The organism is Tepidibacillus sp. LV47 (assembly GCF_048381575.1).
In the GTDB taxonomy this organism is placed as follows: domain Bacteria; phylum Bacillota; class Bacilli; order Tepidibacillales; family Tepidibacillaceae; genus Tepidibacillus.
In genome coordinates, this window is sequence record NZ_JBLWIF010000004.1 from 115,344 (window position 1) to 173,014 (window position 57,671).

A 57,671-nucleotide genomic window follows, 5' to 3' on the forward strand; every position below is an offset into this window, starting at 1 on the left:
ATGATGGTTCAGGGCAAGTTCCCCAACGAATAGCCGAGATTCTTGGCATTCCCTTTATTGGTACAGCAGTAAAAATTGAAATAAACGATTCTGTTGTCATTGTTCATCGTGATGTTGAGGGAGACATAGAGATTGTAGAAACTAACCTACCTGTTTTAATTACAACCCAACAAGGTTTAAATGAGCCAAGATATCCGTCTTTACCAGGGATTATGAAGGCAAAGAAAAAACCACTTGATCGTCCAGATGTGGATATTACAGCAGAAGCAATTCGAGCCAAAACGGAAGTATTGGAAACTTATTTACCACCAAAGAAAAGTGGTGGAAAAATCTTAAAAGGTGAGATAAAGGATCAAACCAAAGAATTGGTTCAATTATTACGGAACGAAGCGAAAGTGATTTAAAGAAAGGGGTATAAGCGATGAGTCGAAAGGTATTGGTTTTCGCAGAAGAGAAGAACGGAAAACTGCGCAATGTTTCTTTTGAAGTATTAGCAGCAGCGAAAAAAGTAGCGGATGGTGGGGAAATTGCGAGTGTATTGTTAGGTTTAGATTCTAACGAATATGTTCAAGCATTAGCTGAACATGGTGCGGATAAAGTCTTTGTAGTTCAAGATCCTTCATTAACACAATATGTTACAGATGTATATAAAGAGGCATTTATTGAGGTGATAAAGCAGTTTACACCGGATGTGATCTTGATTGGCCATACTCCAATTGGTCGAGATATGGCTCCGAAAATCGCAGCCGCATTAAAGGTTGGTTTGATTACTGATAATATTGACTTAGAAGTCATAGATGACAAAATTGTATTTACACGACCCATCTATGCTGGAAAGGCATTCGTGAAAAAAATAACCCATGATCCCCTTGTCTTTGCGACGATCCGTCCAAATAATATTCCGATGGAAGAACCTGATTCATCGAAAACAGCAGAAAAAATCGTCCTCTCTTATACTCCTAGTCAAGATGCTTTACGGGTGAAAGTCCGAGATGTCATCCGTAAAGCGAGTAAAGGTGTGGATTTAAGTGAAGCGAAAATCGTCATCTCTGGTGGAAGAGGGGTTAAAAGTAAAGAAGGCTTTGAAAAACTGTATGAGGTGGCTGAACTCCTGGGAGCCGCAGTTGGTGCTTCTCGTGGTGCGTGTGATGCAGGGTATGCCGATTATTCATTACAGATTGGCCAAACAGGAAAAGTGGTAACCCCTGACTTGTATATTGCCTTAGGAATTTCTGGTGCAATCCAACATGTGGCTGGGATGTCCAATTCAAAGGTGATTGTTGCCGTGAATAAAGATCCAGAAGCGCCTATTTTTCAAATTGCAGATTATGGAATTGTCGGTGACCTGTTTGACGTGTTGCCATTCTTGGTAGATGAGCTCAAAGCACTTGTAAATTAATTTACTTAGAGTGTCATAATTTATCTCAGACTATACCATTAATTATCTGAATATACTGAAAATATAACGTAGACATTCGTATCAAAACAAAGAAAAGAGGAGGGTGAGAATGTGGCAACTAATTAATCTATTTGCTTTTATAGTTGTAACCATTTATGGGTTCTGGCTATTTTATCGAGTGCTGCATGCTCGTTATACCTATATTAAATTGGGAAAAGATCCTAGGTTGGAGAAGAATACCAAGGAGAGATGGAAATCAATTGTCACGTTTGTATTGGGCCAAAAGAAGTTGCTGAAGGATAAAAAGAGTGGAATCACGCACGTCTTTCTATTCTATGGTGCGATTTTCGTTCAGCTTGGAGCAATTGATTTAATCGGGAAAGGCTTTGCAAATGTTAACGGTTGGCATCTTCCAGTTCCTTTCTATCATTTCTTCACATTATCTCAAGAGTTATTAGTAGGATCTGTTTTCTTTGCCGTTCTTTTTATGGCTTATCGAAGATATGTGGAAAAATTACCGCGATTACAGCGTAGTTTTCGTGCAGGACTCGTTTATTGGTTCCTTGCTCCGTTAATGACATCCGTAATCGTTGCTGGTGGAGCGGAGATGGTGATACTGCATGAGGAACCAACCATTTACAAACCATTCTCATCTCTTATCTATTTCCTCATTCACAACATTTCAACTGATGCAGCATATGTTCTCTTTTATATTGCTTGGTGGGCACATCTGTTGCTTCTATTATCCTATCTTGTCTATCTTCCTCAATCAAAGCAAGCACATGAAATTTTTGCGATCGTAAATGTCTACTTTAAGAGATTACATTCTCCTGGAAAACTATCAACGATATCATTTGAAAATGAAGAACAAGAAGAATTTGGCGTAGGGAAAATTGAGGATTTTACACAAAAACAATTATTGGACCTTTACTCTTGTGTGGAGTGTGGACGCTGTACCAATATGTGTCCAGCATCAGCTTCAGGTAAAACCCTTTCTCCGATGCGATTGATCACGAAGCTCAGAGATCATTTAACGGAAAAAGGAGAGGTTATTGCTCCACATACGACACCTTGGGCACCAGGGAGAATTTTTAAAGATCCAGCATCGGTAGGACTTCCCGCTGTTCTTGTAAGGCGGGAGGCAGCGGCAACAACAGATGGGGCAACAGCACTAAAACTGCTTCATGAATTGCAATTGATCGGGGATGTTATCACAGAAGAAGAAATTTGGGCTTGTACCACCTGTCGGAACTGTGAGGACCAATGTCCTGTCACAAATGAACATGTAGATAAAATTGTAGACATGCGCCGTTATCTTGTTCTAACAAAAGGTAAGATGAGTCCAGAAGCAACACGTACTCTTAGTAATATCGAACGTCAGGGAAACCCATGGGGGATTAATCGCAAGGAACGTGCCAATTGGCGGCACGAACGGGAGGATATTACGGTTCCAACTGTAAAAGAGACGGAGGAATTCGAATATCTCTTCTTTGTCGGTTCAATGGGTTCGTTTGATAATCGCAGTAAAAAAATTGCCCAATCGTTGGCGAAAATCTTTCAAAAAGCAGGAATTACCTTTGCCATCCTAGGGAATGAGGAGAAAAGTTCGGGAGATTCTGCTAGAAGGTTAGGAAACGAGTTTCTCTTTCAACAACTTGCCACCGAAAATATCGCAAACTTCCAGAAATATAACGTCAAAAAGATTGTAACCATTGATCCTCACGCATATAACACCTTTAAAAATGAGTATCCTGAATTTGGATTAGAGGCAGAGGTGTATCATCATACAGAAATTCTCGCGAAATTGATACAGGAGGGAAGAATTAAACCGCAAAAAGAAGTGAAAGAGCGGATTACTTACCATGATTCTTGTTATCTTGGTCGTTATAACGAAATTTATGATGCACCACGTTTCATCTTAAAATCAATTCCTGGTGTGGAATTGGTAGAGATGGAACGCAGTAGGCAAGATGCCATGTGTTGTGGTGCAGGTGGAGGATTGATGTGGTTAGAGGAAAAAGAGGGATTAAGGATCAACGTACTTCGAACTGAACAGGCATTACAGTTGAAACCAACAACGATTGCAACAGCATGTCCCTACTGCTTAACGATGTTATCTGATGGCACCAAAGCCAAAAGTGTTGAAGAAGAGATAAAGACATTCGATGTGGTGGAGTTGTTAGAAAAGTCTTTAGTTTAAAGATTTGTACTTTGTAACGAGCTCCGTTCTTATACAAAGTACAAATCTGTAATCAATAAATAGAAGGTGAGGGGATTTTGTGAGGAAAACAGTGATTGTGAGTGCTGCACGGACACCATTTGGCAAGTTAGGTGGGGCATTAAAATCAATGTCAGCAACGGATCTAGGTGGAATCGCAATACGTGCAGCTTTAGATCGGGGAAAGATTCAAGAGAAGTGGGTGGATGAAGTGATTATGGGGATGGTTCTGCAAGGCGGGGCAGGGCAAATCCCCTCACGTCAAGCTGCTAGAAAAGCAGGGTTGGATTGGGATGTGCCTACAGAAACGATTAATAAGGTGTGTGCCTCAGGCTTAAGAAGTGTGACATTAGCCGATCAACTCATTCGCAGTGGGGATGTGGATACGGTCGTCGCTGGTGGAATGGAGAGCATGAGCCAAGCTCCATATGCGCTGAAAAATGCACGATTCGGAATGCGAATGGGTAACGACGAACTGATTGATCTCATGGTACATGATGGATTAACTTGCGCCTTTCATCAAGTACACATGGCGGTTCATGGAAGTAACGTGGCCAAGGAATATGGTATTTCCCGTGAAGCACAAGACGAATGGGCATACCGTAGCCATCAACGAGCAATTACAGCGATCGACAATGGTAAGTTAGCTGAAGAGATTGTTCCTGTCACGATCCAGGAAAAAAAGAGTTTGCTGATCATTGATGTGGATGAATCGCCAAGAAGAGATACTAGTTTAGAAAAACTAGCAAAATTACCTCCTGTATTCATCCAAGATGGGAGTGTCACAGCAGGAAATGCACCTGGGATTAATGACGGAGCAGCAGCTATGGTGCTTATATCAGAAGAAAAGGCGAAACAATATGGTTTGCAACCTCTCGCGACGATTCTCGGTCATGCGGAGGTAGCCGTCGATGCTCCTTATTTAGCGATCGCTCCTGGTCTTGCGATCAATAAATTGTTAAAAAAGACGGGATATACCATTGATCAAATCGATCTGATTGAGGTTAATGAAGCTTTTGCCTCTGTGGTTTTAACCAGTGCCAAAATTGCAAAATGGGACCCAGAAAAGGTAAACGTCAATGGGGGGGCCATAGCCCTTGGTCATCCAATTGGTGCGAGTGGCACGAGGATCATAATCACCCTGATCTATGAATTAAAACGACGAGGTGGCGGATTAGGAATTGCAGCCATCTGTAGTGGTGGTGGCCAAGGCGATGCGATTTTAGTTCGAGTATAGTTTAAAAAGGGGGAAAAGAAATGTCGATCCAAAAGATCATGGTCATTGGAGCAGGACAGATGGGAAGTGGGATTGCCCAAGTAGCTGCTCAAGCGGGTTTTCAGGTTATCATGCAAGACATTAAAGACGAACATCTTTCAATAGGGTTTAAGGGAATTGAAAAAAATCTTGCTCGCTATGTGGAAAAGGGTAGAATTTCGGAAGAGGAAAAGGAGCAGATTCTAGCTCGTATTCAACTGACAACAGAATTAACCTTAGCGAATGAAGCCAACTTCATTATTGAGGCCGTAACCGAAAACATGGAGATCAAAACCAAAATCTTTCAAGAGATTGATCGGATCGCAAAACCAGAAGTGATTCTAGCAAGCAATACTTCCTCATTACCGATTACAGAAATTGCGGCGGTGACAAGTCGCCCTGGTCAGGTGATTGGAATGCACTTCATGAATCCCGTTCCTGTGATGCCTCTCGTGGAAGTGATCCGTGGATTAGCCACAACCGATGAGGTTTATCAATCGGTAGAAAATTTAGCCAAAACATTGAAGAAAACACCTGTAGAAGTGAATGATTTTCCAGGGTTTATCTCGAATCGTGTGTTGTTGCCGATGATTAATGAAGCGATCTATGCCGTCTATGAAGGGGTGGCTACACCAGAAGCCGTGGATAAAGTCATGAAGCTTGGGATGAATCATCCAATGGGACCATTAGAATTAGCGGATTTTATCGGGCTTGATACTTGTTTGTCGATCATGGAGATTCTTCATGATGGACTAGGAGATTCAAAATATCGCCCATGCCCACTTTTAAGAAAGTATGTAAAAGCTGGATGGTTAGGAAGAAAAACAGGTCGTGGCTTTTATGTCTACAAATAGCATGAATTTTCAATTTACAAAAGAGCAAGAATCCATTCGCAAGATGGTTCGGGATTTTGCAAGGAACGAGATCGCTCCAATCGCAGCGAAAATTGATGAAAGCGATCAATTTCCTTTAGAGTTAATCAAGGAAATAGGGAGACTCGGTCGTCTTGGCATTGATTACTCAAATTTATGAAGGGACGAATCAAATTCAGCGGATCGTGGTTGCGAACCAATTACTTAAATAAACGTTTTGGGGGAGTGAGTAATATGAATTTTCGTTTAACAGAGGAGCAGGAAATGTTTCGAAAGATGGTGCGGGACTTTGCTGAGAATGAGGTGGCACCAACTGCAGCATTTCGGGATGAACAAGAACTTTTTGATCGAGGGATTTTTGAGAAGATGGCGGAATTAGGACTTACGGGGATTCCTTGGCCTGAAAAGTATGGTGGTGCTGAAGCAGATTTTCTAAGTTATGTGATTGCAGTAGAAGAACTTTCTCGGGTTGATGCCTCAGTAGGAGTGACTTTATCTGTTCACATATCATTAGCGAGCTGGCCAATCTATAAGTTTGGGAATGAAGAGCAAAAAATAAAATACTTAAAGCCTTTAGCCACTGGAGAAAAACTTGGTGCTTTTGCGATTACAGAAAACGGAGCAGGATCAGATGCCGCCAATATCAAAACCACAGCCGTTAAAGATGGGGATGATTATATCATCAATGGCTCGAAGATTTTTACCACAAATGGAATGGAGGCAGATACGTATATCGTTTTTGCTGTCACAGATAAGGAGAAAAAGCATAAAGGGATCAGTGCATTTATCTTGGAAAAAGGGATGGAAGGCTTTAGCTTTGGTAAAAAGGAAAAAAAGATGGGAATTCGTGCCTCGACTACAGTAGAATTGCATTTTGACAATGTACGGGTGCCAAAAGAAAATCTCTTAGGTGAAGAAGGGCAAGGGTTCAAAATTGCGATGATGACCTTAGATGGTGGAAGAAATGGAATTGCAGCACAGGCACTTGGCATTGCCCAAGGAGCCTTAGATGAAGCGCTCAACTATGCCAAAGAGCGTGTTCAATTTGACAAACCAATTGCTGCCCAACAAGGGATTCAATTTAAACTTGCGGATATGGCAACAAAGATAGAAGCCTCACGATTATTAACCTATCAAGCAGCATGGCTTGAAGACAATGGTTTACCATATGGCAAACAATCGGCAATGGCGAAGTTAATGGCTAGTGATACAGCGATGGAGGTTACCACCGAGGCGGTTCAAATCTTTGGTGGCTATGGCTACACACGGGATTATCCAGTCGAACGAATGATGAGGGATGCAAAAATTACGCAAATTTATGAGGGAACGAATGAGATTCAACGACTGGTGATTGCGAACTACTTATTGAAAGAATAAGACGAAAATGGAAAAAGGGGGTGTGTTCATGGAAACCGAATTTTACCGACCGATCCATAAAATTCGTTTTGTTACAGCCTCTAGTCTCTTTGATGGGCATGATGCCTCGATTAACATTTTTCGCCGATTATTACAGGCAGCAGGTACAGAGGTCATTCATCTTGGCCATAATCGTTCGGCAGAAGAAGTAGTCACTGCGGCAATCGATGAAGATGTTCAAGGAATTGCGATTAGCTCCTACCAAGGGGGGCATATGGAGTATTTTAAATATGTGTTTGATTTGCTTCAAGAAAAAGGCGCTGGACATATTCGGATTTTCGGCGGTGGCGGTGGAGTCATAGTACAAGAGGAGATTCAAGAGTTAGAACGTTATGGGATCGCTAAAATTTTTTCACCAGAGGATGGAAGACGACTTGGGTTAATAGGTATGGTGAACCATATGCTTAAAGAAACCGACTTTTCGACTACCCAGATTTCAGCGATTCAACTTGAGGATTTTCAGCAACAACGGCATCTAGCGATTGCAAGACTGATCACCCTCACTGAAAACAGCTATAATCAGGAAAATCAAAAAACCTACGAGTTGCGATGGAAAAAAGAGATAAAGAAACTAGCAAATCGGAAGGTGCCTGTAATTGGGATCACTGGGACAGGTGGTGCGGGAAAAAGTTCACTAACGGATGAAATTGTCCGCCGTTTTCTTCAGGATTTCCCTGACAAAACGATTGCCATCTTAGCTGTCGATCCAACGAAAAAGAAAACAGGAGGAGCACTTTTAGGAGATCGGATTCGCATGAATTCAGTATACCATCCTCAAGTATTTGTACGAAGTTTAGCAACAAGGGATTCACGAACAGAAATTAGCCTCGCTTTAAAGGATGCAATTGAAATTTTGAAAGCGGCTAATTTTGATCTCATCTTCATTGAAACTAGTGGAATTGGCCAGGGAGATAAGGAAATTACAACATTATCGGATCTTTCGGTTTACGTGATGACCAGTGAATATGGCGCTCCCTCACAATTAGAAAAAATCGACATGCTAGATTTTGCAGATTTGGTTGTCATCAATAAATTTGACCGAAAAGGATCAGAGGATGCACTTCGAGATGTGCGAAAACAATATCAGCGCAACCACCAACTATTTGATCGAGCATTAGAGGATTTACCTGTCTATGGTACAATTGCCAATCGTTATAATGACACGGGGATGAATCGTTTTTATCAAGCCCTCATCGAAAAAGTGATACAAGTGAACCATCTAGATTGGAAATTAGAGCCAAAAGTACATTTGCATGAAAGTAAAAATCAACAAATCATACCACCAGAACGAGAATCCTACCTTTATGAGATTGTAAATACTGTTCGTCAATATCAGCAATTCACTAACCAACAGGTTGAATTGGCTAGGCAGCTCTATCAATTAAAAGGCACAAAATCATTGCTAGAGAAGGGGAAAGAACAGTATCATGCATTAATCGCTTGGATCGATGAGGAAATAGAACGAATCTCTGAACAACTACACCAAGAAACGAAAACGTGGCTCGATGAGTGGCCAAATATAAAAGCGACCTACCAACAAGATCCAATCTTTCATACGACTTTATCAGGAACTAAAATTCCCCGAATTGCTCTTCCACCTTATCAAGATTGGGGAGAACTTGTGAAATGGAAGATGAAAGAAAACTTACCAGGATTTTTCCCTTTTACCGCAGGCGTTTTCCCTTTTAAACGCACAGAAGAGGAGCCGAAGCGCCAGTTTGCAGGGGAGGGATCACCAGAAAGAACCAATCGTCGTTTTCATTATTTAACAAAAGATGATTCCGCAAAACGATTAAGTACGGCCTTTGATAGTGTTACTCTTTATGGGGAGGATCCAGATCAACGGCCAGATATCTATGGAAAAATTGGTGAAAGTGGAGTAAGTATCGCTACCATAGAAGATATGAAAATACTTTATGATGGATTTGACCTTTGTGCTCCGAATACGAGTGTATCCATGACCATTAATGGTCCAGCTCCCATGCTTCTTGCTATGTTTTTGAATACGGCAATCGACCAACAGATTGAAAAGTTTAAAGAAGAACATGGGCGGGAACCTGATTCAGTGGAAAAAGAAGAGATTAAAGCAAAAACTTTACAAACAGTACGGGGAACTGTTCAAGCAGATATTTTGAAAGAGGATCAAGGACAGAATACTTGCATCTTTTCAACTGAGTTTGCATTGAAAATGATGGGCGATATTCAAGAGTATTTTATTGAAAATAAAGTGCGCAATTATTATTCGGTCAGTATCAGTGGATATCATATTGCTGAGGCAGGTGCGAATCCGATTACGCAATTAGCCTTTACTCTCGCCAATGCGTTTACTTATGTCGAGTACTATTTAAGCAGAGGGATGAAAATTGATGATTTTGCTCCTAATCTCTCTTTTTTCTTTAGTAATGGAATGGATGCAGAGTATTCCGTATTAGGGCGTGTGGCTCGGAGAATTTGGTCGGTGGTAATGAAGTACAAATATGGTGCGAATGAACGTTCACAAAAATTAAAATACCATATCCAAACCTCAGGACGTTCTCTTCATGCGATGGAGATAAATTTTAACGATATTCGCACGACATTACAGGCACTCATGGCACTCTATGATCATTGTAATTCTTTACACACTAATGCCTATGATGAAGCAATTACGATTCCAACAGAGAATTCCGTTCGTCGAGCGATGGCGATTCAATTGATAATCACTCGGGAATTGGGATTAGCCAAAAATGAGAATCCGCTTCAAGGTTCCTTTATTATTGAAGAATTGACCGATTTGGTTGAGGAAGCCGTTCTTCAGGAATTTGAACGGTTAAATGCTCGAGGGGGTGTATTAGGAGCAATGGAAAAGGCTTATCAACGAAGTAAAATTCAAGAGGAATCCATGAACTACGAAATGAAAAAGCACTCTGGCGAGCTACCGATTATCGGAATTAATACTTTCTTAAATCCCAATGGAGGAGGGGAAGTAACAAAGATTGAATTGTCGCGAGGAACAATTGAGGAAAAAGACGAACAGATTGCACGCTTACGACAGTTTCATCAGCAGCACCGACATGAGGTAGACGAAGCATTAAGCAGGTTGAAAGAGGTTGCTTTGCGTGGGGAAAATATTTTTTCGGAATTGATGAATACAGTAAAAGTAGCCTCTCTTGGCCAAATCACAAGAGCATTGTATGAAGTGGGTGGCCAATATCGCCGTAATATGTAATTGATAATGGTTTAAAGGAAAAGAAAAGATAAAAGGAATAGAAGAAATAGATGAAATAATGTAGGGAACTGGGATGAGGATATTCCTTGTTGTGGAAGAGGAACTTTCTAGTTCGAATTAACTGAATATTTTTAATATTTTAAATAATATTGTTGGTGAATGAATCGTCATTCAGGTTGGTTTTTAGTAATCAAAAGCGGACTTGGTGGTACACAACATTGAAATAGGTTTGTGGTGACCAAAAGCGACGACTTCGCGGAGTGCCTTTTTCACTTTACGTTTTATTCAGTGAAACGAAGAGCGGAGACGCGTTGGACACCACCAACTAAAGAAGGTGCAGAGTACATTAAATTTGAAATGGAGGTATGTCCATGAAAAGGAAAATTAAAAAAGCTGCAGTAATAGGAGCAGGGATGATGGGTTCAGGAATTGCTGCCCATTTAGCCAATGTGGGAATAACAGTTTATCTTTTGGATATCGTTCCAACGCAACTACTACCCGATGAGGAGAAAAAGGGTCTTACGCTTGATCATTTATCTGTAAGAAATCGTTTGGCAGCCAATGCAAAGCAAGCTCTTCTAAAAACGAAGCCCTCGCCACTTTACTCAGTCGACGATGCGGATTTAATCCAAGTTGGAAATATGGAAGATGATTTAAATCGTCTATCAGAGGTGGATTGGATCATCGAGGTTGTTGTTGAAAATTTAGCCGTAAAAAAGAAAGTACTAGAAACGATTGAGACTTATCGTAAGCCAGGAACTATTGTCAGTTCTAATACATCTGGGATATCGATTAACGAGATGGTGGCTGATCGATCAGACGAATTCAAAAAGCACTTCTTAGGTACTCATTTCTTCAATCCACCACGTTATATGAAACTATTAGAAGTGATACCAGCAGAAACAACCGATCCAGAGATAGTGAATTTTATGGTGGATTTTGGCGAGAACGTCCTTGGCAAAGGAATTGTGTTGGCAAAGGATACGCCTAATTTCATTGCCAACCGAATCGGGACGTATGGATTAATGGTTACTATTCATGAAATGGAAAAAATGGGTTTACGTGCAGATGCGGTGGATGTGATAACAGGCCCGTTAATGGGTCGGCCAAAAAGTGCTTCATTCCGAACGTTAGATTTGGTTGGGATTGATACCTTTGTCCATGTTGTCAATAACGTAAGAGACCACTTAAAGGATGAAGAAGAAAGGCGATTCTTTACAATTCCAACGTATATCCATGAGATGGTTAATAAGGGATGGATTGGCGATAAGAACAAACAAGGATTTTACAAAAAAGTAGAAACGGAAAAAGGGAAAGAAATTTATGTACTGGATACGAAGACAATGGAATATGTGCCAAAAGTAAAATTCAAATCGGCTTTGGTAGAAATGGCAAAACAGGCCAAAACTTTAAAGGATAAATTAAGGATACTTCTTTATGGCAAAGATGAAGCTTCACAATTTGCCTGGAACACCTTAAAACGAGTTTTACTTTATTCTGCTAACAAACTTGGTGAAATTGCAGATGATATCGTCAATATTGATCAAGCAATGAAATGGGGATTTAATTGGGAATTGGGTCCTTTTGAGATTTGGGATGCCATTGGTATTGAAAAATCAGTGAAACGAATGAAAGAAGAAGGGGAAGTAATTCCTTCGTTTGTTACAAAACTCTTAGAAAGTGGCAAATCTCATTTTTATGAAGAGGTAGAAACCAAACGCCTTTATTTTTCTACCAATGGAACCTTTAAGAACATTTCAGAGAATCCGAAGAAGATTTCTCTTGCTGATTTAAAAGAACAGAAGAAAGTGATTAAAGCTAACGCTGGGGCAAGTCTCATTGATCTTGGCGATGATGTAGCACTATTAGAATTTCACTCACCCAATAATGCCATCGCTATCGATATTATTACCATGATCAATCAAAGCGTGGAGGAAGTTTCACGCAATTATCGCGGCTTAGTCATTGGCAATGAAGCAAGGAATTTTAGTGTCGGTGCCAATCTGATGATGATTCTAATGGAAGCACAGGATGAGAATTGGGAGGAGCTTGATATAATGGTACGAATGTTTCAAGAGGCAAATATGAAATTAAAATATTTAGATAAACCTGTTGTTGTTGCTCCATTTGGTATGACATTAGGTGGAGGTACAGAAGTCGTATTTGCAGCTGACTATGTGCAAGCAGCTGCAGAAACCTATATGGGTCTTGTTGAGGTAGGAGTTGGCGTAATTCCTGCTGGGGGTGGAACAAAAGAATTATTACTTCGCAATTTAGAAGGAATCCCAGATGGAGTAAGTATGGATGTCCAACCCCTTGTCAATCGGGCATTTGAAACGATTGCGATGGCAAAGGTTTCAACGAGTGCAAAAGATGCAAAGACACTAGGATACTTGCGAAAACAGGATGGAATTTCTGTGAATCGAGATACCCAAATCTATGATGCGAAACAAGCGGTTTTAGCCTTAGACCAGCTTGGTTATCAACCGCCCAAACCAAAAAAGATTCGAGTGGTAGGAGAAACGGGATTTAATACCTTAAGGCTAGGAATCTACTCCTACAAGGCAAGCGGAATGATTAGTGAACATGACCAGAAGATTGCTGAAAAACTAGCCTATATCTTAGCAGGTGGGAATATACCAGCCAATAGTTATGTGACGGAGCAGTATTTATTGGATTTAGAACGGGAAGCATTTTTAAGTTTGGTTGGTGAGCCAAAAACACAAGCAAGAATGCAACATATGTTAACAACTGGAAAACCACTTCGAAACTAAAGGAGAGGATTAAAAATGAGAGAGGCTGTCATTGTTGCAGGGGTAAGAACTGCGGTGGGTAAAGCGCCAAGAGGTACATTAAAGGACACCCGTCCCGATGACTTAGGTGCATTTGTCATTGATGAATTAATACGTCGTACACCAGGCTTAAAGCTTGAAGAAATTGATGACGTGATCATAGGATGTGCGTTTCCAGAGGCAGAACAGGGAATGAATATAGCAAGAAACATCGTCCTACGTGCAGGACTTCCAAACACAGTGCCAGGAATGACGGTGAATCGTTATTGTTCTTCAGGACTGCAAACCATTGCCATTGCGGCAGAAAAAATCATGGTTGGTTTTGCTGATGTGGTCATTGCTGGTGGGGTTGAAAGTATGAGTATGATTCCAATGGGTGGAAATAGACCAGCTCCAAACCCTTGGTTAATGGAGCATATGCCAGAAGCTTATATGTCGATGGGATTAACAGCAGAACAAGTTGCGAAACGTTTTGGAGTAACTAGGGAAGAACAAGATGCGTTTGCGCTTGAAAGTCATCAGCGAGCAGCAAAAGCGATTAAGGAAGGAAAATTCAAAGAGGAAATCGTACCGATCAAAGTGACCAAAACCACCATAGATGAAAAAGGGAAGGTACGTAAGGAAGAAGTTATTTTTGACACGGATGAAGGGGTCCGTACGGATACTTCATTAGATGTCTTAGCAAAGTTAAAACCTGTTTTTATGGCAAATGGCACGGTGACAGCGGGGAACTCCTCGCAAACCAGTGATGGAGCAGCAGCTGTGATGGTAATGTCGAGGGAAAAGGCTGAGGAATTAGGATTAAAACCAATCGCTCGTTTTGTCAGTTATGCGGTTGCTGGTGTTGCCCCAGAAATTATGGGGATTGGACCTGTTAAAGCGATCCCAAAAGCACTGAAAAAAGCAGGTTTAACGCTTGAAGATATCGACCTCTTTGAATTAAACGAAGCCTTTGCTTCACAAGCCGTGTATGTCATTCGCGAATTAGAACTTGATCCAGAAAAAGTAAATGTGAATGGTGGAGCAATTGCACTCGGCCATCCATTAGGATGTACAGGAGCAAAATTAACAGTAACACTTCTGCATGAGTTAAAACGGAGAAATGGAAGATATGGTGTCGTTTCCATGTGTATTGGCGGTGGTATGGGAGCCGCAGGAGTTTTTGAAATTTTATAAGATAAAAATTTGATGGAGGGGATTCAGAATGGGAGAGAAAAAGCAAATCAAAGGCGGTAGTTTTTTAATCGATGATCTTCAACCAGAGGATATTTTTACACCAGAGGATTTTAATGATGAGCATATCATGATTGCAAAGACCACATGGGATTTTGTTGAGGGAGAAATTCTTCCACATGCAGAAGAAATCGAACACAAAGATTTTGATTTGGTTGTGAAGTTATTAAAAGAAGCAGGGGAATTAGGGTTGCTTGGAGCAGATGTACCTGAAGAATATGGTGGGTTTGGTTTAGATAAGATCAGCTCCTCTTTAATCACTGAAAATATTGCAAAAGCTGGTTCATTTGCCTTAAGTCATGGTGCGCATGTTGGAATTGGGACATTACCCATTGTCTTTTTTGGAAATGAAGAACAACGGAAAAAATATCTTCCCGCATTAGCAACCGGGGAAAAAATCGCCGCCTATGCTTTAACAGAACCAACGTCTGGTTCGGATGCATTAGGGGCAAAAACGACTGCAGTATTAAGTGAAGATGGCAAATATTATATCTTAAATGGAACGAAGCAGTTTATCACTAACGCAGGATTTGCCGATGTCTTTATCGTCTATGCCAAAGTAAATGGGGATAAGTTTTCTGCTTTTATCGTGGAAAGAGAGTTTGAAGGTGTATCGGTTGGTCCAGAGGAAAAGAAAATGGGAATTCGCGGTTCTTCTACTCGTCCATTAATCTTAGAAGATGCAAAGGTTCCTGTTGAAAATCTCTTAGGTGAAGTGGGGAAAGGACATGTGATTGCGTTTAATATTTTGAATATTGGACGATATAAATTAGGAATTGGTACTGTAGGTTCGTCAAAACGCGTGATTGATCTTGCCGTGAAATATGCGAAAGAACGGAAACAGTTCAAAATGCCGATCAGTTCCTTCCCGTTAATTCAAGAGAAGTTGGCAGATATGGCGATTCGTACGTATGTCAATGAGACCACCGTTTATCGGACTGGTGGATTGATTGAAGAGATGTTAACCTCCTTAAAAGGAGTAAAAGAGGACGAGGGTCGAAAAGTGGCCAATGGGATTGCTGAATATGCCATCGAATGTTCGATTAATAAGGTGTATGGTTCAGAAGCGCTTGATTTTGTTGTCGATGAAGGGGTTCAAATCCATGGTGGATATGGCTTTATTGAGGAATATGAGATTGAGCGATTATACCGCGATTCCAGAATCAATCGAATTTTTGAGGGAACGAATGAAATTAATCGTCTATTGATCCCCGGAACATTACTGAAAAAGGCACTAAAAGGGGAACTCCCACTTCTAGCAAAAGCACAAGGATTACAACAAGAACTGATGGGATTAATGCCTTCCATGCCTGATGACACCCCATTAAGTCAAGAGAAGGATCTGTTAGAGAAGACAAAGAAAATGGCATTAATGCTCGTAGGAATCGCTGTCCAAAAATACCAACAGAAGATTGAACAGGAACAAGAGATCCTGCGCAATGTGTCAGATATGATCATTGAAATCTATGGGTTAGAAAGTATCCTTTTACGCACATTAAAATCCATAAATAAGGTAGGTTTAGAGAAGTCAATACAAAAGATTGAAATAACTCAAGTCTACTTTCAAGAAACCTTTGAACGTCTAGCTCGAATAGCAAAAACTACGTTAGCTTCAATGGATGAAGGGGATGTGTTAAGGACACAATTGTCTATCTTAAAGAAACTCACTCGTTACACTCCGATCAATATCGTTCAATTAAAGCGCAATATTGCTGCACGAATTTTAGAAGCTGAGAAGTACGTAGTGTAGGAAAATATAAAAATAATTAAAAACAGAAAAAAAGCGACCCAGATAGTGGGTCGTTCTTTGTGTCTGATTAAGCTGTTACGCTTGTAGTCAAAGCGTTTAATTTTTTTGCTAAACGAGATTTTTTACGAGCAGCTTTGTTTTTATGAATTAAACCTTTTGTTACCGCTTTGTCTAATTTTTTGGTTGCATTCAAGAAAGCGGTTTTAGCGGCTTCAACATCATTATTTTGAATAGCGATTTCAAAATGTTTAATCGCAGTTTTCAAAGCTGATTTTTGAGCAGTATTTCTTTCATTGCGTTTGCGGGAAGTTTTTACACGTTTAATCGCGGATTTAATATTTGCCATACGATTCACCTCCTTAATGCAACCCGTAACTGCACATTCCAAATAGAACATCACATATTCTAACATGTGAAGTTTTAAAAAGCAAGGATTCTTGTGAAAACAAAGAATAAACTTTCCTTTTAGTAGAAAAATAGTATTAGCAATTTTTGGGGGGTATTTAGATGAAAAAAGAACATGAAGTGGATTTGAGTCGATATCAGGTACGGACAGATTTAGCTTTAGAAAGTCATCAGATGGCAGTAGAGCAATATGGCGGAGAAATTTCAGGGGTTTATATAGATGAAGAGGATATTGAGGGAATCCATATTTCAAGACTTTCTATTGAAAGTGAGGAAGGAGCAAAACTCTTGAACAAACCTCTTGGACATTATATCACATTTGAAGCAGATGCTCTAAAAAGACATGATTCATCTTTTCAGGAGAAAATGACACGGATTTTTGCCAAGGATTTCAAACATTATTTAGAAGAGATCAAAATTACAAAAGATGCGAAAGTTTTGGTGATTGGATTAGGGAATTGGAACGTCACTCCTGATGCATTAGGGCCAATGGTTGTAGAGAAAATCTTAGTGACTCGGCATCTTTTTGAACTGATGCCAAACGAAGTAAATGAAGGATTCCGTCCTGTAAGTGCATTAGCCCCTGGTGTTCTAGGGATTACTGGAATTGAAACGAGTGATATCGTAAAAGGGATTGTTGAACAGAGTAAACCTGATTTAGTCATTGCAATTGACGCTTTAGCCGCTCGTTCTTTAAATCGAGTCAATTCAACCATTCAAATCGCAGATACAGGAATTCAACCCGGTTCTGGAATTGGGAATAAACGAAAAGCGCTGGATCAAAAAACATTAGGAGTTCCTGTGATTGCGATTGGCATTCCAACGGTAGTAGACGCTGTATCCATTGTAAGTGACACCATGGATTATTTATTACAACATTTAGGAAAACAAATGGATATACGCAATCCATTTGGGAAAAAGCCTTCTGAAAACCCGAAAGTTCATCAACAGTTCTTAGGGATGGTAGGAACTTTAAATGAACAAGAAAAACGACAATTGATTTACGAAGTCCTTGCACCCCTAGGATATAATCTGATCGTAACTCCTAAGGAGGTGGATATCTTTATTGAAGATATGGCAGGAATTCTTGCAAATGGTTTAAATATGGCTTTGCATTCAGCTGTTAATGAAGGAAACGTAGCATCCTATACAAATTAAATATTATAAATTAAAAAAAGTTCTAAACCCTTTCTTCCTGTCATAAACATGTACAAAAAGTATGATGGAGAAAAGGGTGAAAATATGAGACAACCTTTCCTGCAAAAGTTCTTTCTATCCCTTTCTTTTGGTACGGCAGTTTTTTTTCTAATCGTGAGTGGATTTTTTTGGCATATCCCAAAACAAACTGATAAAACGAATGGGCTTTTTTCGGACAAGTTAAAAATACAGTTATCCACAAGCCAACTTTTACATTTATTTTCCATGGAGATTCCAATTTTCCAAATGGATGTACAAGCATTAGATAGAAGCAAGCAACGAGAAACAGAAAATCCTTTTTTTCATTTATTTTTTCTAACCTATACACCGAAGCATCCAAATGATTGGATCAAAGAAGAAATTCCAGCTTATTCTTTAATGGATTTTAATCAGTTAGTTGCAGCAAATATGACCGATGTTTTTGATCATCCGATTGAGTCAAAACCTCCAAAAGAATTCATTCAAGATGATAAGAAAACGGAAGCAATAGATATGTCGAAGAATAAAAACGTGGTTTTTATTTACCATACTCATAATCGAGAATCTTTTCTTCCAGAAACCAAAACCAATACTCATGCGGAAATCAATATTACTAAGGTAGGAATAAAATTAGGTGAAGAATTAAAAAAATTAGGGATTAATGCAGAAGTGTCAACAAACGATTATTATCCTGATTTAACAAAATATGCATTATCATACACGGAATCATTTAAAACAGTCAAAGAAGCCTTAAAACGAAATGGGGATTACCAATTTATTTTTGATATTCACCGTGATGGTTTCCCAACAGGTAAATCCTATGATGAAAAAGAGATGAAAAAATTATCTACGATTAGGATTAAAGGCGTCGATTATGCCACGATTACCTTTGTTATCGGAAAAGGCAATCAAAACTATCAGAAAAATAAAGAATTTGCAAAAAGGCTGCATGATACCATCAATGAGCTTTATCCAGGGTTGTCAAAAGGAATTACGGAAAAAACAAAAACTTCTGGTACTAATGGAGAATATAATCAATCCGTTTCACCTAATAGCGTCTTGATCGAGGTTGGGAGCAACTATAATACCCTTGAAGAAGAATATCGAACAGCAAGAGCGTTGGCAGAAGCAGTGGCAGAAATTTACTTCGAGGCCAAAAAGGTGAATGCAACAGCAGAATTAAAGGGAAATTAAAAGGGGTGAGACCATGGCACGATTTACTTTACGTTTTATCTTTGTCGTTCTTATTTTTCTTATTGGCACTTTTATCGGAATTATTGTCGCGGAAAAAGGAATCTATAAGATAATTGGCATACCGAAGCAAGGAATCCAAAGCTTTCAGGTTTCAAAAAGTGATAGCCAAGTAGAAGTTACCGTGCTGGGAAAAACCTATAAAAAGCCAATTCCAGGTAAGGATAAGGAAATTGTCAGTACAAAAGAGCAGAGTTTCAAATCAATACCACAAAAGAAGCTTGTTCAAAAAACAAATGAACAGGGTTCTAGTTATATCAGCGAAATTGGAAATGCCATTGGGTCCACTCTTCAGATCGGTGCAGAAAAAGGATTTCAAATCATTGCTAACCTCATAAAATAAACCAGAGCCTATCACAGGCTCTTTTTCTGTTCTAATCACAACCATGACTTTCCCATATTGCAACGAAACTTTATAATCTATATAATAAATAGAAGTGTATTTATGTATCTTTTTGGAAGGGTTTAAGAAGGGAATGGGATTTGGCATGAACGAACAAGAACGACAAAAAAGAATTCGTAATTTCTCTATCATCGCTCATATTGACCATGGAAAGTCAACCTTAGCCGACAGGATTCTCGAATATACAGGTGCATTAACTAAGCGAGAAATGGAAGATCAAGTATTAGACCAAATGGAATTGGAGCGGGAAAGAGGAATTACCATCAAACTACAAGCAGTACGGCTTAATTATAAAGCAAAAGATGGACAAGAATATATTCTGAATTTAATTGATACTCCTGGACATGTGGACTTTACTTATGAAGTTTCTCGTTCTTTGGCTGCTTGTGAAGGGGCGATTCTTGTTGTTGATGCAGCACAAGGGATTGAAGCCCAAACATTGGCCAATGTTTATCTTGCCCTTGAAAATGATCTTGAGCTTATCCCTGTGATTAACAAAATCGACTTACCTAGTGCAGAACCCGAGCGAGTGAAACAAGAAATTGAGGATATAATTGGACTTGATGCTTCAGAAGCTGTTTTAGCATCGGCAAAAGTAGGAATAGGGATTGAGGAAATCCTCGAACAAATTGTTAAGAAGGTCCCTTCACCTTCAGGGGATAGTAACGCCCCTTTACAAGCGTTAATATTTGATTCTCATTATGACCCGTATAAAGGGGTTATCACTTATATTCGTGTGGTTAATGGTACAATTAAGCCAGGAATGAAGATTAAAATGATGTCAACTGGTAGAATTTTTGAAGTAACAGAAGTAGGGGTTTTTAAGCCCAAAATGACCCCTGTTGATCAGTTGTCTGTAGGGGATGTTGGTTTTGTCGCAGCTTCGATAAAGAATGTGAAAGATACTCGGGTAGGGGATACCATAACTGATGCAAATCGTCCGGCAAAAGAACCTTTGCCAGGTTACCGAAAAGTGAATCCGATGGTGTTTTGTGGAATGTATCCAGTGGATAGTCAAGATTATGATGACTTAAGAGAAGCGTTAGAAAAATTGGAGCTAAACGATGCAGCGCTAAAATACGAACCTGAAACTTCGACAGCATTAGGTTTTGGTTTTCGTTGCGGGTTTTTAGGGCTTCTTCATATGGAGATCATTCAAGAACGAATCGAGCGAGAATTTGGGATTCATATTATAACGACTGCACCTAGTGTGGTTTATCATGTGACGAAAACAAATGGGGAAAAGTTGGTCATTGACAATCCATCGAATATGCCCGAACCAGGAAATATCGATTTCATCGAGGAACCCTATGTAAAAGCTTCAATCATGGTACCCAATGATTATGTTGGACCTGTGATGGAACTTTGTCAGTCAAAACGCGGTGAATTTGTCGATATGCAGTATCTTGATACGAATCGGGTTACCTTAACTTATAACATGCCGTTATCGGAAATTGTCTATGACTTTTTTGATCAATTAAAATCAAATACCAAAGGATATGCTTCCTTCGATTATGAGTTGATAGGATACAAACCTTCTCATTTGGTACGTGTTGATATCTTATTAAATGGTGAAAAAGTAGATGCATTATCCTTTATCGTTCATAAAGATAAAGCTTATCATAAAGGAAGACAAATCGTTGAAAAACTAAAAGAATTGATTCCAAGACAAATGTTCGAAGTCCCCATTCAAGCAGCAATAGGCAATAAAGTGATTGCAAGAGAAACGATTCGGGCATTAAGAAAAAATGTTCTGGCAAAATGTTACGGTGGCGATATTACCAGAAAGAGAAAACTTCTCGAGAAACAAAAAGAAGGGAAGAAACGGATGAAAGCCTTGGGAACGGTTGAAGTTCCCCAAGAAGCTTTTATGGCTGTATTAAAGATGGACCAATAACAATGAAACAGTCAAAACCTGCACCTAGGTGTAGGTTTTTTACCGCATAGGAGTGTTTAACTTCATACAAGTTAAACTTGAACTAACGGCATAAAAAACTTCCGCTAAAGAGGACTCGACTACTTCTTCGAAAGACTTCGATGGAAGTTTTTTTTATTCTACAGGTGGTGAAAATAAATGGCACATGCAGTATATATCCATATTCCTTTTTGTACCAACAAATGTCACTATTGTGACTTTAATTCTTATGTTGTAAAAGGGCAACCCATAATGGATTATTTAAAGGCTCTGGATCTAGAAATGAAGAAAACGTTAGAAATCGATCCACCAGAGAAGATTCAAACCATTTTTGTTGGTGGAGGAACGCCAACCGTCCTTTCTTCAAAAGAAATGGAGTATTTTCTAAAAACGATAAGAAATCATTTTGAGGATTGGGATCAAAATATCGAGTTTACGATGGAAGCGAATCCAGGAACAGTCGAGATTGAAAAACTTCAGATCATGAAGGAGTATGGAGTAAATCGATTAAGCATAGGGGTCCAAGCATTTCAAGATGATCTACTATCCTATATCGGCCGAATTCATAATGTTAGAGATGTATATCAAAGTATCGATAACGCACATAAAGTTGGTTTGACGAATATGAATATCGATCTAATGATTGGCCTCCCTCATCAAACTATTGAGATGGTAAAAGAGAGTTTAGACAAAGCGTTTGCATTAGACTTGCCCCATTTTTCCGTTTATAGTTTAAAAGTAGAAGAGAACACCTTATTCCATACATTATTTCAAAGAAATCAACTACCTTTACCAACTGAAGATGAAGAACTAAACATGTACTTAACAACGATTGAAAAAATGCAAAAACATGGATACCGACATTACGAGATTAGTAATTTTGCAAAAAAGGGGGTTGAAAGTAAGCATAATATTACCTATTGGAAAAATGAAGATTATTATGGGTTTGGTGCAGGTGCACATGGATATTTGGAAGGAAAAAGATATATGAATCTGAAAGGAATCATACCTTATATTGAAAAATTACAAAAAGAAAATCAGCTCCCTCGTTTAGAAGAATTTGAAGTTTCACTAGAAGAGAAAAAGGAAGATATGCTTATGCTTGGATTAAGGATGTTAGAGGGGGTGAAATTTGCTGATTATGAGCGAATCTTTGGGGAAACAATGGAATCAAAGTTTGGTCCCGTGATCACAAAACTCATATCTAAAGGATTATTAATAAAAGATGAAAAGAGAATACGTTTAACCAAAAAAGGTCTTATTTATGGCAATGAGGTATTTGCTGAATTTCTCTCCTGAACCATTGACAAGACAAGCTTAATTTTGGTATTTTAGTAATTAGATTTTTAGCACTCGTTAGTTTTGAGTGCTAATAATATTGACGGAGGTGGATGGTGTGCTAACGGATAGACAGAAACTGATATTATGCGCGGTAGTGGACAGCTATATTGCATCTGCAGAACCCGTTGGATCGAGAGCAATTTCAAAACGGCATGATATTGGCTATTCTCCGGCCACCATCCGTAATGAAATGGCTGACCTCGAAGAAATGGGTTATTTGGAACAACCTCATGCTTCTGCAGGTCGAATTCCTTCGAATAAGGGTTATCGTTATTATGTGGATCATTTAATCAATCCAAAAGATATCGAACTTTCAAAAGAGATTTTAAATAATATTAGCCATATTTTTACAAAACAATTTAACGAATTTGAGCAGGTTCTCGAGCAAACCGCGATTATTCTATCGCAAATTACCAATTACACGAGTATTATCCTTGGTCCAGAAATTTATCATACTAAGTTAAAACATATACAGGTTGTTCCTTTATCTGATCAAAGATTGGTCGTCATTTTGGTTACAAATACAGGTAAGCTCCAAAGTAAAACAATAACCATTCCCGATGAAGTTTCAATCCACTCCATTGAGAGAATGGTGAATTTCTTGAACCATAAATTAAATGGTGTATTGTTATATCAGTTAAAATCGAAGATCTTTAGCGAACTAGAGAAGGAGTTCCAGAAAAACATTCAAGAATACGAACAAATGATGAATTTAATTGATCAGTTAATACTGAAAAATCTCGAAAATGGATCCGACCACAAAATCTATGTCAGCGGAATGACAAATATATTAAATCAACCTGAATTTAGCGATATTAACACAATTAAAGATCTATTAAATATGTTTGAAAAAACAGAAGAAGTCCGCGAATTGATGCGATCGGATCATAAAGGAATTGAAGTGAAAATTGGCACAGAAAACACGGTAGAAGCAGCAGCAAATAGCAGTATTATCACTGCAACGTATGAAGTTGATGGAGTGATCGTAGGAAAAATCGGGATTTTTGGGCCGACGAGAATGGATTATAGCCGAGTGATTCGTATTCTTGAATTTTTAGCGCAAGATTTTTCGAAATTCATTTCAAAGTTGTATAAATAAAAAGGAAATACCTCAAAATGAATAAAGATGAAAGAAGATGGGGAAACTTTCCCCATTTTCAATTGAAAGGATGTTTATGTTTATAATGCACAATCAAAATCAAACCGGCCATGACTATAATGACCATTTCACTGCATTACATTCCAATATGAACGCAATCAGAGCTGTAGCGTCTGCAGTTGAAGGGACATTAGGGTCAAAGGGTTTGGATACGATGCTTGTTGATGAAAATGGTCAAGTGATCGTTACCAATGATGGGGTAACGATTTTAGAAAAGATGGAAGCAAACCATCCTGCTGCCAAGATGCTGATAAAAGTGGCAAAATCCCAACAAAATGAAATCGGTGATGGGACAACAACGGCTACGATTCTAGCAAGTGAATTATTAACCGATGCTGTTAACCAAGTGAATCGTGGAGTTCCAATTCCAAAATTAATTGCAGGGATTAAACAAGGGATCAACATAGCGATTCAAAAACTTCGTTCAAATGTAAGAATGATTGAAGATCTAAAAGCTCCTTCCCTTTTTCAAATCGCTTATATCGCTGGGAGAGAACATGAAGACATTGCGAAGTTGATCGTAGATGCTGCTTTGTTAATTAAAAAGGAAAAACTAAGTGATCCAGAATACAAATTTGCCGATTCAATAGTCGCTTATGAAGGGAAACAAAATCAGTTGATTTCTGGCTTAATTCTTAATAAAAAAAGAATGAATAGCCAAATGCCAAAAAAAATATCGAAGGCGAACATTCTCGTGATTGAAGATGCTTTTGAACCTGAGAATGTCGAAGAAGAAGCATTAGGTACAGAAATTGGTTTTCAAAAATATTTAGAATATAAAGCTGAATTTCAAAAAAATTTATTAAAAATCACGTCCTTAGGAGTCAATGTGATTGCTGTCGATCGAGGTGTTGATCCAATTGCCGAAGAATTCTGCATCGATCATGGAATTATGGTTTTACAGAGATTGTCACGGCAAGATTTGAAACGCCTCGTTGAACATACAGGTGCAAAAACGATTAAACGCACAGGTCTAAATAAGGATACGGAGGAACTGAAAGCATATCTAGGCTATGCTGATGAAGTGATTGAAGATCAAATGTTAGAAAAAATAAGAATCATCGGTGGCAAAGGGAAACCAATGGCTACGATTCTTGTTGGTGCATCTACAGATGAAATTGTCGAAGAAAGAGAGCGAATTGCAAAAGATGCAGCCTCATCTGTACAAGCAGCTATCCGAGGTGGGTATGTTCCAGGCGGAGGCGCCATTGAATTTTTTATTGCAAAAGAAATTGAAAAGTTAAAGGATCAAGTCCATGGTATGGAGGGATTTGGCTTACAAGTTGTTGCGAGTGCCTTACGAAAACCAATGTCTCAGATTATTTTAAACGCAGGGTTTAATCCACTTGAAAAGCTAGAAGAAGTAAAGGTTGCTCAAAATACACAACAAAAAGACTCCCTTGGAATCGATGCAGATACTGGTGAAGTGATCGATATGGAACAAAGAGGAGTACTTGATCCTGCCCTAGTCAAAATTCATGCACTGCAGGCTGCTTTTGAAATCACTGAGGCAATTCTTCGTATTAAAACGATCATAAAGATGAAGTCTGATGACCAAGATTAGGAGGTGACCTAATGACAGAACAAATGAAGGGTAAGTCCACTATTACATCAGAAGAAATGGAAAAAGAAGAAACGATGAATCAAACATCAGCAGATTCTAAAGAAGAAGAAGAAGAAAACCAAGAAGAAAAAATGCAAGAAGATCAAGTACAAGAAGAAAAAAACGAACAAACGAAGGATGAAATATCTGTATTAAAGCAAACGATTGAAGAATTGCAAAATAAACTTTTACGTGTACATGCTGATTTTGATAATTTTCGTAAAAGAATGAGACTTGAAAAAGAAGAAACGGCAAAATATGCTTCTGCCCGTTTAGTCGAGGCATTATTGCCTGCCTATGATAACCTTCAAAGGGCGATCAATTCAAGTAAAGAAACCAAAAACTTTGATTCTCTCGTTCAAGGTGTAGAAATGGTTTATCGTCAGATGGAACAGATCCTTAATCAAGAAGGGCTTCAACCAATTGAATCTGTTGGTCAACCATTCAATCCAGAACTTCATCAAGCGGTAATGCAAGTTCAAACCGATGAATATGAATCGGGAATTGTGGTTGAAGAACTACAAAAAGGTTATAAATTTAAGGATAAAGTTCTTCGTCCTTCAATGGTTAAAGTAAATGCTTAATAAGGTTATTTTAAAGATAAAACAAAAGATGGAGGTAATCGATCATGGGTAAAGTAATAGGAATTGACTTAGGAACAACAAACTCTTGTGTCGCTGTATTAGAAGGTGGAGAACCAGTTGTCATACCAAACGCAGAAGGTAGTCGTACCACTCCATCCGTTGTTGCTTTTACCAAGGATGGACAACGTTTAGTTGGTGAAGTGGCAAAACGTCAAGCAATTACGAATCCAAATACAGTCATCTCGATTAAACGCCATATGGGTACAAATTATAAAGTGAATATCGATGGAAAAGAGTATACTCCACAAGAAATTTCTGCAATGATTCTGCAAAAATTAAAAGCAGATGCTGAGGCTTATCTGGGTGAAAAAGTGACTCAGGCTGTTATTACGGTACCCGCTTATTTCAATGACAGCCAACGTCAAGCAACAAAAGACGCAGGACGAATTGCAGGACTTGAAGTATTAAGAATTATCAACGAACCAACTGCTGCTTCTTTAGCTTATGGTTTAGATAAAGAAGAGGATCAAATCATCCTTGTTTATGACCTTGGTGGTGGAACCTTTGACGTTTCTATCCTCGAGTTAGGAGATGGAATCTTCGAAGTAAAAGCTACTAGCGGGGATAACCGACTTGGTGGAGATGATTTTGACCAAGCCATTATTGATTACTTAGTTGATATTTTTAAGAAAGAAAACGGAATTGACTTAAGCCAAGATAAAATGGCTTTACAGCGTTTGAAAGATGCTGCCGAAAAAGCGAAAAAAGAACTTTCCAGTGTTTTAACAACCACAATCTCCTTACCATTTATCACTGCGGATGCAACAGGTCCAAAACACTTAGAAGTCAACTTAACCCGTGCCAAATTTGAAGAGTTAACTGCCCATTTAGTAGAAAGAACAATGGGACCAACTCGCCAAGCATTACAAGATGCTGGACTGACACCAAATGATATTGATAAAGTCATTCTCGTCGGGGGATCTACACGGATTCCTGCTGTTCAAGAAGCGATTAAGAAGTTCATTGGAAAAGAACCATATAAAGGGGTAAACCCCGACGAGGTCGTTGCAATCGGTGCTGCAATTCAAGCGGGAGTTCTTACTGGTGATGTTAAGGATGTCGTTTTGCTTGACGTTACACCATTATCTTTAGGTATAGAAACTCTTGGTGGAGTATTTACCAAATTAATCCCAAGAAATACAACGATTCCTACAAGTAAATCACAAATTTTCTCTACTGCTGCTGATAACCAGACATCTGTAGAAATTCATGTTCTTCAAGGAGAACGGGAATTGGCCGCTTATAATAAAACATTAGGCCGTTTCCAATTGCACGATATTCCACCAGCACCACGTGGAGTTCCGCAAATTGAAGTCACATTCGATATCGATGCCAACGGTATCGTCAATGTATCGGCAAAAGATCTAGGTACAGGTAAGAGCCAAAAAATTACGATTACTTCTTCTAGTGGCTTAAGCGAAGAAGAGATCCAAAGAATGGTTAAAGAGGCTGAAGCTCATGCCGAAGAAGACCGTAAGCGCAAAGAAGAAGTAGAACTACGTAATCAAGCCGATTCTATGATTTATCAAACGGAGAAAACTTTAAAAGATTTAGAGGGAAAAGTAGATCAAGCTGAAATCGACAAGGCAAAAGAAGCGAAAGAAGCGTTGAAAAAAGCCCTAGAAGGAAATAACATCGAAGAAATTAAGGAAAAAAATGCAAAACTTGCAGAGATTGTACAACAACTGTCGGTAAAACTCTATCAACAAGCTCAAGAGGCACAAAACGCTCAGGGAACAACCGATAATACAACCAAAAACAAAGAAAATGTTGTCGATGTTGATTACGAAGAAGTAAAAGATGACAAGAAAGAATAATCAAGCATATTGTATATAAAAAGGAAAAAGTCAAAGTCGTATTCTTGACTTTGACTTTTCGCTTGTTTACCTTCATATTAAAAAGAACGGTGGTGATTCAATGAGTAAACGGGACTATTACGAAGTCTTAGGAGTCAGTAGAAATGCCACTGAAGAGGAGATAAAAAAGGCTTACCGTAAATTGGCTCGCAAATATCATCCTGATGTCAATAAAGAACCTGATGCTGAAGAAAAATTTAAAGAAGTAAAAGAAGCTTATGAAGTTTTAAGCGATCCAACCAAAAGGGCTCGCTATGATCAATTTGGCCATGAAGATCCTTCCGCAGGTTTTGGTGGCGGTGGAGGATTTGGCGGCGGTGGTTTTGGTGCCGATTTTGGCGATTTTAGCGATATTTTTGATATGTTTTTTGGTGGTGGAAGAAGAAATCGTAACCCTAATGCACCAAGAAAAGGTGCAGATCTTCAATATACAATGACATTGGAGTTTAAAGAAGCTGTTTTTGGGAAAGAAACGGATATCACCATTCCAAGAGAGGAAGAATGTGATACTTGCCATGGAACAGGAGCAAAACCAGGAACTAAGGTGGAAACCTGTTCTGTATGTAAAGGGACAGGTCAACAAGAAGTGGTTCAGAATACCCCATTTGGTCGCATTGTGAATCGACGAATTTGTACTGCATGTCAAGGAAAAGGAAAAATTATTCCACATAAATGTACCGATTGTCGCGGAACGGGTCGAGTGAAAAAGAACAAAAAGATTCACATCAAAATTCCTGCGGGTGTGGATGATGGTTCCCAATTAAGAGTAAGTGGAGAAGGCGAACCTGGAATTAATGGAGGACCTCCTGGCGATTTGTTCATTGTTTTACATGTGAAACCTCATGATTTTTTTGAGAGAGATGGAGATAATATCTACTGTGAGGTTCCATTAACATTTACTCAGGCTGCATTAGGGGATGAGATTGAGGTTCCTACCCTTGATGGTCGAGTAAAATTAAAAATTCCGCCAGGGACACAAACAGGAACCAGTTTTCGTTTAAAAGGTAAGGGAGTACCCCATTTACGTTTTGGGGGAAGAGGAGATCAACATGTAAAAGTCGTTGTTGTAACACCAACGAAATTAACAGAACGACAAAAAGAGCTGCTTAGAGAATTAGGGAAATTAAGCGGTGAGGAGACCCACCAGCAAACGAGGTCGTTTTTTGATCGTATGAAAAAAGCCTTTATGGGGGAATAAAACCCCCTTTCTTCTTTTTATTTAAAGGAATCTTTAGGAGGAATGAATGGTTTATGAGATGGTCTGAGGTCACAATCCATACAACCCAAGAGGCAATTGAAGCCGTTGCAAATATTCTTCATGAAGCAGGTGCTGGTGGAGTTATCATTGAAGACCAAGAAGTACTTCATCGAGATTGGGAGTCGCCATATGGAGAGGTGTATGAACTTTCTCCCGAAGATTTCCCAGAGGAAGGGGTCTATGTCAAAGCTTATTTTCCAATGAATAGTTATCTCATGGAAACGGTAGAACAAATTAAATCAGCCATCAAAAATTTATCCATGTATGATATTGATATAGGAAAAGGAGAAGTCTCGATCACGGAAGTAGAAGAAGAAGATTGGGCTTCTGGATGGAAAAAGTACTATAAACCGATACAGGTTACAGAAAAAATCATCATTACGCCAACATGGGAAGAAATAGAAACAAAATCCGATCAACTTTTAATAGAATTAGACCCTGGAATGGCTTTTGGAACAGGAACCCATCCTACAACCATAATGTGTATTCAAGCATTAGAAAAAGTAATCAAAGGAGAAGAAAAAGTAATTGATGTTGGTTGTGGATCAGGGGTTTTGAGTATTGTAGCTGCGAAATTAGGGGCGAAACAAGTATTAGCTCTTGATTTAGATGAGATTGCCGTAACAAGCACACAAATAAACACAAAGCTAAATCACGTCGATCAAATTGTTGTGGTAAAACAAAATGACTTACTGGATGGTATTGATGAGCAAGTCGATATTGTTGTCGCCAATATTTTAGCAGAAGTAATCGTGCGTTTCGTCAATGATGTAGCAAGGGTACTCAAACCAAATGGAATATTTATTTCCTCGGGTATTATCCAATCCAAAAGTGATATGGTAAAAGAAGCGATTGAACAGGAAGGTTTAGTTATTGAGGAAAAACTTAATATAGAAGAATGGGTAGCTTTTATTGCAAAAAAAGTATAAGATAGTAGGGATAAAAATGCAAAGATATTTTGTTCCTAAAGATCAATTTTCAGAAAAACAAGTATGGATTACTGGGGATGATGTGAAACATATTACAAAGGTTTTGCGATTACAATTAGGGGATACCATCATTTGTTCTAACGGTGAAGGCTTGGATGTACTCGCAAAAATCGTTGAAATTATGCGAAATCAGGTGGTTTGTGATATCATAGAAGTCATTCAAGATAACCGTGAATCCCCTTTTCATATTATTTTGGCACAAGGTTTGCCAAAGTCTGATAAGATGGATTTCATTATCCAAAAGGGAACAGAGATTGGTGTCACATCATTTCTTCCATTTACATCCGAAAGAACCATTGTTCATTTGGATGCAAATAAAGAACAAAAGCGCCTAGAACGCTGGCGTAAAATTGCGAAGGAAGCAGCTGAACAAGCCCATCGAAGTATCATTCCTCAAATCCACCGGGTCTTATCTTGGCATGAGTTACTCAAGCAAATGGAACATGAATTTACCTTTATTGCCTATGAAAAAGAAAATACGATGACATTGTATCAAGCTTTAGCAAAGAATTTAGAACAAAAGAGAATTATGTTGGTAATCGGCCCTGAAGGAGGGTTTTCTGAAAAAGAAATTGAAGAAGCAAAAAAAAGGGGAGCGACTTCGATTTCATTAGGAAAACGAATTTTGCGTGCGGAAACAGCTGGACTAGTGGGGGTTGCAAATCTACTCTATCATCTAGAAGGAAAGCGAGGATAAGCATTGCCTACCATTGCATTTCATACCCTAGGATGTAAAGTGAATCAATATGAAACCGAAGCAATCTACCAGTTGTTCAAAAAACATGGCTATGAACGAGTCGATTTTGAGGATAAAGCAGATGTATATGTGATTAATACTTGTACGGTAACGAATACAGGAGATAAAAAAAGTAGACAGGTGATCCGAAGGGCAATTCGAAAAAACCCAGATGCAGTTGTTGTTGTAACGGGTTGTTATGCCCAGATTGCCCCTGGTGAAGTTCTCGATATTCCTGGCGTCGATATTGTTGTTGGTAACCAAGGACGGGACAAGATTGTTGAATATGTTGAAGAATATCGACGCAAAAGAGAGCCGATCAATGCTGTTTTTAATATCATGAAGGCAAAAGAATTTGAGGAATTAGACGTTCCTTCATTCTCTGATCGGACAAGAGCTTCATTGAAAATTCAAGAAGGTTGTAATAACTTCTGTACATTTTGTATTATTCCTTGGGCAAGAGGACTTTTGCGCAGTCGTAAACCTGAAAATGTTTTAAAACAAGCAAGACAATTGGTCGCTGCTGGTTATAAGGAGATTGTACTAACGGGAATTCATACAGGAGGATATGGTGAGGATTTAGAAAATTACAGTTTGGCCAAATTACTTTCCGAACTCGATCAAGTGGAAGGTTTAAAACGAATCCGAATCAGTTCCATCGAAGCAAGCCAAATTACAAATGAAGTCTTAGAAGTTCTTAAAAATTCTAAAAATATTGTTCGTCATCTCCACATTCCTTTACAAGCAGGGGATGATGAGGTATTAAAACGAATGAAACGCAAATATACAACGGAAGAATATCGAAGTAAGATTATTGAGATTCGAAAGGTTCTACCAGATTTGGCGATCACAACAGATGTTATTGTAGGATTCCCTGGTGAAACAGAAGAACAATTCTTAAATGGTTATCGTTTTATGGAAGAGATAGAATTTGCGGAAATGCATGTCTTCCCTTATTCCAAACGCTCTGGAACCCCAGCAGCCAAAATGCCAAATCAAGTTCCGGAAGAGGTAAAGCATGAACGAGTCCAAAAACTCATTGAACTTTCCAACCGACTGAAAATGAAATACGCAAACAAATTCTTAGGTCAAATTTTGGAGGTTATCCCTGAAGTTCCATATAAAGAGGATCCAAATAGTGGCCTTTATACAGGGTATTCTGATAACTATCTACATGTTGCCTTTGAAGGAACTCAAGATATAATTGGAAAAGTATGTAAAGTGAAAATTGAGCGTGTTGGGTTAGAATACTGTCACGGTATACTCGTACAAGTTGAAGAAGAAGCAGCAGTGAGTTAGCATTAAAGGTGATCAGGGTGATCACCTTTTTTTACCCCTTTTGATTTTGAAATCCCTATGACTCAACCATCCTTTAGATATGAGAAGATCTATAACCATTTGATGAAAAGGAGGGAAAAGCTATGAAGGAAGTATCTGCCGGGGGAGTTGTTTTTTATCAAGGTGAAACAACCGAGTTTTTAATGATTCTAGACCATTGTCATAAATGGACATTTCCCAAAGGAAAGGTAGAAAAAGGAGAAACATACCAAGAAGCCGCAATTCGGGAAATACGTGAAGAAACAGGAATTGATGGGAATATTATTAAATCACTTGATAAAGTATATTATGAATATTATCATCCAATACATGGCAAAGTGGAAAAAGAGGTTTATTATTTTTTGGTAGAGGCTAAAAATTATCATTTAAAAGTTCAAGAAAGCGAGATTAATCGAGCAAAATGGGTAAGTTTACAAGAAGCATGGGAAACACAAAAAACTTCAGGATATGATAATAATCTTTCAATCATGAAACAAGCTTTAAAGGAACTTGGATACCAAAATTTTAAATAGGAGGAATTGAAGAATGAATGGAAAAGAACTAGCGAGAATGATTGATCACACGTTATTAAAACCAGATGCTACAGAAGAAATGATTGATAAGCTTTGTAACGAAGCAAAAGAATTTGAATTTGCTTCTGTCTGTATCAACCCATATTGGGTAACGCGAGCTTATCAACAATTAAAAGATACAAATGTGAAAGTTTGTACAGTAATTGGCTTTCCTTTAGGTGCAACCACGAAAGAAGTTAAGGCTTTTGAAACCAAAAAATGTATTGAAGATGGTGCTACAGAAGTAGATATGGTTTTAAATATTGGTGCCTTAAAATCAAAACAGTATGACGTAGTAGAAGAAGATATTCGTGCTGTTGTAGAAGCGGCAAAAGGAAAAGCACTAGTTAAGGTGATTATTGAAACGGGGATCTTAACTGATGAAGAAAAAGTAAAAGCTTGTGAAATTAGTAAAAAGGCTGGTGCTGATTTTGTCAAAACTTCGACTGGTTTTGGCTATGGAGGAGCTACATATGAGGATATTAAACTAATGAGAAAAACTGTTGGCCCTGATATGGGAGTCAAAGCTTCGGGTGGTGTTCGAGATATTGAAGGAGCATTAAAGATGATCGAAGCTGGAGCGAATCGAATTGGGACAAGCTCAGGTGTGGCTATAATTAATGGGTTAAAAGGTGAAAGTGATTATTAAACAATTACTCTATTTCGGTGCTAAAAAGAGTATGAGCCTAGCAAAAGGTTTTGCAAAAGGTAGAACTGCTAAAGAACTGATGAGATTGAAAATCAACTGAAAATGAGCAATTTGCGCTGGTGGATAGGTAGTTAAGTGAGCAACAACAAATACAAATTCTGGGAGAAGAGGATAAAAAATTGCAACACCAAGAACGTTAAGCAGTAAATGTGCAGTTGCTACTTGTTTTCCTTCTTTATTTCCACCTATACTTGCCAAAATTGCAGTAATACAGGTTCCAATATTAGCTCCTAATACGATGGCTAAGCCAAAACTTAAGGGAATCGCAGAACCATAAAACATTCCCATCGTCATTGCGATCGTTGCACTGCTCGATTGGACAATCGATGTTATCATGATTCCAATCAGCAATCCAATCAAATCCTGATGTTCCGGGTAAGAAAGAAGTGTTTGTAGCCAACCTGTATGCTTTATGGGTTCAGAAATCATTTGCAATGCATCCATTCCTAGGAAGATGATAGCAAATCCTCCAAGAAATAGACCAATCGCTCGAATTTTTGGATAAGGGAATAAAAAGAAGATTGCCCCAACTAATAGAAGGGGAACTGAAATTCGACTGATTTCCAATGCAAGTAACTCTACAGTTGCTACAGTGCCCAGATTCGTTCCTAAAATGATTCCAATCGTTTGGAAAAAGTCCATCATTCCCGCATTGATAAGGCCAATGGTAAGTACGGTAACAGCACTACTGCTTTGTAATAAGAGAGTAGCGATTGTACCAGTAAAAAAACCATGATAAGGTGTTTTGGTAAATTGATAGATAAACTGTTGTAAATGTTCCCCAGATAATTTATCCAAACCGATTCTCATGATCTTCATTCCGAACAAGAAAAATGCAAGACCGGTGGCCAAAGGAATAATGATTTCTCTCATCATCAGTATTTCGCCCCTATTCATTGTCCAATCATTCTATTTCTATGAATCATTTGGACAATTAGAACAGGGCGAGACGTTATTATTTAATCATACGAAGACGGCCAAACCAGGAATATAAAATATTGATAAAAATGATGAAAGCAGCAATATGAAAAACCCATTGTGCTGAATATGTGGTAGCGATCCAACCAGCGACTATCATTGCAACCGGAGAAAATAGATTCACCAAAACACGGCTTGATGTCATCACCCTTCCAAATAAATGGGGTGGAATAATTTCCTGACGATAAGCCATCATATTGACATTTACGATAATACCAATCATCAGTAACAAAGAATAGGAGAGCGTAAAGGTAACTAATGATTGATTCAACACTAAAAGCAAAATGGCAAGGAAAACCCCTATACTCCCCAATCGAATCATCTTTCCTTTCGTCAGGACGTTTTTTAAATGTTTAAGATTTAATGTCGTTAATGTTGCTACGATCCCACTTACCCAGAAAATCGTTGAGGTTTGTTCTGGACCATATCCCAATACTTCTTTACTCTGAAAAACAAACAGTGTCGAGACCATATAGATACCGATATTCATAAAGGTACTAAATAAAGCAATAGGGAACAGAATCTGATGGTGAAAAAGGTAACGAAATCCCTCTTTCATATCGTCTATAATCTTATCAACATTCATCTTTTCACTAGCATAGCCCGAATCATTCGGTAAGAAGCTAAGAATAATTCCAGATATGATAAAAGATAAACCATTTAAACCAATGGTTCCTTTTGCTCCGATCCAACCAATAAAGACTCCTGACAAAAAGGGACCTACTAATCTCATTAAGGTAGCAACAAATGTTAGATTTGCATTGGCTTCAACTAAAAGGTCTTTGGGAACGATCTGAGACAAATAACCTTGAGAAGAAGAGTCAAATAGTAGTGTCAAGCCTGAAAGTAAAAATGTGACCACATAGATATGAAAGATTTCAATTTTCTCATGATAAGCTAACACTGTAATGGCAAGGATCAGAATCCCCCTGATCCAATCCGCTAGAATCATCAGCTTCTTTCTCGATTTCTGGTCGACGTATACCCCGATGAAAGGGCCAAAGAGTATTTCTGGTAAAATTTCCAATGATAAAGTAATCGCCGTATAAAAGGCTGAATGACTGATTTCAAGTACGAGCCAAGGTAAAGCTAATAAATAAAGTTTATCCCCTAATTGGGAAATCAATCGTCCTATCCATAATAAACGAAAAGAAGGATTGATTAATTTTCTTTTAGATGAATATTCTAGTTTCATTTGTTGTTCGGTTTGCATACTTTCCCTCTCTTTGAAAATGATAAATACTTGATAAGTTTATATTCCATAATGAATTTCCTAATTCCTTTAATATTGAAAAAATCAGTTGACAATTTTAACTAAAATATGACAACTTATTAATAAAAGAATCTTTTTTTTTATTAGAGAGATAGGATAAGGGGATGGAGAAATGAGCAAAACCCTATCATTAGAATTAGAAAAACAATTTCGTTCATTAAAAAATGTACATAATGCTCATGTTGATTTCGACGAACAAGGAGAAGTTATTGCGATCGGGATTTTTAGCGACGGGAACCGACATCCAAAAGAAATTAAACGAGATGTGGAAGAAATATTTCGTAAAGTGGCAGGTTATCGTGTGAATCATAATAAGATCAGTATTGTGGAACAAAATCTTGAGGATAAATCAAATACAAAGGAACGTCGAATTCGTTTTATCACCGCCTACCAAGTGCAAAAAGCAAATGGTGTGACTGAGGGGTTTGTTCAATTAGAATACAATGGTGAATTGATTATAGAGAGTGTTGAAGCCCATCCATTCGAAATGGATTTAGAATACATGATCGCAAATGCTGCTGCTGCAGCTATCATGCGAATTTTGAACCGGTACAGTATTCGAATCGATCAGGTTAAAGAGGTTCAGATGGGACAAGTTGATGTCATTGTAGTAACGTTAACAGTGATTCATCGTCCCTCTGGAGCGGGGAGTATGTTTGTAGGTTCAGTGATTAAAACCAAAGATTTACTATCATCCGTTGCAAAAGCGACATTAGACGCATTAAACCGCAGGATAGATCAATTAATGTAAGGTTTCCAGTTTACATAGCATAACGAGAGCCGAGCAGAACAATGAGACGAGCCGAACTTAAAATGGAAAATCTATTTTAAGGGAGGTTATCGTCATGTTAAAAATGATCAAGAAGATCATGAAATCCTATAAGAACGCTAACGTTTCTTATGGTGATGTTATACATTGGGGTTAATTTAGAAAGTTACTCGTTATGCTATGTATTTAAAATAGAGGTGTTCTATGAGATACAGTCTAAAAATATACGTTGGAACTATCTACTTACTATTTTTTATTTCATTATATTATTTTTGGAATGGGTATGATTTTAAACAGGTAATTGAAACACTTGGTTTTATTATTTTAATGTTCTTAATTAATCTAGATATAATAAGAGATTTACAAAGTAATGCTATATATATAATTGCTTTACCTTTTATCGCACCCGCTTTAGTCTTTTTGGAACCATTTTATGCCATGGTATTTATCTCAATTTCAACTATGTTAATACATCGCAAACTCTTATGGTATAAAATGTTATTTAATTCATCAATGTATGGTCTAATAATCCTTATTTCATCATTATTATTTCATCATTTCTTCCCAATTATTGATAACAGTATATCTATCTTCTCAGCGTCTTTTTTTATACTTATTATTTTGAATAGCCTAATGACTACAATCATGACTAATATATTTGTGTTTATTGCTGTTGCATTAGAAAAAGGAAAGTTTGATATAAATGTTCTGATTGCTTTTATATCTTCAACGAAATCCGCTTTAATCACTGTTTTTCTAGGTTTAATCAATACCGTTTTATTTTACTATTTCAACATTGTAGGTGTGGCGATCTTTACCTTTTTAATCTATTTTATTAAACCAGCCTTACAGTATCGAGAAATATTCGACAATGAACTTTCAACGTATACCAATTTCGTTCTACATATTCTAAAGCAAATGGATCCGATCACTCATAGCCATTCAGAACGGGTAAAGTTTTGGACCGTATTATTGGCCAAAAAGATGAATCTCCCGCAATCGGAAATACGGCAACTATCTCAGGCTGCGTCGTGGCATGACATTGGTAAAATTGAAATTCCCTATGAAATACTGAATAAACCTGATAAATTGACCCAAATGGAATATGAGATTATCAAAAGTCATCCGGAAAAAGGGTATCAATTAGTGAAAGACATGCACTTTTTTAAGAAGTTCTTACCTGTGATTCGTCATCACCATGAAAAATACGATGGGACAGGCTATCCTTTAGGACTAAAAGGAGAACAAATACCCCTTCATGCCAGAATTATGGCAGTGACCGACGCTTTTGATGCAATGACGGCAGATCGTTCCTACCGTTCAGGGATGCCGATGAAACATGCCGTTGATGAATTGATTCGTTACTCGGGAACACAATTTGACCCAGCGATTGTTCAAGTGTTTGTTGAGGCACTAAAAGAAGAGTACGGATCGAATTATGAGAAATTTGATAAAACAATCATGATGAACGTCTCTTAATCGGCGTTCTTCTATTTTATGTTTTTTGTTTTGCAGTTGTTTTATGGTAAAATGTGAATTATTGTATATGACATGACGATCAAGGAGGAATCAAGATGAGCGATTGTATTTTTTGTAAGATTGTTAACGGTGAGATTCCAGCAAACAAAGTTTACGAAGATGAACAATTTCTTGCTTTTCATGATATTCGTCCAAAGGCCAAGATTCATGTGTTAGTCATTCCCAAAAAACATATCCCCACTTTTATGGATATTCAGAAAGAAGACCTGCCTCTTATCGGTGAGCTCCATCAAGTGATTCAAACCGTTGCTAAGAAACTACAAATCGATGAAAAAGGTTTTCGTGTAATCAATAATTGCAAGGAACACGGCGGACAAGAAGTCTTCCATTTACATTATCATGTATTAGGTGGAGAAAAATTACCGATTTAAGAAAGTTGACACTGCCAAAATTACTATAATATAATTAAGTTTGTTATACTTTGTTTTTGGAGACGATCGGACTGTGAAATGTCTTTGTTCCCCAAAGTGAAACAAGGTATTTGGAAGGTAATTGGAGGGAGGGAAAAAAATGTCAGAAATTCGCGTGAGAAAAAACGAATCAATCGATAGTGCTCTACGTCGTTTCAAGCGTACGATCTCAAGGGATGGCGTTCTTGCTGAACTAAAAAAGCGCAGACACTATGAAAAGCCAAGCGTAAGGCGGAAGAAGAAATCTGAAGCTGCACGTAAGCGGAAGCATTAAGGAGGGGAACTTACGATGTCGTTAATGGAACGTATTAACGAGGATCTGAAACAAGCGATGAAGAACAAAGACAAGTTAAGACTCTCTGTCATCCGGATGATTCGTTCTGCTATTAAGTATGCAGAAATTGAAAAGAAAACGACGGCACTATCTGACGAGCAAATCATTGATGTTCTTTCTCGCGAAATGAAACAAAGACGCGAATCCCTCCAAGAGTTTGAAAATGCAGGTCGTCAAGATCTTGTTGACAATGTAAAAGCAGAAATTGAAGTCATACAAGAATACCTTCCCAAACAGTTAACCGAAGAAGAATTGAAAGTGCTCATACAAGAAATCATCGATCAAGTTGGTGCAAAGACAAAGGCTGATATGGGAAAAGTTATGGGAGTTTTAATGCCAAAAGTTAAAGGGCGTGCAGATGGAAAGCTTGTAAATCAACTTGTACAACAACATTTATCTTAACGAAGATACGTCTAGGTTTTTGAACCTAGGCGTTTTTTAATGAAATACAAAACATGAAATCGCCTTTATATAAGTTGGCTTGTATGATTCTATAAGCTGCGACTTTCGCGAGCGAGTTTTTCTATTTACCGTTAAATCAGGGAAAACCGCGAGGGATCGGAGCAGCGTTAGAACGTACAAGCCACTTTTTTTAATCATAAATTCCTCATAAAACGCATATGGGTTTAAGAGAAAGAGGGGAGGGGGAGGCTTGGCACGTGAAAAAACTCCGTAAAAGATTGAAACAGCTGACAGTTAAACAACTTGAATTACCAAAGGATGTGATCTTTGATTTACCAAGGATTACGATGATTGCACCCTTTCAAATGTATATTGAGAATCATCGGGGTGTGATTCAATTTACAGATCAATATTTACATTTACGCTTAAGTAAGGGTGAGCTAAAAATATACGGAAGCCAATTAGTGATACGTGCCATCTTACCTGAAGAAGTATTTATTGAAGGAATCATCAAATCGATTGAATATATAGAGTAGGAGGAATTACTCTTGAATGTTAGGGGAATCAAATGGATAAAGGGGTATATCAGATGCACAATTCGCGGGAAATATATTGAATTATTTATCAATATGGCTGTAAAAGAAAAATTAGAGTTTTGGAATTTTCGCTTGCTTGAAAACGGTTTAGCCACCTTTTCCATCTCTTTAGCTGATTTTTTTAAGTTAAAACCTATTTTGAAAAAAACCTATACCAGAATCCATGTATACCAAAAAATTGGACTACCTTTCATTCTTGCGCGTTTAGGAAAAAGAAAAGGGATCATTACAGGACTTATTTTCTTTTTCATATTTTTATATTTACTTTCTTCGATGATCTGGTCGATTGATATTGAAGGAAACAAAATGATGAAAGAAGAAGAGGTATATCAAGCCCTTTACGAACTTGGAATCCATCGAGGGATGTTTAAATATCAATTACCAAAATATGAAGTTCTTCAAGAACAATTAGAAGCAAGATTGGAACAAGCCTCTTGGGTCGGAGTTAAATTAAAAGGAACACAGTTAACAATCACTATCGCTGAAAAGGTAAAACCACCAAAAACAACTTTGATTGGTCCAAGGCATGTTATTTCCAGTAAAAATGCAGTGATCGCAAAAATATTAGCGAAAAAAGGAGTTCCCTTGGTTGAGGTAAATGATCGAGTAAAAAAAGGTGACATATTGATCTCAGGAATATTGGGGAAAGAAGAGAATCAACAATTGGTTGCTGCCACAGGAGAAGTGAGAGGGATCGTCTGGTATCAATCAAACGTGATCATTCCTCTGAAACAGCAATGGAAAGAATATACAGGACAATACATGGAAAGAGAATATTTATCTTTTGGTAAACGGATGATAAGATTAAAAGGGAATAAAGAAATTCCCTACCAACATTATCAATCTATTTATAAACAGAAGGTACTTCAGTTTAAAAATTACAAGATTCCTATAACCTTGGTAAAGGAAAAGGTGTTAGAATACAATGAAAAGGAAAGGATCATTTCTGTAAATGAAGCCGTTCAATTAGGGATTGAACAAGCCAAAAAAGATTTATTGCGTAAAATTGCAACGGGTAGCATAATTAAGAGTGAAAAAGTTTTGCACCAAAATCAAGACCGTGGTAAAGTTAATTTACAAGTACTTTTTGAAGTAGACGAAGATATTACCACTACAATACCAATTGTTCAAGGAGAATGAGGTAACTTGCATGTCTATTCTAATGAAATAAAATTAGGAACGACTGAAGAACGTTTGCATCTATTTGGTCCTAATGATCGATTTTTAAATATCATCGAACAACAATCAAATGTGCAAATTTTTACGCGAAATGAGAATTTAATTCTCCAAGGTGAATCTAATGAAGTAAAAAGATTAACTGATCTTTTTCAGGTCTTGATTCAATTAGTAAGTAAAGGTTATCATCTATCCGAACAGGATATTTATTATGCATTAGATTTGGCAAAAGAAGGTTTGACACTCGAATTATTAGATCTTTATGACCAGAAAATCTTTACCACCTATAAAGGAAAAGAGATTCGTGTCAAATCCTTGGGACAACGGCATTACATCTCGAGCATACAGAAAAAAGACATTGTCTTTGGAATTGGTCCAGCTGGTACAGGTAAAACCTATCTAGCTGTAGTTATGGCCGTATCCGCATTAAAACAAGGAATGGTCAAACGAATTATTTTAACTCGTCCTGCGGTAGAAGCAGGAGAAAATCTTGGTTTTTTACCAGGAGATTTGCAAGAAAAAGTAGATCCTTATCTTCGACCCATTTATGACGCCCTTTATGATTTATTGGGTTTTGAACATGTTAACAAGCTTTTAGAACGGGGTATGATTGAAATTGCTCCCCTTGCTTATATGAGGGGAAGAACTTTAGAAGATTCATTTATTATTTTAGATGAAGCCCAAAATACAACGCCTGAACAGATTAAAATGTTTTTAACTCGTTTAGGTTTTGGGTCAAAAATGGTCATAACAGGAGATATTACGCAAATTGATTTACCCAATAAAAGTCAATCAGGTCTCATTGAAGCAGAAAAAATATTAAAAGAAATTGATGAAATTGGTTTTATCTATTTATCAGAACATGACGTAGTAAGACATCACTTAGTACAAAAGATTATACTCGCATATCAAAAATACGAATAGTCCTTTTAAAAGGGGCAATGAAAATGGGAAAGGAAACAAAAAAAACAAAGTTATTGAATAAAAACTGGCGAAAGCAAATGGAAGGTTGGGAAACTCATCCTTCCATTCGTTACATTATGTATGTATTTCTAGGTTTAATGATGTATCTTCTTTTAATGGGACAAGTTATTCCGAAAACGTATGAATTAAAAGAAGGACAAATCAGTCCTGTAACACTTACTTCACCCATTCGTGCACTTGATCAGTGGGCAACAGAATTAAAAAAGAAAGAAGCGGAAAAGTCTGTACCAGAAGTTTATTCCAAAGAAGATTCCATATTAAAAGATCAGATTAATCAAATGGAATCCATGTTTGACTCGATTTTATCCATTGTAAAAGATACAAATTTAACAAGTGAACAGAAGAAAGAACAACTAAAAAGGATTATGGTACCGATTAAAGAAGACTCAATCAAGATTGTTGCAAATTTATCTGAAACAAAAGTAAAAAACTTACGCAATTTAACCCGTTCTGCTTTAGAATTTGTGATGACAGATGGAGATGGAATCAATATCAAAGGTTTAAATGAAGCTTACGAGAAAGTGGATCGTTATGTACAATCTAATCCCTATGATAATGATGCCAAAATTAAAAATTTAGCAAAAGAAATAACCAAACAATTTGTTAAACCAAATCTTTTTTATAACCCTGATCAAACGGCATTATTAAGAGAAGAAGCAAGAAGTAAAGTTGAACCTGTTTATATAAAAAAAGATGAACTGATTGTAAAAAAAGGTCAATTTATTGATAAACCCACTTACGAACGATTAAAAGCGGTTGGTTTATTAAAAGATACATCGACGAAATGGCCCTATTTAGGTTTGTTTTTACTTGTTTCATTGATGATTTTGTTGCTTTATTTCAGTATTGAGCGAATGAAACCAATCTTACATCAAAATAATTCCTCTTTACTTATGTTAATCATTATCTTTTTACTCACCTTTACCAGTATCCGTTTTGTAGATTTAATCAGTGGGGAAAGTATGTCATCAACTAAAGGATATTTAGCCCCAGTCGCTTTTGGTGTGATGTTGATTACGCTATTAATCAATATGAAATTAGCCATTTTAAGTGGTGCGATTTTTAGCTTGTTTGTGGGATTGGTCTTTAATCAAGACCAAACGATGATTTTCGATTTTCGTTATGGATTTGTCGCTTTGATTGGAAGTACAGCAGGAGCCTTTGCTTTAGGAAGAATTCGTCAACGTTCGGGGATTTTAAAAGCAGGATTTATTGTTGCTCTGTTTAATTTTTTATCGATTGCTGTTGTTATTATGTTAACAAGCCAGAGCTATACATTACGTGAAGTCTTGTTTACGCTCTTATACGGGGTTTTAAGTGGCTTATTCTCGGCCGTTTTGACTATTGGTTTATTGCCGTTTTTCGAAACATTTTTTGGGATCCTTTCGCCGATAAAATTGATCGAGTTGTCAAATCCGAACCATCCTTTATTGCGAAAATTATTAATCAAGACTCCAGGAACTTATCATCATAGTATTATTGTAGGGAATCTCGCTGAAGCTGCTGCAGAGGCAATCGGAGCAGATGGATTATTAGCAAGGGTAGGGGCTTACTATCATGATGTGGGGAAAACCAAAAGGCCAACATTTTTTATTGAAAATCAGTTAAATATTGCAAACCCCCATGATCGAGTGGCTCCACACATAAGTAAAAACATTATCATTGCCCATACTAAAGATGGGATGGAGATGTTAAAAGAATACAAAATTCCTAAAGCGATTCAAGATATTGCGATGCAGCATCATGGTACATCATTACTGAAGTATTTCTATCATAAAGCACTACAAATTTCAGATAAACCTATACCTGAGAGTGAATATCGTTATTCTGGGCCAAAGCCTCAAACGAAGGAAGCAGCCATTGTGGGAATTGCGGATAGTGTGGAAGCAGCTGTAAGATCGATTCAAAATCCAACAAATGAAATAATTGAAGAAACAGTGCGAAAAATTATCAAATCTAAGTTGGATGATGGGCAATTGAATGAATGCGATTTGACATTAAAAGAACTTGAAATTGTCTCTATTACGATATTAGAAACCCTAAAAGGGATATTTCATTCGCGGATTGAGTATCCTGATGATAAAGATATTGAAGAAAATAAAAAAGGAGCGAAATTAGGGTAAATGATTGATGTTGAAATTTTAAACGAGCAAAATGTGATAGAACTATCTGATTCTCAACTTCATTTAATTGAAAAAGTGATACAAGAAGCTGCCGCTTTGGAAAACCTAGTGAATGGAGAAGTCGTGATCTCTTTAGTGGACGATCATAAGATTCATGAATTAAATAAAGCGTATCGAGGTATCGATCGTCCTACAGATGTGTTATCTTTTGCGATTAATGAGAAAGGTGAAGATGAGCCAGAAATCATCTTTGCTGAAAATCCTGATTTACCTAAAATGCTTGGAGATATTGTTATTTCTATTCCCCGGGTAATGGAACAGGCCAAAGAATATGGTCATTCTTTTGAAAGGGAATTAAGTTTTTTGACTGTTCATGGCTTCTTACATTTATTGGGATATGATCATCAAACTTCTGATGAAGAAAAAGTGATGTTTTCAAAGCAGGAAGAAGTTCTTTGTCGTCTAAATATTAAAAGGTGATGATCTTGTTGTTTTGGAAAAAATTGATCAATAGTTTTTATTTTGCTAGTGAAGGGATTACTTATGCGATTCTCACTCAACGAAATATGAAAATCCATGTTGCCATATCCATCATCGTGCTATTATTTGGGATGTGGCTTCATTTTTCTTTTTTCGATTCCCTTTTGATTTTAATTTCCATCGGGCTTGTTATTGGGATGGAATTAATGAATACGGCGGTAGAAACCGTTGTTGATTTGGTAATGCCAAAGTTCCATCCTTTAGCAAAATTGGCAAAAGATTTGGCTGCTGGTAGTGTCTTATTTTTAACATTTATTGTTAGCCTGATTGGCCTAATCATTATTATCCCGTACCTTTACTCTTTTTACTTGTATGGAGAAAAAGGGATTCAAGCTCCTAATTCTACTTTTTTTGCCCTTTTAGGTGCTTTTCTTTTAATCATTACTTATACGATGAAAGCATATTGGAAAAACAAAAGGGAACAATTTCAACCTGACGTATTAGTGGGAATTCTCTTTTTTACGTTTTCGTATCTCTTTCTTTTTTTTAGTCGATTACGCTTAATTTGGTTCCTATTCATTGTGATTTTTCTTTATTTTCGTTTTAAAAACCGTTATACTTTCTTTGCATTTTCACAAAATGTTTTTATTTCTGTTGCTGGATTTTATATTTTATATTATTTATTTTTCTAATCCTAAAAAGGGGGCGATTGAAATGGACGCGAAAGAATTGGTTCAGTTAGCTAAAGAAGCAAGGGAGTACGCTTATGCTCCTTATTCAAAGTTTAAAGTAGGAGCAGCTGTTCGTACAAAGAATAACAAAATTTATAAGGGAGCGAATATCGAAAACGCTTCATATGGATTAACCAATTGTGCGGAACGAACAGCCATATTTAAGGCGATATCAGAAGGGGACCTAGATTTAGAAGAGATTGCGGTGATTGCAGATACGGATAGGCCTGTTTCCCCTTGTGGTGCTTGCAGGCAGGTTATGGCTGAATTTTTTGCTCCAAATGCAAAGCTATATTTGGCGAATCTAAGAGGAGATATGATCATAACTACAGTAAAAGAATTACTACCAGGTGCGTTTACACAGGAGGATCTCAATGAATCAGAAAAAAACTAAGTCAGGTTTTGTAGTCATTATAGGTCGACCAAATGTTGGAAAATCCACTTTATTAAATCAAGTCATGGGGCAAAAGATTGCCATCATGTCAGATAAACCACAAACGACTCGAAATAAAATACGGGCAATATATACGAATAACCAAGGACAAATTATTTTTATTGACACGCCTGGTATACATAAACCTAAATCGAAATTAGGGAAATACATGATGAACATTGCTCTTACTACCCTACAAGAAGTTGATTTGATTTTATACTTAATGGATGTCACAGATAAATTTGGGCCGGGAGAACAATTTATTATTGAACAATTAAAATCGGTTACTAAAACTCCAGTATATCTTGTACTCAATAAAATCGATCTCATTACACCAGAAGAACTTTTGCCAATGATTGATCAATATCGCAAACTGTACAATTTTGCGGAAATTATTCCTATTTCTGCTTTAAATGGAAATAATGTTTCAACTTTATTAGATTTGATTTTTAAAGCATTACCTGAAGGCCCTATGTATTATCCTGCAGATCAGGTTACTGAATACCCAGAACAATTTATTGTTGCTGAATTAATACGAGAAAAGATTCTGAATCTAACACGAGAGGAAGTTCCCCATTCAATTGCCGTTGTAGTTGAATCGATGAAACCAGGCGAAGAAAATCCAAATACTGTCGTGATCCAAGCTGTCATCTATGTTGAGCGGACGTCGCAAAAAGGCATTATCATTGGCAAGAATGGACGAATGCTGAAAGAAATTGGCCGTCAAGCAAGATTAGATATTGAACGTTTACTTGGATCGAAAATATTTTTGGAATTATGGGTAAAAGTGAAAGAAGATTGGAGAAATAAAGAACATCTATTAAAGGACTTTGGGTTTTTTGAGGTTGACGAGGTTTAAGATTAGGGGATTGTAATCCCCTTTTTTAATATCTCCCTTACAAAACATGAAATGGCTTGTATGTTCTACGCTGCTCCTAACCTTATGGCTTATAGAACATACAAGCCTATTTTTCTACTTTATTTATAAGAAAATCGGTTCCCCTTTAGAACATTTTTCCTAGGATAGAAAAAACCGCACCCGTTTATCCTAATGAATAAACCGCGTTTCAATCTGTGATGAAGGAGTGAAAAGCCGTGAAAGATTTTTCATGGAATTATTTTTTAAAGACCGGACAGATTGATGCTTACCTTTTATACAAAGAATGTCAAATGAAACAAGATTTGCTTCAAAGTGAGGCGGAAGTACAAGAGTTACTTTCCTATACGAAAAAAAGCCTTCCTTTTAACGGCTGATAGGGTAAAATATATGAGTAAAACCCTATAGACGACGGAGTGGCAATCCATGTTAGCGAGAGCAGAAGGCATTGTGATTAAAACCGTAGATTACGGTGAAGGAAATAAAATTATTACACTTTTTACAGAAAAATATGGAAAAATAACGTTAATGGCAAGAGGAGCAAAAAAAACAAAAAGTCGTTTAAGTAGTGTGAGCCAATTATTTAGTTATAGTGATTATACCTTTTTTCTCACAAAAAGTATGGGAACACTTAAGTCTGGTGATATCATACAAAGTTTCACCAAAATTCAACAAGACATTATCAAAACTGCTTATGCAGCTTATTTAGTCGAATTAACAGATAAAATGATTGAAAAACATGAACCAATCCCATTTTTATATCAGCAATTATTATCTGCTTTAAAACAAATTGATGAAGGGAAAGATTCGGAAATTATCACCCGAATTTATGAGTTAAAAATTCTTGAAATCTCTGGATACCGTCCTGTATTAAATCATTGTGTATTATGTGATGCCCATGATCATTTAAAAAGGTTTAGCGTCATTCATGGAGGATTGATTTGTGATCATCATCCCAATGAATCATCAGTCGTATTACAAGAAGGAACGATCAAATTGCTTCGTTTATTTGAAGATATTGACATAAGAAGAATCGGGAATATTCATGTAAAAGAATCGACCAAATCACAAATGCAATTTTTGATGAGATCTTTTATTGAACATCATGCAGGAATTCAACTTAAATCACAACATTTTTTAGATCAAATCAAGCAATTTGAATAAATAGGAGGGGTAAAGGTAAAGAAGGTCATACCATCTTTTTCATCTTCAAAATCCAAAAAAACTGACCCCTGACGAAGAAAAAGTTGCAAATTAAATTTACATTTGGTATATTCTTATTCAAAAAAGAATATCAAAAAGCAATGAGAGAAAGGGTTCATTTTGCACCATTGCTTAGCGAGTTGGGGATGGTGAAAGCTCAACCAATGGACAAATGAATTGGCGTTCTCGAGCTGTGTTTTCATTTAAGAGGGCTAATAATAGCCAAATAGGGTGGAACCGCGGGAGCTCTTCTCGTCCCTATACCGAAAAAGTATAGGGAATGGGAAGGGCTTTTTCATTGGAATTTTTTAAGGTGAGGTGGATCGTTATGAATTTTCAGGACATGATCTTAACTTTACAAAATTTTTGGGCGAAACAAAATTGTATTATTGTTCAACCATATGATGTGGAAAAAGGTGCAGGAACGATGAACCCCATGACATTCTTGCGAAGTATTGGTCCTGAACCATGGAATGTGGCTTATGTTGAACCATCAAGAAGACCAGTCGATGGTCGTTATGGAGAAAACCCCAATCGGTTATATCAACATCATCAATTTCAAGTGATTCTTAAACCTTCTCCTGCCAATGTGCAAGAAATCTATCTAGAAAGTCTAAAAGAACTGGGTATTAATCCTTTAGACCATGATATTCGTTTTGTTGAAGATAACTGGGAAGCTCCAACACTTGGCGCTTGGGGACTTGGTTGGGAAGTTTGGCTTGATGGAATGGAAATTACCCAGTTTACTTATTTTCAACAAGTAGGTGGAATGGATGTAAAACCTGTTTCCGTTGAAATTACCTATGGACTCGAACGTTTAGCCTCTTATATTCAAAACAAAGATAATGTCTTTGACCTTGAATGGGTAAACGGGGTTACATATGGTGATGTCTTTCATCAAGCAGAATATGAACACTCCAAATATACGTTTGAGATCTCGGATAGTAAAATGTTGTTTAACTTATTTAATACCTATGAACAAGAAGCGATTCGCGTTTTGAAAGAAAATCTCGTTTTTCCTGCCTATGATTATGTGTTGAAATGCTCTCATGTGTTTAATCAATTGGATGCACGAGGAGCAATTAGCGTAACAGAACGAACTGGTTATATCGCTAGGGTTCGTAACTTAGCCAAATTGTGTGCAAAAGTTTATTACGAGGAGCGGGAAAAATTAGGTTTTCCTATGCTTAAGCAGAAAGAGGGGAGTTTACATGAGTAAAGATCTATTGATTGAAATTGGGACAGAGGAAATTCCAGCACGATTTATTCCAGATGCTATTGATCAATTAGCAAAAAAAATCGCATCTTGGTTAGAAGAGTCTTATATTCCCTTTGATGAGGTGAAAAGATATTCAACGCCAAGAAGATTAGCAGTTGTCGTTAAGAATGTAGCAGAAACCCAACAAGATCGAATTGAGGAAATGCGTGGACCCTCGCTAAAAATTGCTAAAGATAATGCCGGGAATTGGACAAAAGCTGCTCAAGGTTTTGCAAAGGGTCAAGGTGTTACGGTGGATCAGCTCTTTATTCAGGAAATAAATGGAACCGAGTACGTCTTTGCGAAAAAAGAGTATAAAGGTCAAGAAGTATCCCTCCTATTACCTGAAGCAATTAAAGAAATTATCGAAACCATGTCTTTCCCCAAAAATATGCGTTGGGGGAATGAAGATTTAAAATTTGTTCGCCCTATTCGTTGGTTACTCATTTTATTCGGTCAACAAGTCATCCCTGTTGAAATCGCAGGGGTAAAAGCGAATAATAAAAGCTTTGGTCATCGTTTCTTAGGTGGAGAAATTGTGATCCCTTCTGTAGATGAATATGTTCCCCGATTAACAGAACAATTTGTTATTCTTGACCCATTAGAACGAAAAGAGCGAATTCTTACGCAGATTCGTGAATTAGAGCGGGAAAAAGGTTGGATTGTGCCCATTGATGAGGGTTTATTGGAGGAAGTAGCAAATTTAGTGGAATATCCCACCGTCTTATTTGGCCGATTTAAAGAAGAATTTCTTGAAATACCAGCCGAGGTTCTGGTTACAACCATGCGTGAACATCAACGATATTTTCCAGTAGAGGATTCGACAGGACAATTACTACCGTATTTTATTACGGTTCGTAATGGAAACAGACGCTCCTTGGAATTGGTCATAAAAGGAAACGAAAAAGTATTAACGGCTCGTTTATCAGATGCGCGTTTCTTCTATTTAGAAGATCAGAAGTTAAAAATTGCTGATGCGGTATCGAAACTAGAAAATATCGTTTTTCATGAGGGGTTAGGAACCATAGGCGACAAGGTTCGAAGAATTCGGGAAGTAGCGATCACTTTAGCCAAACATCTTGATTTGGATAACGAAACAATCAAAAAAATCGATCGTACAGCTGAGATTTGTAAATTTGATCTTGTGACAAATATGGTTTATGAATTTCCTGAATTACAAGGATTAATGGGTGAAAAATATGCCACGATTCATGGAGAATCAGAAGAAGTGGCCAAAGGAATTTTTGAACATTATTTGCCTCGTTTTTCTGGAGATCGTTTACCTGAGTCAAAAATTGGGCAAATTTTAAGTATCGCTGATAAAATGGATAACATCGTTGGCGCCTTTTCTTTAGGTAAAATCCCTACTGGATCTCAAGATCCTTTAGGGTTAAGGCGGCAAGCAGTTGGAGTTGTTCAGATTCTTTTAGAAAAGATTCATTCGTTAACATTACAGACTATTTTTGAAATTGCGGTCGATTCTTATGAGCGAAAAGGATTATTAAAAAGAGGGAAAGAAGAAATCATCAGTGATCTTTATGACTTCTTTACGTTACGTTTAAGAAGTTTGTTACAAGAAAATGGAATTCGCTACGACGTTATTGATGCTATTTTAGAAGTAGAGAAAAATGATGTAAAATTAGTAATAGATAAAGCGAACATTTTAATGCAGGAAATGGAAAACCCTGATTTTAAACAAGTTGTTGATTCATTTACTCGGGTAATGAACTTAGCAGCCAAAACTAGTTCTTCTGAAACTCACCCTGAGCGTTATCAACAACAGGTGGAAAAAGATCTGTATCGGCAATATTTAAATGTTAAAGAAATGATCAATAAAGGGATAACACCAAAAGAACAACTTGAACAACTTAAAACACTAAAAGAACCGATTACGCAATATTTCGATCAGGTTATGGTCATGGTCGATGATGAACAAATGAGACAAGATCGTCTAGGATTGCTTTATTCCATTACCCAATTGATTCTTTCCTATGCCGATTTTCGTCAATTAGTTTTTGCTTAAAACATTCTCACTATTAAGCCCTCTGTTTGCAAATAGAGGGCTTTTCAACCAAGTAAATCAAAAAAGATTATTGCACTTGATAACTGAACTATATAGTATATACTATATAAAATGAATATTATAAGTAGTATAACACATTTTGTGAGATAGAAGGTGGTGATAACCATAGAACTAACGAGTCGTCAAGAATTAATTCTAAAAATCGTCAAAGAAGAGGGACCAATCACTGGGGAACAGATCGCAGAAAAATTAAATCTCACACGAGCTACTTTAAGGCCCGATTTATCTATTTTAACCATGGCAGGGTATTTAGAAGCTAGACCAAGGGTAGGTTATTATTATAGTGGGAAAAAAGGCAATCAAATCTTAAAAGAATCGCTAAATAAAATGATGGTCAAAGACTATAAGTCTGTTCCAGTGGTGATTAAAGAAGACACTTCTGTCTATGATGCAATTGTGACGATGTTTCTAGAAGATGTTGGAACCTTATTTGTGGTCAAGGAACGGGGAACTTTAGCCGGAATTGTTTCGCGAAAAGATCTGCTAAAAGCGGCTATTGGCAAACAAAACCTTCAAGATTTACCCATATCCGTCATTATGACGAGGATGCCGAATATTATTACTTGTAGGATGGAAGAACCGCTTATTGAAGCTGCCAATAAATTAATTCAATATCAGATCGATGCTTTGCCAGTTGTTAAACCATTGGAAGATGGGCAAGGGCTTGAAGTCGTTGGTCGAATTACAAAAACAACAATTGCAAGGGCTTTTGTTGAACTTGGAAAAGATCATGAAGTATAGGAGGGATCACTATTCAAAGCATAAATGAAAAACAGATCGTATATGTAGTTTCTGATTCCGTTGGGGAAACAGCAGAATATGTGGTAAGGGCAGCAGCAAGTCAATTTAATAGGGGAGCTACAGAAATACGCCGGTTTTCCTATATTGAAGATAAAGAATCGATTGATGAAATTGTTCAATCGGCGAAAGAAATCAACGGAATTATCGCATTTACGATCGTCGTTGCTGAATTAAAAGAGTATTTAATGGAAAAAGCGAAAGAAAAAAATGTAATGTATGTAGATATTTTGGGACCCATGATGGACTCGTTACAAGCGGTTTTTCGACAACCACCAAAAATGAAACCTAGATTAGTGAGACAATTAGATGAAGAATATTTTCGACGTGTTGAAGCCATTGAGTTTGCTGTTAAGTATGATGATGGTCGCGATCCGCGAGGCATCTTAAAAGCTGATGTCGTATTAATTGGGGTATCGCGTACTTCAAAGACGCCTCTTTCCATGTATTTGGCACATAAGCGTTTAAAAGTAGCCAATGTCCCCCTTGTTCCGGAGGTGGAACCACCTGAAGAACTATTTGAGGTTTCAAATCATAAAGTAATTGGTTTAAAGATTTCTCCCGAAAAACTGAACACGATTCGAACAGAACGACTAAAATCTTTAGGTTTAACCGCTAAAGCCAATTATGCAAACCATGAAAGAATCATTGAAGAACTAAATTTTGCTGATAAAGTTATGAAGAAAATCGGTTGTCAAGTCATTGATGTTTCAAATAAAGCAGTAGAAGAAACAGCTAATATTATCTTAGGGATTATCGGCAAAGGTGAAGAAAGTAAAAATATCATGTAAAATTTGCATGATGAATTTGAATTCACAGATTTCTGTGAAATTCTTTTTTTTTACGAGAAAATATAACTTACCAATTTCATTGGTTTCAGGTTTTCGACAAATTTCACAAAATTTTTACATTCTTTGTCGAGAAGGATTTTCGTTTTTGATGTAGAATATTATAATTATACCGATGCATGCAACGGTCCCATTTCTATAGTTAGAAAGTGATTTTGTCGAATCGACATGAAAAAAGTTTAAATCTTTTGCAGGAGAAATCTTGGAGAATGTAAAAAATTAATACTGAGGGAGTTTTTCCTTATGCCACCATTAAAAATCCCTAGAGTAATATTGCAACAGATTCGACAACATCATCATATTGTGGATATTGTTGGACAATATATCCCCCTTAAAAAAAGTGGAAGAAATTATATAGGATTATGTCCATTTCATTCCGAAAAAACACCATCATTTACTGTATCACCTGAAAAGGAGATTTTTCACTGTTTTGGGTGTGGTGCAGGGGGGGATGTCATTAAATTCGTGATGGACATTGAAAACTATTCGTTTTTAGAAGCTGTTCAATTTTTGGCAAATGAGGCAGGAATTACTATTCCTCAATTTGAACAACATATACAAGATGAAGAAGACATAAAAAAGCTACAGATGATAGAAGCCCATAATTTGGCAGCTAAATTGTTTCATTATGTCCTTCTTGAGACAGAACATGGGAAGGATCCTTATCGTTATTTATTAAATAGGGGGCTTACGAAAGAAGCGATTGAAACCTTTCAGATTGGTTTTTCCCCTTCTTCATTCGACTTTTTAAAAAATTTTTTGCTCAGAAGGGGATATTCTGAGGAATTACTAGTAGAAGCTGGATTATTAATTCAAAATGAAAACGGGGTTTTCGATCGCTTCCGCAATCGTATTATGTTCCCTATTTTTGATGCCAAAGGCCGTGTGATTGCTTTTGGAGGACGGGTGATGGATGACAGTCTGCCAAAGTATCTAAACAGTCCAGAAACCATTATTTTTAATAAAAGTAAAACCATTTATAATCTACATCTTGCTGCTAAAGAGATTCGTAAAAAAAGACAAGCCATCCTTTTTGAAGGTTATGTGGATACCATTTCAACATGGAACGCGGGAATCCATAATGGTATTGCTACGCTAGGGACGGCACTAACAGAACAACATGCAAAAATTTTACGACGATATGCTGATGAAATTGTCATTTGTTATGATTCAGATAATGCAGGACAACAGGCCACTTATAAAGCAATTGAACTATTACAACCATTAGGATTTCAGTTAAAAATTGTACAAATGCCTCAGGGGTTTGACCCCGATGATTATATTCAAACCTATGGGCCTGATTCATTTAAAGAGGAGATTTTAACAACAACAATTACTGCAACTGCTTTTAAGTTAGATTTTATTCGTAAGGAATATCAAATGAATGAAGAAAGTGGCCGGTTGAATTATATTACGAAAGCATTAGAAATAATCGCTGATTTGCCCCGGGCGATTGAAAGAGAACATTATTTACGTGGACTAGCTGATGAATTTCATCTTTCCTTTGATTCACTAAAAAATGATTTGAATCAAATTTATTATGAAAAAAGGAAAAAAAAGGAGAAAACTAGGGATAATCTGACCATTAAGTGGAATAATAATATAAATAATGGCAATCATGTGTTTAAATCTAACGCATTGTATCCAGCTTATTATCACGCTGAGAAGTACTTAATCGCAATGATGTTAAAAGATCGAAAAATCGCCGAAAAAATTAAAGAAGAAATTGGAAATGGTTTTCATGTAGAGGATTTTGCGGCCTTAGCAGCGTATATCTATTCATATTATAGTGAGGGGCATGAAGCGGATATCCGTCATTTCATTTCCACTCTTGAAGACGAACACTTTATTCGCTTGGCAAGCAACTTAGCAATGCTTGAGATGAATGAAGAAGTTTCGGAACAAGAGTTTCATGATTATATAGCACAAGTAAAAAAACATCATCTTGAACTTTTGATCAAGCAAAAAAGAGAAGAACAGAAAAAGGCAGAACGATTACAAGATTATGTGACAGCAGCCAAAATTGGTCAAGAAATTATTCAATTACGTACCAAAAGAGGATTGTGAGTAAGTGATTGAGGGAAGGAGGGAACGATATGGCCAAAGATAAGAGTAATCATATTGAGCCCGAACTAACGCTAGAGCAAATGAAAGAGCAAATCGTGGAACAAGCAAAAAAACGGGGTTCAATTTCATATAAAGAAATTATGGATAAATTATCTATATATGATCAAGATTCTGATCAAATCGATGAATTTTTTGAGTATTTGACCGATCAGGGAATCGAGATTGTCAATGAAGATCAAGATGATCCATTAATACTTGATGATGATCTTGAAAAAATCTCAGAAACAGATGAAGATTACGACTTCGATGATTTGTCCATTCCTCCTGGAGTGAAGATTAATGACCCTGTTCGAATGTACCTAAAAGAAATTGGCCGTGTTCCGTTGTTATCTGCTGAAGAAGAGATTGAATTAGCAAAACGTATTGAACAAGGTGACGAAGAGGCAAAACGCCGTCTGACTGAAGCAAACCTAAGGCTTGTTGTAAGTATAGCCAAACGATATGTAGGAAGAGGAATGCTATTCCTTGATCTCATACAAGAAGGGAATATGGGATTAATTAAAGCGGTAGAAAAGTTTGATTATCGCAAAGGGTACAAATTTAGTACTTATGCGACATGGTGGATTCGCCAAGCAATAACAAGGGCGATCGCTGACCAAGCAAGAACTATCCGCATTCCTGTACACATGGTTGAAACGATTAATAAACTTATTCGTGTCTCTAGGCAATTGCTACAAGAATTAGGGCGAGAACCCACTCCAGAAGAAATTGCAGAAGAGATGAATTTAAGTGTTGAAAAAGTAAGAGAAATCATGAAGATTGCTCAAGAACCTGTTTCTTTAGAAACACCGATTGGCGAAGAAGATGATTCCCACTTAGGGGATTTTATTGAGGATCAAGATGCTTTAGCCCCCTCAGATGCAGCAGCTTATGAACTATTAAAAGAACAACTAGAAGACGTTTTAGACACATTAACAGAAAGAGAAGAAAATGTGTTGCGTCTACGTTTCGGATTAGATGATGGCAGAACTCGAACTCTTGAAGAAGTAGGCAAAGTGTTTGGAGTTACAAGAGAACGTATTCGCCAAATTGAGGCAAAAGCCTTACGAAAACTTCGTCATCCAAGCCGTAGCAAACGATTAAAAGATTTCTTAGAGTAATCAGGATGATAAAGTCTGCAAATCATTTTGCAGGCTTTTTTTATTTTTCTTCCTCAATTTTACATCTTTTTAAATTCGAATGCAAATTATTCCAATGTAATCATTGGTAAAATGGATGATTTGGATTGAAATAGCAAATTCTACTTAAAAAGGAGTGATGAAAAAATGGCACGACAGAGTAGAAAATGGATTTTTGTTATTCTCATGTTATTTTTAACAAACAAAGGCTTTAATGAAATTGTTTATGCTGAAGTAAAAGGAAAGATGATTCCTCAGTATCGCTTAGATATAGAATATAAAGAGAAAGAACAAATGATTATAGGACAAATGGAACTTCAATATCCCAATCAAACAGGTAACGCGTTAAATGAAATCTATTTTCATCTATACCCCAATGCTTTTAAAGAGTGGAAATGGGAAAAGGAAAACAAGCCGAAAACGATTGGTTATCTTACCATTAAAAAAGCAATGATTGATGGAATTGAGGCTTACCCCCACCAAAATGGTACATTATTAAAATTAAATTTTCCCAAACCATTGCCAAAAAATAAAACGGCGAACATAGAAATGGAGTTTGAGTTAAAGTTGCCGACAAAAGGATATCGACTAAGTGCAATCAACCAGTCGGTGTTTCTCGCTCAATGGTATCCCATGTTAGCCGTTTATGATCAGCAAGGATGGCATTTGGATCCATATACAACTATAGGTGATCCTTTTTATACAAATGTGGCTAATTTTGATATAAAATTAAAACTGCCCAAAGGGTATCGGGTGATTTCCACGGCAACTGACCCGCCTCAAGAAGTGAATGGGCAGGATTATCTCTTTTTAGCGCAAGAGAATGTTAGAGACTTTGCCATTGTCATCACAAAGGAATATGAGAAAATCACAACCCATTCAAAAAGTGGCATTAAAACTAATCTCTGGTATTTACCAGACCAACAAGAGGTTGCTCCTTTGCTATTAGGGGGAGCTGTTTATGCGATGGATTTTTATGAAGAATATTTTGGTTCCTATCCAATGAAAGAAATTGATGTGGTTTTAGGGAACTCCAGTTTTGGCATTGCGGGAATGGAGTATCCAGGACTTGTGACATCTGATCCATTAATCAAAATAGGGGAACAAACTCGCCCTGCGCTCAATGTGGTTGCCCATGAATTGGCACATCAATGGTGGTATAGTACCGTTGGTAATGATCAAGTAAAAGAGCCATGGCTTGATGAGGGTTTAACCACGTTTTCCGAATATCTTTACAGCGAGAAAATATTGAATAAAACCAATCTCAATTCATTAATGGAACGAATCAAAACTTTAACTGATCAACTCGCCGCTTCTCAAGAAATAAGTGTGCTTCAACCCATCTATACTTTTGGCGATTTATACGGACCATTTGTTTATGCAAGGCCAGCTGCAATGTTATGGAGTTTGAGAAATCAAATTGGCGATGAAAAGATGAAACAAATCTTACATACGTATTATCAACAATATCAATATAAAATTGCCACAACAAAGGATTTTATAAAGATTGTAAATCAAATTACCGGTAAAGATATGACTCCATTTTTTGCGGAATGGTTGTTGATCAAAGAAAAATGATAGTATAATGTATTTTGACATTTAGGGATAGGAAAAGGTGAAGTATGAATTCGGTGATTTTATCCAATCGGTTAAA

General features: G+C 37.3%; 52 protein-coding genes (2 of these 52 cut by a window edge). 49 read left to right on the forward strand and 3 right to left on the reverse strand.

The window, feature by feature from the left end; translation table 11 throughout:
• The 11 genes from ACMW72_RS06755 to ACMW72_RS06805 form a co-directional block, all read left to right on the forward strand.
• A protein-coding gene (locus ACMW72_RS06755) for an electron transfer flavoprotein subunit beta/FixA family protein (protein WP_418368083.1) crosses the window boundary here: on the forward strand, positions 1-404 show its 3' portion. The gene continues 355 nt to the left of window position 1, outside the view; 404 of the gene's 759 nt are visible here — the last part of the coding sequence; the start codon falls outside the window, past its left edge; its stop codon occupies positions 402-404.
• A 17-nt stretch (positions 405-421) separates the two neighbouring features.
• Complete coding sequence (locus ACMW72_RS06760; protein ID WP_418368084.1) at positions 422-1,399, forward strand: electron transfer flavoprotein subunit alpha/FixB family protein; 978 nt, start codon at positions 422-424, stop codon at positions 1,397-1,399.
• 103 nt (positions 1,400-1,502) lie between these two features.
• Positions 1,503-3,599: a (Fe-S)-binding protein gene (locus tag ACMW72_RS06765; protein WP_418368085.1), complete on the forward strand. Its 2,097-nt coding sequence runs from the start codon at positions 1,503-1,505 to the stop codon at positions 3,597-3,599.
• Between the two features lie 79 nt (positions 3,600-3,678).
• Positions 3,679-4,854, forward strand: a complete 1,176-nt coding sequence (locus ACMW72_RS06770; protein WP_418368086.1) for an acetyl-CoA C-acetyltransferase — start codon at positions 3,679-3,681, stop codon at positions 4,852-4,854.
• 20 nt (positions 4,855-4,874) lie between these two features.
• Positions 4,875-5,726 (forward strand): 3-hydroxybutyryl-CoA dehydrogenase, encoded by an 852-nt coding sequence (locus ACMW72_RS06775; protein ID WP_418368087.1) that lies wholly within the window; start codon positions 4,875-4,877, stop codon positions 5,724-5,726.
• Complete coding sequence (locus ACMW72_RS06780; RefSeq protein WP_418368088.1) at positions 5,713-5,904, forward strand: acyl-CoA dehydrogenase family protein; 192 nt, start codon at positions 5,713-5,715, stop codon at positions 5,902-5,904. The genes ACMW72_RS06775 and ACMW72_RS06780 overlap by 14 nt, the downstream gene beginning before the upstream one ends.
• A gap of 74 nt (positions 5,905-5,978) precedes the next feature.
• Positions 5,979-7,121 carry an acyl-CoA dehydrogenase gene (locus ACMW72_RS06785; protein ID WP_418368089.1) on the forward strand — a complete coding sequence of 381 codons (1,143 nt, stop codon included), beginning with the start codon at positions 5,979-5,981 and terminating at the stop codon, positions 7,119-7,121.
• Between the two features lie 28 nt (positions 7,122-7,149).
• Positions 7,150-10,368, forward strand: a complete 3,219-nt coding sequence (gene icmF / locus ACMW72_RS06790; RefSeq protein WP_418368090.1) for a fused isobutyryl-CoA mutase/GTPase IcmF — start codon at positions 7,150-7,152, stop codon at positions 10,366-10,368.
• A 371-nt stretch (positions 10,369-10,739) separates the two neighbouring features.
• Positions 10,740-13,142 (forward strand): 3-hydroxyacyl-CoA dehydrogenase/enoyl-CoA hydratase family protein, encoded by a 2,403-nt coding sequence (locus tag ACMW72_RS06795; protein ID WP_418368091.1) that lies wholly within the window; start codon positions 10,740-10,742, stop codon positions 13,140-13,142.
• Between the two features lie 15 nt (positions 13,143-13,157).
• Positions 13,158-14,336, forward strand: a complete 1,179-nt coding sequence (locus ACMW72_RS06800) for an acetyl-CoA C-acetyltransferase (RefSeq protein ID WP_418368092.1) — start codon at positions 13,158-13,160, stop codon at positions 14,334-14,336.
• Positions 14,337-14,364: 28 nt separating this feature from the next.
• Positions 14,365-16,143 (forward strand): acyl-CoA dehydrogenase family protein, encoded by a 1,779-nt coding sequence (locus ACMW72_RS06805; protein WP_418368093.1) that lies wholly within the window; start codon positions 14,365-14,367, stop codon positions 16,141-16,143.
• 67 nt (positions 16,144-16,210) lie between these two features.
• On the opposite strand, the gene rpsT is transcribed toward ACMW72_RS06805, so the two are convergent.
• The gene (rpsT, locus tag ACMW72_RS06810) at positions 16,211-16,489 is read right to left on the reverse strand and encodes a 30S ribosomal protein S20 (RefSeq protein WP_418368094.1); all 279 of its coding nucleotides are present in this window, start codon (positions 16,487-16,489) and stop codon (positions 16,211-16,213) included.
• Positions 16,490-16,650: 161 nt separating this feature from the next.
• Between rpsT and gpr the strand changes: the two genes are divergently transcribed.
• The 15 genes from gpr (at position 16,651) to deoC (ending at position 33,417) form a co-directional block, all read left to right on the forward strand.
• On the forward strand, positions 16,651-17,706 hold the full coding sequence (gene gpr / locus ACMW72_RS06815; RefSeq protein ID WP_418368095.1) for a GPR endopeptidase: 1,056 nt from the start codon (positions 16,651-16,653) through the stop codon (positions 17,704-17,706).
• A gap of 84 nt (positions 17,707-17,790) precedes the next feature.
• Positions 17,791-18,918 (forward strand): stage II sporulation protein P, encoded by a 1,128-nt coding sequence (gene spoIIP, locus ACMW72_RS06820; RefSeq protein ID WP_418368096.1) that lies wholly within the window; start codon positions 17,791-17,793, stop codon positions 18,916-18,918.
• 13 nt (positions 18,919-18,931) lie between these two features.
• Positions 18,932-19,318 (forward strand): DUF3679 domain-containing protein, encoded by a 387-nt coding sequence (locus ACMW72_RS06825; protein ID WP_418368097.1) that lies wholly within the window; start codon positions 18,932-18,934, stop codon positions 19,316-19,318.
• A 145-nt stretch (positions 19,319-19,463) separates the two neighbouring features.
• On the forward strand, positions 19,464-21,275 hold the full coding sequence (gene lepA / locus ACMW72_RS06830; RefSeq protein ID WP_418368152.1) for a translation elongation factor 4: 1,812 nt from the start codon (positions 19,464-19,466) through the stop codon (positions 21,273-21,275).
• Positions 21,276-21,452: 177 nt separating this feature from the next.
• Positions 21,453-22,592: a radical SAM family heme chaperone HemW gene (hemW, locus tag ACMW72_RS06835; protein ID WP_418368098.1), complete on the forward strand. Its 1,140-nt coding sequence runs from the start codon at positions 21,453-21,455 to the stop codon at positions 22,590-22,592.
• 97 nt (positions 22,593-22,689) lie between these two features.
• Complete coding sequence (hrcA, locus tag ACMW72_RS06840) at positions 22,690-23,733, forward strand: heat-inducible transcriptional repressor HrcA (RefSeq protein ID WP_418368099.1); 1,044 nt, start codon at positions 22,690-22,692, stop codon at positions 23,731-23,733.
• A gap of 76 nt (positions 23,734-23,809) precedes the next feature.
• Positions 23,810-25,357, forward strand: coding sequence for a TCP-1/cpn60 chaperonin family protein (locus ACMW72_RS06845; protein WP_418368100.1), 1,548 nt, complete (start codon positions 23,810-23,812; stop codon positions 25,355-25,357).
• 11 nt (positions 25,358-25,368) lie between these two features.
• Positions 25,369-25,980: a nucleotide exchange factor GrpE gene (grpE, locus tag ACMW72_RS06850; protein ID WP_418368101.1), complete on the forward strand. Its 612-nt coding sequence runs from the start codon at positions 25,369-25,371 to the stop codon at positions 25,978-25,980.
• Positions 25,981-26,024: 44 nt separating this feature from the next.
• The gene (dnaK, locus tag ACMW72_RS06855; RefSeq protein ID WP_418368102.1) at positions 26,025-27,857 is read left to right on the forward strand and encodes a molecular chaperone DnaK; all 1,833 of its coding nucleotides are present in this window, start codon (positions 26,025-26,027) and stop codon (positions 27,855-27,857) included.
• A 100-nt stretch (positions 27,858-27,957) separates the two neighbouring features.
• On the forward strand, positions 27,958-29,094 hold the full coding sequence (gene dnaJ, locus ACMW72_RS06860) for a molecular chaperone DnaJ (protein WP_418368103.1): 1,137 nt from the start codon (positions 27,958-27,960) through the stop codon (positions 29,092-29,094).
• A gap of 53 nt (positions 29,095-29,147) precedes the next feature.
• The gene (gene prmA / locus ACMW72_RS06865) at positions 29,148-30,083 is read left to right on the forward strand and encodes a 50S ribosomal protein L11 methyltransferase (protein ID WP_418368104.1); all 936 of its coding nucleotides are present in this window, start codon (positions 29,148-29,150) and stop codon (positions 30,081-30,083) included.
• Between the two features lie 16 nt (positions 30,084-30,099).
• A complete protein-coding gene (locus ACMW72_RS06870; RefSeq protein WP_418368105.1) occupies positions 30,100-30,840 on the forward strand; it encodes a 16S rRNA (uracil(1498)-N(3))-methyltransferase in 741 nt (246 codons plus the stop codon).
• A gap of 3 nt (positions 30,841-30,843) precedes the next feature.
• Positions 30,844-32,178, forward strand: coding sequence for a tRNA (N(6)-L-threonylcarbamoyladenosine(37)-C(2))-methylthiotransferase MtaB (mtaB, locus tag ACMW72_RS06875; protein WP_418368106.1), 1,335 nt, complete (start codon positions 30,844-30,846; stop codon positions 32,176-32,178).
• A gap of 122 nt (positions 32,179-32,300) precedes the next feature.
• Positions 32,301-32,729, forward strand: coding sequence for an NUDIX hydrolase (locus tag ACMW72_RS06880; protein ID WP_418368107.1), 429 nt, complete (start codon positions 32,301-32,303; stop codon positions 32,727-32,729).
• 13 nt (positions 32,730-32,742) lie between these two features.
• Positions 32,743-33,417: a deoxyribose-phosphate aldolase gene (deoC, locus tag ACMW72_RS06885; protein WP_418368108.1), complete on the forward strand. Its 675-nt coding sequence runs from the start codon at positions 32,743-32,745 to the stop codon at positions 33,415-33,417.
• A 9-nt stretch (positions 33,418-33,426) separates the two neighbouring features.
• On the opposite strand, the gene ACMW72_RS06890 is transcribed toward deoC, so the two are convergent.
• Positions 33,427-34,353: a Na/Pi cotransporter family protein gene (locus ACMW72_RS06890; protein ID WP_418368109.1), complete on the reverse strand. Its 927-nt coding sequence runs from the start codon at positions 34,351-34,353 to the stop codon at positions 33,427-33,429.
• A gap of 79 nt (positions 34,354-34,432) precedes the next feature.
• Positions 34,433-35,668 (reverse strand): MFS transporter, encoded by a 1,236-nt coding sequence (locus ACMW72_RS06895; RefSeq protein ID WP_418368110.1) that lies wholly within the window; start codon positions 35,666-35,668, stop codon positions 34,433-34,435.
• 172 nt (positions 35,669-35,840) lie between these two features.
• On the opposite strand from ACMW72_RS06895, the gene ACMW72_RS06900 reads away from it, so the two are divergent.
• From ACMW72_RS06900 to ACMW72_RS07010, 23 genes are all read left to right on the forward strand, one after another.
• The gene (locus tag ACMW72_RS06900) at positions 35,841-36,479 is read left to right on the forward strand and encodes a hypothetical protein (protein WP_418368111.1); all 639 of its coding nucleotides are present in this window, start codon (positions 35,841-35,843) and stop codon (positions 36,477-36,479) included.
• Between the two features lie 651 nt (positions 36,480-37,130).
• Positions 37,131-37,976, forward strand: a complete 846-nt coding sequence (locus tag ACMW72_RS06905) for an HD-GYP domain-containing protein (protein WP_418368112.1) — start codon at positions 37,131-37,133, stop codon at positions 37,974-37,976.
• A 95-nt stretch (positions 37,977-38,071) separates the two neighbouring features.
• On the forward strand, positions 38,072-38,407 hold the full coding sequence (locus tag ACMW72_RS06910) for a histidine triad nucleotide-binding protein (protein ID WP_418368113.1): 336 nt from the start codon (positions 38,072-38,074) through the stop codon (positions 38,405-38,407).
• 139 nt (positions 38,408-38,546) lie between these two features.
• The gene (gene rpsU, locus ACMW72_RS06915) at positions 38,547-38,720 is read left to right on the forward strand and encodes a 30S ribosomal protein S21 (protein WP_418368114.1); all 174 of its coding nucleotides are present in this window, start codon (positions 38,547-38,549) and stop codon (positions 38,718-38,720) included.
• A 15-nt stretch (positions 38,721-38,735) separates the two neighbouring features.
• Positions 38,736-39,182, forward strand: a complete 447-nt coding sequence (locus ACMW72_RS06920) for a GatB/YqeY domain-containing protein (RefSeq protein ID WP_418368115.1) — start codon at positions 38,736-38,738, stop codon at positions 39,180-39,182.
• Positions 39,183-39,439: 257 nt separating this feature from the next.
• Positions 39,440-39,718 carry a sporulation protein YqfC gene (gene yqfC / locus ACMW72_RS06925; protein WP_418368116.1) on the forward strand — a complete coding sequence of 93 codons (279 nt, stop codon included), beginning with the start codon at positions 39,440-39,442 and terminating at the stop codon, positions 39,716-39,718.
• 12 nt (positions 39,719-39,730) lie between these two features.
• Positions 39,731-40,918, forward strand: coding sequence for a sporulation protein YqfD (gene yqfD, locus ACMW72_RS06930; protein ID WP_418368117.1), 1,188 nt, complete (start codon positions 39,731-39,733; stop codon positions 40,916-40,918).
• Between the two features lie 6 nt (positions 40,919-40,924).
• Entirely contained in the window at positions 40,925-41,878 is a 954-nt protein-coding gene (locus tag ACMW72_RS06935) for a PhoH family protein (RefSeq protein ID WP_418368118.1), read from the forward strand.
• Between the two features lie 23 nt (positions 41,879-41,901).
• The gene (locus ACMW72_RS06940; RefSeq protein ID WP_418368119.1) at positions 41,902-44,061 is read left to right on the forward strand and encodes an HD family phosphohydrolase; all 2,160 of its coding nucleotides are present in this window, start codon (positions 41,902-41,904) and stop codon (positions 44,059-44,061) included.
• Positions 44,062-44,541, forward strand: a complete 480-nt coding sequence (gene ybeY / locus ACMW72_RS06945) for an rRNA maturation RNase YbeY (RefSeq protein ID WP_418368120.1) — start codon at positions 44,062-44,064, stop codon at positions 44,539-44,541.
• Positions 44,542-44,549: 8 nt separating this feature from the next.
• On the forward strand, positions 44,550-45,233 hold the full coding sequence (locus ACMW72_RS06950) for a diacylglycerol kinase family protein (RefSeq protein WP_418368121.1): 684 nt from the start codon (positions 44,550-44,552) through the stop codon (positions 45,231-45,233).
• Positions 45,181-45,666, forward strand: a complete 486-nt coding sequence (locus ACMW72_RS06955) for a cytidine deaminase (protein ID WP_418368122.1) — start codon at positions 45,181-45,183, stop codon at positions 45,664-45,666. The genes ACMW72_RS06950 and ACMW72_RS06955 overlap by 53 nt, the downstream gene beginning before the upstream one ends.
• The gene (gene era / locus ACMW72_RS06960; RefSeq protein WP_418368123.1) at positions 45,647-46,564 is read left to right on the forward strand and encodes a GTPase Era; all 918 of its coding nucleotides are present in this window, start codon (positions 45,647-45,649) and stop codon (positions 46,562-46,564) included. Before ACMW72_RS06955 ends, era begins: the two co-directional genes overlap by 20 nt.
• 236 nt (positions 46,565-46,800) lie before the next feature.
• Complete coding sequence (locus ACMW72_RS06965) at positions 46,801-46,959, forward strand: YqzL family protein (protein ID WP_418368124.1); 159 nt, start codon at positions 46,801-46,803, stop codon at positions 46,957-46,959.
• A gap of 49 nt (positions 46,960-47,008) precedes the next feature.
• Positions 47,009-47,746: a DNA repair protein RecO gene (recO, locus tag ACMW72_RS06970; protein WP_418368125.1), complete on the forward strand. Its 738-nt coding sequence runs from the start codon at positions 47,009-47,011 to the stop codon at positions 47,744-47,746.
• A gap of 367 nt (positions 47,747-48,113) precedes the next feature.
• The gene (glyQ, locus tag ACMW72_RS06975) at positions 48,114-49,004 is read left to right on the forward strand and encodes a glycine--tRNA ligase subunit alpha (protein ID WP_418368126.1); all 891 of its coding nucleotides are present in this window, start codon (positions 48,114-48,116) and stop codon (positions 49,002-49,004) included.
• Entirely contained in the window at positions 48,997-51,066 is a 2,070-nt protein-coding gene (gene glyS, locus ACMW72_RS06980) for a glycine--tRNA ligase subunit beta (RefSeq protein ID WP_418368127.1), read from the forward strand. The genes glyQ and glyS overlap by 8 nt, the downstream gene beginning before the upstream one ends.
• A gap of 159 nt (positions 51,067-51,225) precedes the next feature.
• Positions 51,226-51,867, forward strand: coding sequence for a helix-turn-helix transcriptional regulator (locus tag ACMW72_RS06985; RefSeq protein WP_418368153.1), 642 nt, complete (start codon positions 51,226-51,228; stop codon positions 51,865-51,867).
• An 11-nt stretch (positions 51,868-51,878) separates the two neighbouring features.
• Positions 51,879-52,715, forward strand: a complete 837-nt coding sequence (locus ACMW72_RS06990; RefSeq protein ID WP_418368154.1) for a pyruvate, water dikinase regulatory protein — start codon at positions 51,879-51,881, stop codon at positions 52,713-52,715.
• A gap of 300 nt (positions 52,716-53,015) precedes the next feature.
• The gene (gene dnaG, locus ACMW72_RS06995) at positions 53,016-54,839 is read left to right on the forward strand and encodes a DNA primase (protein WP_418368128.1); all 1,824 of its coding nucleotides are present in this window, start codon (positions 53,016-53,018) and stop codon (positions 54,837-54,839) included.
• A gap of 29 nt (positions 54,840-54,868) precedes the next feature.
• Positions 54,869-55,999: an RNA polymerase sigma factor RpoD gene (rpoD, locus tag ACMW72_RS07000; RefSeq protein WP_418368129.1), complete on the forward strand. Its 1,131-nt coding sequence runs from the start codon at positions 54,869-54,871 to the stop codon at positions 55,997-55,999.
• Positions 56,000-56,164: 165 nt separating this feature from the next.
• On the forward strand, positions 56,165-57,595 hold the full coding sequence (locus tag ACMW72_RS07005) for a M1 family metallopeptidase (RefSeq protein WP_418368130.1): 1,431 nt from the start codon (positions 56,165-56,167) through the stop codon (positions 57,593-57,595).
• Between the two features lie 44 nt (positions 57,596-57,639).
• Positions 57,640-57,671, forward strand: partial view of a tRNA (adenine(22)-N(1))-methyltransferase gene (locus ACMW72_RS07010; RefSeq protein WP_418368131.1) — the start only. It continues 721 nt past the right edge of the window; the window shows 32 of its 753 coding nt (coding positions 1-32); its start codon is at positions 57,640-57,642; its stop codon lies off the right edge, out of view.

Excerpts from the sequence above, each read along its gene's own strand:
- ACMW72_RS06800 (WP_418368092.1), top strand. The coding sequence starts at position 13,158 with ATGAGAGAGGCTGTCATTGTTGCAGGGGTAAGAACTGCGGTGGGTAAA.
- rpsU (WP_418368114.1), top strand. The coding sequence starts at position 38,547 with ATGTCAGAAATTCGCGTGAGAAAAAACGAATCAATCGATAGTGCTCTA.
- dnaJ (WP_418368103.1), top strand. The coding sequence starts at position 27,958 with ATGAGTAAACGGGACTATTACGAAGTCTTAGGAGTCAGTAGAAATGCC.
- ybeY (WP_418368120.1), top strand. The coding sequence starts at position 44,062 with ATGATTGATGTTGAAATTTTAAACGAGCAAAATGTGATAGAACTATCT.
- ACMW72_RS06845 (WP_418368100.1), top strand. The coding sequence starts at position 23,810 with ATGTTTATAATGCACAATCAAAATCAAACCGGCCATGACTATAATGAC.
- ACMW72_RS06895 (WP_418368110.1), bottom strand. The coding sequence starts at position 35,668 with ATGCAAACCGAACAACAAATGAAACTAGAATATTCATCTAAAAGAAAA.
- recO (WP_418368125.1), top strand. The coding sequence starts at position 47,009 with ATGTTAGCGAGAGCAGAAGGCATTGTGATTAAAACCGTAGATTACGGT.
- grpE (WP_418368101.1), top strand. The coding sequence starts at position 25,369 with ATGACAGAACAAATGAAGGGTAAGTCCACTATTACATCAGAAGAAATG.
- glyS (WP_418368127.1), top strand. The coding sequence starts at position 48,997 with ATGAGTAAAGATCTATTGATTGAAATTGGGACAGAGGAAATTCCAGCA.
- gpr (WP_418368095.1), top strand. The coding sequence starts at position 16,651 with ATGAAAAAAGAACATGAAGTGGATTTGAGTCGATATCAGGTACGGACA.
- ACMW72_RS06780 (WP_418368088.1), top strand. The coding sequence starts at position 5,713 with ATGTCTACAAATAGCATGAATTTTCAATTTACAAAAGAGCAAGAATCC.
- ACMW72_RS06890 (WP_418368109.1), bottom strand. The coding sequence starts at position 34,353 with ATGATGAGAGAAATCATTATTCCTTTGGCCACCGGTCTTGCATTTTTC.
- ACMW72_RS06870 (WP_418368105.1), top strand. The coding sequence starts at position 30,100 with ATGCAAAGATATTTTGTTCCTAAAGATCAATTTTCAGAAAAACAAGTA.
- ACMW72_RS06775 (WP_418368087.1), top strand. The coding sequence starts at position 4,875 with ATGTCGATCCAAAAGATCATGGTCATTGGAGCAGGACAGATGGGAAGT.
- icmF (WP_418368090.1), top strand. The coding sequence starts at position 7,150 with ATGGAAACCGAATTTTACCGACCGATCCATAAAATTCGTTTTGTTACA.
- dnaG (WP_418368128.1), top strand. The coding sequence starts at position 53,016 with ATGCCACCATTAAAAATCCCTAGAGTAATATTGCAACAGATTCGACAA.
- glyQ (WP_418368126.1), top strand. The coding sequence starts at position 48,114 with ATGAATTTTCAGGACATGATCTTAACTTTACAAAATTTTTGGGCGAAA.
- ACMW72_RS06955 (WP_418368122.1), top strand. The coding sequence starts at position 45,181 with ATGTTTTTATTTCTGTTGCTGGATTTTATATTTTATATTATTTATTTT.
- spoIIP (WP_418368096.1), top strand. The coding sequence starts at position 17,791 with ATGAGACAACCTTTCCTGCAAAAGTTCTTTCTATCCCTTTCTTTTGGT.
- rpsT (WP_418368094.1), bottom strand. The coding sequence starts at position 16,489 with ATGGCAAATATTAAATCCGCGATTAAACGTGTAAAAACTTCCCGCAAA.
- lepA (WP_418368152.1), top strand. The coding sequence starts at position 19,464 with ATGAACGAACAAGAACGACAAAAAAGAATTCGTAATTTCTCTATCATC.
- ACMW72_RS06940 (WP_418368119.1), top strand. The coding sequence starts at position 41,902 with ATGGGAAAGGAAACAAAAAAAACAAAGTTATTGAATAAAAACTGGCGA.
- ACMW72_RS06805 (WP_418368093.1), top strand. The coding sequence starts at position 14,365 with ATGGGAGAGAAAAAGCAAATCAAAGGCGGTAGTTTTTTAATCGATGAT.
- ACMW72_RS06910 (WP_418368113.1), top strand. The coding sequence starts at position 38,072 with ATGAGCGATTGTATTTTTTGTAAGATTGTTAACGGTGAGATTCCAGCA.
- deoC (WP_418368108.1), top strand. The coding sequence starts at position 32,743 with ATGAATGGAAAAGAACTAGCGAGAATGATTGATCACACGTTATTAAAA.
- ACMW72_RS06905 (WP_418368112.1), top strand. The coding sequence starts at position 37,131 with ATGACTACAATCATGACTAATATATTTGTGTTTATTGCTGTTGCATTA.
- ACMW72_RS06795 (WP_418368091.1), top strand. The coding sequence starts at position 10,740 with ATGAAAAGGAAAATTAAAAAAGCTGCAGTAATAGGAGCAGGGATGATG.
- ACMW72_RS07005 (WP_418368130.1), top strand. The coding sequence starts at position 56,165 with ATGGCACGACAGAGTAGAAAATGGATTTTTGTTATTCTCATGTTATTT.
- rpoD (WP_418368129.1), top strand. The coding sequence starts at position 54,869 with ATGGCCAAAGATAAGAGTAATCATATTGAGCCCGAACTAACGCTAGAG.
- era (WP_418368123.1), top strand. The coding sequence starts at position 45,647 with ATGAATCAGAAAAAAACTAAGTCAGGTTTTGTAGTCATTATAGGTCGA.
- ACMW72_RS06825 (WP_418368097.1), top strand. The coding sequence starts at position 18,932 with ATGGCACGATTTACTTTACGTTTTATCTTTGTCGTTCTTATTTTTCTT.
- ACMW72_RS06785 (WP_418368089.1), top strand. The coding sequence starts at position 5,979 with ATGAATTTTCGTTTAACAGAGGAGCAGGAAATGTTTCGAAAGATGGTG.
- ACMW72_RS06920 (WP_418368115.1), top strand. The coding sequence starts at position 38,736 with ATGTCGTTAATGGAACGTATTAACGAGGATCTGAAACAAGCGATGAAG.
- ACMW72_RS06760 (WP_418368084.1), top strand. The coding sequence starts at position 422 with ATGAGTCGAAAGGTATTGGTTTTCGCAGAAGAGAAGAACGGAAAACTG.
- dnaK (WP_418368102.1), top strand. The coding sequence starts at position 26,025 with ATGGGTAAAGTAATAGGAATTGACTTAGGAACAACAAACTCTTGTGTC.
- hemW (WP_418368098.1), top strand. The coding sequence starts at position 21,453 with ATGGCACATGCAGTATATATCCATATTCCTTTTTGTACCAACAAATGT.
- prmA (WP_418368104.1), top strand. The coding sequence starts at position 29,148 with ATGAGATGGTCTGAGGTCACAATCCATACAACCCAAGAGGCAATTGAA.
- ACMW72_RS06880 (WP_418368107.1), top strand. The coding sequence starts at position 32,301 with ATGAAGGAAGTATCTGCCGGGGGAGTTGTTTTTTATCAAGGTGAAACA.
- ACMW72_RS06900 (WP_418368111.1), top strand. The coding sequence starts at position 35,841 with ATGAGCAAAACCCTATCATTAGAATTAGAAAAACAATTTCGTTCATTA.